Source organism: Mesorhizobium sp. M0601 (genome assembly GCF_040320845.1).
Classification (GTDB): domain Bacteria; phylum Pseudomonadota; class Alphaproteobacteria; order Rhizobiales; family Rhizobiaceae; genus Mesorhizobium.
In genome coordinates this window covers 1-55,357 of record NZ_JAMYQK010000024.1, presented here as the reverse complement: position 1 = coordinate 55,357, position 55,357 = coordinate 1, and the positions used below count along the sequence as shown (strand labels likewise).

The 55,357-nt window shown below is 62.1% G+C and carries 59 protein-coding genes, 1 tRNA gene and 1 pseudogene (1 of these 61 cut by a window edge); 27 read left to right on the top strand and 34 right to left on the bottom strand.

What is annotated here, in order from left to right; all coding sequences use genetic code 11:
- Positions 1-28, top strand: partial view of a hypothetical protein gene (locus NKI41_RS20715; protein ID WP_352684871.1) — the end only. Its footprint begins 344 nt before the window's first position; 28 of the gene's 372 nt are visible here — the last part of the coding sequence; its start codon lies off the left edge, out of view; it ends in the stop codon at positions 26-28.
- A gap of 42 nt (positions 29-70) precedes the next feature.
- On the opposite strand, the gene NKI41_RS20710 is transcribed toward NKI41_RS20715, so the two are convergent.
- Positions 71-685, bottom strand: a complete 615-nt coding sequence (locus tag NKI41_RS20710) for an HD domain-containing protein (RefSeq protein ID WP_352684869.1) — start codon at positions 683-685, stop codon at positions 71-73.
- A gap of 159 nt (positions 686-844) precedes the next feature.
- On the opposite strand from NKI41_RS20710, the gene cysE reads away from it, so the two are divergent.
- Both cysE and NKI41_RS20700 read left to right on the top strand, forming a co-directional pair.
- On the top strand, positions 845-1,693 hold the full coding sequence (cysE, locus tag NKI41_RS20705) for a serine O-acetyltransferase (RefSeq protein WP_023717455.1): 849 nt from the start codon (positions 845-847) through the stop codon (positions 1,691-1,693).
- A 113-nt stretch (positions 1,694-1,806) separates the two neighbouring features.
- A complete protein-coding gene (locus NKI41_RS20700; protein ID WP_023674799.1) occupies positions 1,807-2,010 on the top strand; it encodes a DUF3126 family protein in 204 nt (67 codons plus the stop codon).
- Between the two features lie 262 nt (positions 2,011-2,272).
- On the opposite strand, the gene NKI41_RS20695 is transcribed toward NKI41_RS20700, so the two are convergent.
- Positions 2,273-3,004: a hypothetical protein gene (locus tag NKI41_RS20695; protein ID WP_352684867.1), complete on the bottom strand. Its 732-nt coding sequence runs from the start codon at positions 3,002-3,004 to the stop codon at positions 2,273-2,275.
- 119 nt (positions 3,005-3,123) lie between these two features.
- On the opposite strand from NKI41_RS20695, the gene NKI41_RS20690 reads away from it, so the two are divergent.
- Positions 3,124-3,468, top strand: coding sequence for a DUF6949 family protein (locus NKI41_RS20690; protein WP_254817711.1), 345 nt, complete (start codon positions 3,124-3,126; stop codon positions 3,466-3,468).
- Between the two features lie 18 nt (positions 3,469-3,486).
- The gene (locus NKI41_RS20685; protein ID WP_352472744.1) at positions 3,487-4,014 is read left to right on the top strand and encodes a gamma carbonic anhydrase family protein; all 528 of its coding nucleotides are present in this window, start codon (positions 3,487-3,489) and stop codon (positions 4,012-4,014) included.
- Positions 4,015-4,071: 57 nt separating this feature from the next.
- Here NKI41_RS20685 and NKI41_RS20680 read toward each other — a convergent pair whose 3' ends face one another.
- Positions 4,072-4,818 (bottom strand): SDR family oxidoreductase, encoded by a 747-nt coding sequence (locus NKI41_RS20680; protein WP_352472745.1) that lies wholly within the window; start codon positions 4,816-4,818, stop codon positions 4,072-4,074.
- 30 nt (positions 4,819-4,848) lie between these two features.
- Positions 4,849-6,036 (bottom strand): MFS transporter, encoded by a 1,188-nt coding sequence (locus NKI41_RS20675; protein ID WP_352541385.1) that lies wholly within the window; start codon positions 6,034-6,036, stop codon positions 4,849-4,851.
- A gap of 96 nt (positions 6,037-6,132) precedes the next feature.
- Here NKI41_RS20675 and NKI41_RS20670 point away from each other — a divergent pair, with 96 nt between their 5' ends.
- Positions 6,133-7,029: a LysR family transcriptional regulator gene (locus tag NKI41_RS20670; protein WP_352541384.1), complete on the top strand. Its 897-nt coding sequence runs from the start codon at positions 6,133-6,135 to the stop codon at positions 7,027-7,029.
- A 721-nt stretch (positions 7,030-7,750) separates the two neighbouring features.
- Here NKI41_RS20670 and NKI41_RS20665 read toward each other — a convergent pair.
- From NKI41_RS20665 to NKI41_RS20655, 3 genes are all read right to left on the bottom strand, one after another.
- On the bottom strand, positions 7,751-8,350 hold the full coding sequence (locus tag NKI41_RS20665) for a transglutaminase-like cysteine peptidase (protein WP_352451124.1): 600 nt from the start codon (positions 8,348-8,350) through the stop codon (positions 7,751-7,753).
- 395 nt (positions 8,351-8,745) lie between these two features.
- The gene (locus NKI41_RS20660; protein WP_352458466.1) at positions 8,746-9,363 is read right to left on the bottom strand and encodes a PilZ domain-containing protein; all 618 of its coding nucleotides are present in this window, start codon (positions 9,361-9,363) and stop codon (positions 8,746-8,748) included.
- 117 nt (positions 9,364-9,480) lie between these two features.
- A complete protein-coding gene (locus NKI41_RS20655; RefSeq protein ID WP_023674809.1) occupies positions 9,481-10,119 on the bottom strand; it encodes a PAS domain-containing protein in 639 nt (212 codons plus the stop codon).
- A gap of 392 nt (positions 10,120-10,511) precedes the next feature.
- Between NKI41_RS20655 and NKI41_RS20650 the strand changes: the two genes are divergently transcribed.
- The 4 genes from NKI41_RS20650 to NKI41_RS20635 all read left to right on the top strand — a co-directional run bounded on the left by NKI41_RS20650 (position 10,512) and on the right by NKI41_RS20635 (position 13,991).
- A complete protein-coding gene (locus NKI41_RS20650; protein WP_352684864.1) occupies positions 10,512-11,279 on the top strand; it encodes a rhomboid family intramembrane serine protease in 768 nt (255 codons plus the stop codon).
- A 100-nt stretch (positions 11,280-11,379) separates the two neighbouring features.
- Positions 11,380-11,811 (top strand): CBS domain-containing protein, encoded by a 432-nt coding sequence (locus NKI41_RS20645; protein ID WP_352684862.1) that lies wholly within the window; start codon positions 11,380-11,382, stop codon positions 11,809-11,811.
- 190 nt (positions 11,812-12,001) lie between these two features.
- A complete protein-coding gene (gene gatB, locus NKI41_RS20640; RefSeq protein ID WP_352684860.1) occupies positions 12,002-13,501 on the top strand; it encodes an Asp-tRNA(Asn)/Glu-tRNA(Gln) amidotransferase subunit GatB in 1,500 nt (499 codons plus the stop codon).
- A 1-nt stretch (position 13,502) separates the two neighbouring features.
- Positions 13,503-13,991 carry a GNAT family N-acetyltransferase gene (locus NKI41_RS20635; RefSeq protein ID WP_352684857.1) on the top strand — a complete coding sequence of 163 codons (489 nt, stop codon included), beginning with the start codon at positions 13,503-13,505 and terminating at the stop codon, positions 13,989-13,991.
- A gap of 16 nt (positions 13,992-14,007) precedes the next feature.
- Here the strand turns inward: NKI41_RS20635 and NKI41_RS20630 are convergent, their stop codons facing one another.
- From NKI41_RS20630 to NKI41_RS20610, 5 genes are all read right to left on the bottom strand, one after another.
- A complete protein-coding gene (locus NKI41_RS20630) occupies positions 14,008-14,349 on the bottom strand; it encodes a hypothetical protein (RefSeq protein ID WP_352684855.1) in 342 nt (113 codons plus the stop codon).
- A 151-nt stretch (positions 14,350-14,500) separates the two neighbouring features.
- A complete protein-coding gene (locus NKI41_RS20625) occupies positions 14,501-15,712 on the bottom strand; it encodes a hypothetical protein (protein ID WP_352684853.1) in 1,212 nt (403 codons plus the stop codon).
- A 147-nt stretch (positions 15,713-15,859) separates the two neighbouring features.
- Complete coding sequence (locus tag NKI41_RS20620) at positions 15,860-16,159, bottom strand: hypothetical protein (protein WP_352684851.1); 300 nt, start codon at positions 16,157-16,159, stop codon at positions 15,860-15,862.
- Positions 16,160-16,253: 94 nt separating this feature from the next.
- On the bottom strand, positions 16,254-17,654 hold the full coding sequence (locus NKI41_RS20615; protein WP_352684849.1) for an ArnT family glycosyltransferase: 1,401 nt from the start codon (positions 17,652-17,654) through the stop codon (positions 16,254-16,256).
- Positions 17,655-17,859: 205 nt separating this feature from the next.
- On the bottom strand, positions 17,860-19,020 hold the full coding sequence (locus NKI41_RS20610) for a helix-turn-helix transcriptional regulator (protein ID WP_352684847.1): 1,161 nt from the start codon (positions 19,018-19,020) through the stop codon (positions 17,860-17,862).
- Between the two features lie 255 nt (positions 19,021-19,275).
- Between NKI41_RS20610 and NKI41_RS20605 the strand changes: the two genes are divergently transcribed.
- The 3 genes from NKI41_RS20605 (at position 19,276) to NKI41_RS20595 (ending at position 20,769) form a co-directional block, all read left to right on the top strand.
- Complete coding sequence (locus NKI41_RS20605) at positions 19,276-19,674, top strand: NADH:ubiquinone oxidoreductase subunit NDUFA12 (RefSeq protein ID WP_023674818.1); 399 nt, start codon at positions 19,276-19,278, stop codon at positions 19,672-19,674.
- Between the two features lie 155 nt (positions 19,675-19,829).
- A complete protein-coding gene (locus NKI41_RS20600) occupies positions 19,830-20,312 on the top strand; it encodes a DUF2155 domain-containing protein (protein WP_023674819.1) in 483 nt (160 codons plus the stop codon).
- Between the two features lie 88 nt (positions 20,313-20,400).
- Positions 20,401-20,769 carry a hypothetical protein gene (locus tag NKI41_RS20595; protein WP_352593854.1) on the top strand — a complete coding sequence of 123 codons (369 nt, stop codon included), beginning with the start codon at positions 20,401-20,403 and terminating at the stop codon, positions 20,767-20,769.
- An 82-nt stretch (positions 20,770-20,851) separates the two neighbouring features.
- Here NKI41_RS20595 and aat read toward each other — a convergent pair whose 3' ends face one another.
- From aat to NKI41_RS20565, 6 genes are all read right to left on the bottom strand, one after another.
- Positions 20,852-21,469, bottom strand: coding sequence for a leucyl/phenylalanyl-tRNA--protein transferase (gene aat / locus NKI41_RS20590; RefSeq protein ID WP_023674821.1), 618 nt, complete (start codon positions 21,467-21,469; stop codon positions 20,852-20,854).
- 14 nt (positions 21,470-21,483) lie between these two features.
- The gene (accC, locus tag NKI41_RS20585; protein ID WP_352492533.1) at positions 21,484-22,827 is read right to left on the bottom strand and encodes an acetyl-CoA carboxylase biotin carboxylase subunit; all 1,344 of its coding nucleotides are present in this window, start codon (positions 22,825-22,827) and stop codon (positions 21,484-21,486) included.
- Positions 22,828-22,846: 19 nt separating this feature from the next.
- A complete protein-coding gene (accB, locus tag NKI41_RS20580; RefSeq protein WP_292662508.1) occupies positions 22,847-23,305 on the bottom strand; it encodes an acetyl-CoA carboxylase biotin carboxyl carrier protein in 459 nt (152 codons plus the stop codon).
- Between the two features lie 26 nt (positions 23,306-23,331).
- Entirely contained in the window at positions 23,332-23,766 is a 435-nt protein-coding gene (gene aroQ / locus NKI41_RS20575; protein ID WP_023717478.1) for a type II 3-dehydroquinate dehydratase, read from the bottom strand.
- A gap of 163 nt (positions 23,767-23,929) precedes the next feature.
- Entirely contained in the window at positions 23,930-24,733 is an 804-nt protein-coding gene (locus NKI41_RS20570; protein ID WP_352684845.1) for a DsbA family protein, read from the bottom strand.
- 70 nt (positions 24,734-24,803) lie between these two features.
- A complete protein-coding gene (locus NKI41_RS20565) occupies positions 24,804-26,198 on the bottom strand; it encodes a M48 family metalloprotease (protein ID WP_352684843.1) in 1,395 nt (464 codons plus the stop codon).
- Positions 26,199-26,343: 145 nt separating this feature from the next.
- Between NKI41_RS20565 and NKI41_RS20560 the strand changes: the two genes are divergently transcribed.
- Both NKI41_RS20560 and NKI41_RS20555 read left to right on the top strand, forming a co-directional pair.
- Positions 26,344-27,492 carry a pyridoxal phosphate-dependent aminotransferase gene (locus tag NKI41_RS20560; protein ID WP_352457445.1) on the top strand — a complete coding sequence of 383 codons (1,149 nt, stop codon included), beginning with the start codon at positions 26,344-26,346 and terminating at the stop codon, positions 27,490-27,492.
- Between the two features lie 11 nt (positions 27,493-27,503).
- A complete protein-coding gene (locus NKI41_RS20555; RefSeq protein WP_352684840.1) occupies positions 27,504-28,451 on the top strand; it encodes a glutaminase in 948 nt (315 codons plus the stop codon).
- Between the two features lie 196 nt (positions 28,452-28,647).
- Here NKI41_RS20555 and NKI41_RS20550 read toward each other — a convergent pair whose 3' ends face one another.
- A complete protein-coding gene (locus NKI41_RS20550) occupies positions 28,648-31,677 on the bottom strand; it encodes an Rne/Rng family ribonuclease (RefSeq protein WP_352684838.1) in 3,030 nt (1,009 codons plus the stop codon).
- A gap of 666 nt (positions 31,678-32,343) precedes the next feature.
- On the opposite strand from NKI41_RS20550, the gene NKI41_RS20545 reads away from it, so the two are divergent.
- The 7 genes from NKI41_RS20545 to NKI41_RS20515 all read left to right on the top strand — a co-directional run bounded on the left by NKI41_RS20545 (position 32,344) and on the right by NKI41_RS20515 (position 39,816).
- The gene (locus tag NKI41_RS20545; protein ID WP_352684836.1) at positions 32,344-33,606 is read left to right on the top strand and encodes an N-acetylmuramoyl-L-alanine amidase; all 1,263 of its coding nucleotides are present in this window, start codon (positions 32,344-32,346) and stop codon (positions 33,604-33,606) included.
- A gap of 1 nt (position 33,607) precedes the next feature.
- Complete coding sequence (locus NKI41_RS20540) at positions 33,608-33,790, top strand: hypothetical protein (protein ID WP_352684833.1); 183 nt, start codon at positions 33,608-33,610, stop codon at positions 33,788-33,790.
- Positions 33,791-33,820: 30 nt separating this feature from the next.
- On the top strand, positions 33,821-36,277 hold the full coding sequence (locus NKI41_RS20535) for a penicillin-binding protein 1A (protein ID WP_352472768.1): 2,457 nt from the start codon (positions 33,821-33,823) through the stop codon (positions 36,275-36,277).
- A 167-nt stretch (positions 36,278-36,444) separates the two neighbouring features.
- Positions 36,445-37,576 (top strand): peptide chain release factor 2 gene (prfB, locus tag NKI41_RS20530; protein WP_352451084.1). Its coding sequence is split into 2 segments (ribosomal slippage): positions 36,445-36,510 and positions 36,512-37,576, totalling 1,131 coding nucleotides; the frame shifts between segments, so codons are not numbered across the junction.
- Positions 37,577-38,048: 472 nt separating this feature from the next.
- Positions 38,049-38,435: a hypothetical protein gene (locus NKI41_RS20525; RefSeq protein ID WP_352684831.1), complete on the top strand. Its 387-nt coding sequence runs from the start codon at positions 38,049-38,051 to the stop codon at positions 38,433-38,435.
- A 190-nt stretch (positions 38,436-38,625) separates the two neighbouring features.
- On the top strand, positions 38,626-38,994 hold the full coding sequence (locus NKI41_RS20520; RefSeq protein ID WP_023679923.1) for a GFA family protein: 369 nt from the start codon (positions 38,626-38,628) through the stop codon (positions 38,992-38,994).
- Between the two features lie 174 nt (positions 38,995-39,168).
- A complete protein-coding gene (locus NKI41_RS20515; RefSeq protein WP_254817106.1) occupies positions 39,169-39,816 on the top strand; it encodes a YiaD family glycine zipper/OmpA-like lipoprotein in 648 nt (215 codons plus the stop codon).
- 90 nt (positions 39,817-39,906) lie between these two features.
- Here the strand turns inward: NKI41_RS20515 and NKI41_RS20510 are convergent, their stop codons facing one another.
- Together NKI41_RS20510 and NKI41_RS20505 are read right to left on the bottom strand one after the other, a co-directional pair.
- Positions 39,907-40,179 carry a DUF2798 domain-containing protein gene (locus tag NKI41_RS20510; RefSeq protein ID WP_023679921.1) on the bottom strand — a complete coding sequence of 91 codons (273 nt, stop codon included), beginning with the start codon at positions 40,177-40,179 and terminating at the stop codon, positions 39,907-39,909.
- A 50-nt stretch (positions 40,180-40,229) separates the two neighbouring features.
- Positions 40,230-41,114: an NmrA/HSCARG family protein gene (locus NKI41_RS20505; protein ID WP_352684829.1), complete on the bottom strand. Its 885-nt coding sequence runs from the start codon at positions 41,112-41,114 to the stop codon at positions 40,230-40,232.
- A gap of 127 nt (positions 41,115-41,241) precedes the next feature.
- Here NKI41_RS20505 and NKI41_RS20500 point away from each other — a divergent pair, with 127 nt between their 5' ends.
- On the top strand, positions 41,242-42,135 hold the full coding sequence (locus tag NKI41_RS20500) for a LysR family transcriptional regulator (protein WP_352541367.1): 894 nt from the start codon (positions 41,242-41,244) through the stop codon (positions 42,133-42,135).
- A gap of 144 nt (positions 42,136-42,279) precedes the next feature.
- Here the strand turns inward: NKI41_RS20500 and NKI41_RS20495 are convergent, their stop codons facing one another.
- Complete coding sequence (locus tag NKI41_RS20495; protein ID WP_352684826.1) at positions 42,280-43,875, bottom strand: DEAD/DEAH box helicase; 1,596 nt, start codon at positions 43,873-43,875, stop codon at positions 42,280-42,282.
- A 347-nt stretch (positions 43,876-44,222) separates the two neighbouring features.
- Here NKI41_RS20495 and NKI41_RS20490 point away from each other — a divergent pair, with 347 nt between their 5' ends.
- Entirely contained in the window at positions 44,223-44,876 is a 654-nt protein-coding gene (locus NKI41_RS20490) for an outer membrane protein (protein ID WP_352472772.1), read from the top strand.
- An 81-nt stretch (positions 44,877-44,957) separates the two neighbouring features.
- On the opposite strand, the gene NKI41_RS20485 is transcribed toward NKI41_RS20490, so the two are convergent.
- The 6 genes from NKI41_RS20485 to NKI41_RS20460 all read right to left on the bottom strand — a co-directional run bounded on the left by NKI41_RS20485 (position 44,958) and on the right by NKI41_RS20460 (position 50,765).
- On the bottom strand, positions 44,958-45,731 hold the full coding sequence (locus NKI41_RS20485; protein WP_023679915.1) for an NAD kinase: 774 nt from the start codon (positions 45,729-45,731) through the stop codon (positions 44,958-44,960).
- A 461-nt stretch (positions 45,732-46,192) separates the two neighbouring features.
- Positions 46,193-46,954 (bottom strand): MBL fold metallo-hydrolase, encoded by a 762-nt coding sequence (locus NKI41_RS20480; RefSeq protein ID WP_352684823.1) that lies wholly within the window; start codon positions 46,952-46,954, stop codon positions 46,193-46,195.
- Complete coding sequence (locus NKI41_RS20475) at positions 46,951-48,021, bottom strand: ABC transporter ATP-binding protein (protein ID WP_352684821.1); 1,071 nt, start codon at positions 48,019-48,021, stop codon at positions 46,951-46,953. The genes NKI41_RS20480 and NKI41_RS20475 overlap by 4 nt, the downstream gene beginning before the upstream one ends.
- A complete protein-coding gene (locus NKI41_RS20470) occupies positions 48,018-48,800 on the bottom strand; it encodes an ABC transporter permease (protein ID WP_352501653.1) in 783 nt (260 codons plus the stop codon). Before NKI41_RS20470 ends, NKI41_RS20475 begins: the two co-directional genes overlap by 4 nt.
- Positions 48,801-48,802: 2 nt before the next feature.
- Positions 48,803-49,645, bottom strand: coding sequence for an ABC transporter permease (locus tag NKI41_RS20465; RefSeq protein ID WP_352684819.1), 843 nt, complete (start codon positions 49,643-49,645; stop codon positions 48,803-48,805).
- A 13-nt stretch (positions 49,646-49,658) separates the two neighbouring features.
- Positions 49,659-50,765 carry a polyamine ABC transporter substrate-binding protein gene (locus NKI41_RS20460; RefSeq protein WP_352684817.1) on the bottom strand — a complete coding sequence of 369 codons (1,107 nt, stop codon included), beginning with the start codon at positions 50,763-50,765 and terminating at the stop codon, positions 49,659-49,661.
- Positions 50,766-50,855: 90 nt separating this feature from the next.
- Here NKI41_RS20460 and NKI41_RS20455 point away from each other — a divergent pair, with 90 nt between their 5' ends.
- Entirely contained in the window at positions 50,856-51,470 is a 615-nt protein-coding gene (locus tag NKI41_RS20455) for a TetR/AcrR family transcriptional regulator (protein ID WP_352472778.1), read from the top strand.
- Positions 51,471-51,525: 55 nt separating this feature from the next.
- Here the strand turns inward: NKI41_RS20455 and NKI41_RS20450 are convergent, their stop codons facing one another.
- The 5 genes from NKI41_RS20450 to NKI41_RS20430 all read right to left on the bottom strand — a co-directional run bounded on the left by NKI41_RS20450 (position 51,526) and on the right by NKI41_RS20430 (position 53,480).
- Complete coding sequence (locus tag NKI41_RS20450) at positions 51,526-51,726, bottom strand: DUF2905 domain-containing protein (RefSeq protein ID WP_023679908.1); 201 nt, start codon at positions 51,724-51,726, stop codon at positions 51,526-51,528.
- Between the two features lie 48 nt (positions 51,727-51,774).
- On the bottom strand, positions 51,775-52,413 hold the full coding sequence (locus NKI41_RS20445) for a cupin domain-containing protein (protein ID WP_352684815.1): 639 nt from the start codon (positions 52,411-52,413) through the stop codon (positions 51,775-51,777).
- Positions 52,414-52,548: 135 nt separating this feature from the next.
- Complete coding sequence (locus NKI41_RS20440) at positions 52,549-52,746, bottom strand: hypothetical protein (protein WP_084641813.1); 198 nt, start codon at positions 52,744-52,746, stop codon at positions 52,549-52,551.
- A 266-nt stretch (positions 52,747-53,012) separates the two neighbouring features.
- Positions 53,013-53,252 (bottom strand): hypothetical protein, encoded by a 240-nt coding sequence (locus tag NKI41_RS20435; RefSeq protein ID WP_352684812.1) that lies wholly within the window; start codon positions 53,250-53,252, stop codon positions 53,013-53,015.
- 152 nt (positions 53,253-53,404) lie between these two features.
- Positions 53,405-53,480 (bottom strand) — tRNA-Thr (locus tag NKI41_RS20430).
- A gap of 156 nt (positions 53,481-53,636) precedes the next feature.
- Between NKI41_RS20430 and NKI41_RS20425 the strand changes: the two genes are divergently transcribed.
- Both NKI41_RS20425 and NKI41_RS20420 read left to right on the top strand, forming a co-directional pair.
- A complete protein-coding gene (locus tag NKI41_RS20425; RefSeq protein ID WP_352451069.1) occupies positions 53,637-53,804 on the top strand; it encodes a hypothetical protein in 168 nt (55 codons plus the stop codon).
- A 388-nt stretch (positions 53,805-54,192) separates the two neighbouring features.
- Entirely contained in the window at positions 54,193-54,636 is a 444-nt protein-coding gene (locus NKI41_RS20420) for a hypothetical protein (RefSeq protein ID WP_352684810.1), read from the top strand.
- 49 nt (positions 54,637-54,685) lie between these two features.
- Here NKI41_RS20420 and NKI41_RS20415 read toward each other — a convergent pair.
- Positions 54,686-55,048 (bottom strand): annotated as a pseudogene (locus NKI41_RS20415) (IS66 family transposase); the annotation flags it as partial.
- Positions 55,049-55,357: the final 309 nt, after the last annotated feature.

The following is a 55,357-nucleotide window of genomic DNA, read 5'->3' as shown; positions in this document are numbered from 1 at the left end:
GGCATCGACCATAGGCGCGTTTACGTGATTTCGGGCAAATCTTCCGGACGCAAGTGGCCGACGCTTCGGGCTACGATCGGCGCGGGCTGTGCCCCAGCGCCGTGAGCGAGCGCGCCATGTTATGCCGGGCCTGGGTTTCGAAGCGCCGGCGGAATTCCTCGCTGTGGAAGATATGCGGACGCGCGAGGAAGCCCTCTAGCACTGCGGCACGGCCGGCCCGCCACATCGGCTCATCGACCCACTTATATTCGCGGCGGACCGCCTGTTCATAAGCGTCGAACGCCTCGGGCGCAGCACCCAGGATCGCCAGGTCCATGTCGAGGAACAGCGCCGCGTCGCGAACCGAATGCTGGTCGCCAAGGGGCGGCAATTCGTGGCCGGCGGTGGCAGTGATCATCGCCGCGATGTGGCCGAGGCGTTGTGCATCGGCGCGACCGGCGAGCTTTTCCTCGGCAAGTGCGGCACTCCTCGCCTCATTGTCCTTGGCGCGGCTGTCGTAGATCGCGTCGTGAAACCAGATCGCTGCCTCGACTGCTTCAGGATCATGCAACAACGCCTTGTAATCATTGGCCAGCGCCAGCATCGCCTCGATGTGGCCAAGGTCGTGGTAGTGGCGATCTTCGGCCTCATAGAGCGCGGAAAGCTCGCGCTTCAGGGTCTCGTCCATCAAGGTTGCGTTTTCCATGGCTGCTTGAAATTCCGCCAACCAAATCCATTTCACCAAGCACTAAGGAAAATTGAGTTCACCCGTGCTATGATCTGGCTTATAGGTGCGGCCGGAGAATAGGCAAGCCGCCAACCGAGACATTGAATGGCCGAGACATTGGATGGCCGGAGACATCAGATGAACAGCGTTACGATTTCCCGTCCCACCAGGGTGCAGCCGGTAGATCCGATCTGGCGTTCGATCCGCGACGAGGCGATGGAAGCGGTCAACCGCGATCCGCTGCTGGCGGCGTTCCTCTATTCGACCATCCTCAATCAGGAAAACCTGGAAGAAGCGGTCATTCACCGGCTGGCCGAGCGCCTCGCCCACCAGGACATCGGCTCCGACCTCATCCGCCAGACGTTCAAGGCGATGGCGGCCGACGACAAGGACTGGTCGACGACGGTGCGCGTCGATATCCAGGCCTATTACGACCGTGATCCGGCATGCGACCGCTTCATCATGCCGGTGCTCTACTTCAAGGGTTTTCACGCCATCCAGACGCACCGGCTGGCGCATTGGCTGTGGAACCAGGGCCGTCAGGACTTCGCGCTGTATTTGCAGAGCCGGTCGTCCTCGGTGTTCCAGACCGACATCAATCCGGCTGCCCGCATCGGCAAGGGCATCTTCCTCGACCACGCCACCGGCCTCGTCGTCGGCCAGACGGCGGTGATCGAGGACGACGTCTCGATCCTGCACGGCGTGACGCTGGGCGGCACCGGCAAGGCCGGCGGCGACCGCCATCCCAAGATCCGCTACGGCGTGCTGATCGGCGCCGGCGCCAAGATCCTCGGCAACATCGAGATCGGCCATTGCTCGAAGATCGCGGCCGGCTCGGTGGTGCTGTCGCCGGTACCGCACAACAAGACGGTTGCCGGCGTGCCGGCCCGCGTCGTCGGCGAGACCGGCTGCGACCAGCCTTCGCGGCAGATGGACCAGCTGTTGCCATCGCAGACGATGGACCACGTCGTCAGCTTCGACATCTGAGTGCTCGGGCAGGGGCTGAATTCCTGCCCCCCATGCCGGCTTGCCTTTACATGGCCATTGTCGACGTGCCAGAAGCGCGCTCAAACGATGAAGCCGACGATCGGAGAAGACTGTTGAAGCCGGACGAAATCAGAAAGCTGGATGCCTATTTCAAGCGCACCTTCCAGAACCCTAAACTCGAAGTGAAGGCGCGGCCGCGCAAGGAAGATTCGGCCGAGGTCTATGTCGGAGACGAGTTCCTTGGCATCGTCTTCAAGGACGAGGACGACGGCGACTATAATTTCTCGATGGCGATCCTCGACATCGATCTGGCCTGAGCTGGGAGTTTAGCTGCCCGCTACGCCTCAAGTGCTGCGGCGGTACGGAACCTTGCAGGACGCCGGTGGGACAGCGCCCCCCTCTGGCCTGCCCATCTCCCCCAGGAGGGGGGAGATTGGCAGCCTCGGCGCCGCGCTCTTCTTGCAACATTGGAGATTGGCGAAAGCCAAGATGATGGCCGATCTCCCCCCTCGTGGGGGAGATGTCCGGCAGGACAGAGAGGGGCGCGAAGGATCGCTACGGAACGGCTCGTTTCGTTGCTTATCGCCCGGTCTTCTGCACACGCGCTGCTTCGGCAGAAATCGCCGCGTCGAGCCCCTGCCAGTCGCCCAGGAATTCCCGGGGGAAGCGGTAGGTGAGGCTGAGATTGTCGCCGACCAGGATGTCGCGTTCGCAGGGCGCCAGCGATTCGTCCGCGCTCGGGCCGCTCAGGCAGCGTGCGACGAACGGATCCTTGCCGGGGCGATCGGCGACCGCCAGCACTTCGTTGAGATAGCCTGATTTTTCGCTGAAGGCGTAAAGCGTGGTGCCGCCAGGGCCGGGCGTACCCGGCTTGGCGATCAGCGCGCTGTAGATCGGCGCGAAGCGGCCGCTCATGTCGCGCGACATCATCTGCGGCTCGAACGACAGGAAGACGATGTCCTTGCTGGGTCCGGTGTGGTTGAAGTCGTTGCGGGCAGCCTCGCTGTAGCCGTCCATCTCGGGATAGCGCAGATAGAGGTCGAGTCGCGAGGCGATGCCGTCGCGCCGGGCCTGGGCAAAGCGGATGACATTGGCCGGCACGGCGATGACGTTGTTGCCGATGACGACCCTGTGGACCGTGGTGTCGTCGGTGTACCCGGCCATGGCGATCGAGCGGCCGAACCATTTGCCGCCGAGGCTGATCGCCACCGAAAGCAGCGCCAGCGTCGCGAATGCATAAAACACCCGCCTCATCAGCGTCGAATCGACGACGCTGAGTTGCGGGCCCTCAGTGGCGGCTGCCTGCTTCATCGCGACCCTCATTTGCCGTCCCATCGGGTGTACCTGAACGGCACATCTCGGCGCGGCACGGCTCTTGCTTCGCAGCTTTGCGGGCGACTGTGCGATTTCATGGTAAACGGAGGGTAAAGATGGGCCCGGTCGAACAAATCATATTCAGTTTTATGGCTGGGCTGACGGCTTGCGGCCTGGCCGGATCGGCGATGGAGCTGATCGCCGGCCGCAGGCTTGCCTTCGTCCAGCCCTATGTATCGTCGAAGCACATGCTGCGCTCACTCGCCGCGACGGCTTGCGCCGGGCCGCTGATGTTCGCCAACGAGGCGCTGGACGCCTGGCGCGAGCGTCGCATCTCGGTGCTGGGGCTGATCTCCTGCGGCTGTACGGCGACCATCTGGGCGCTGGCGCTGGGCATGGTGGTGATCGCCATTGCGTCCTGGGCGGCTTCGCTTCTAGGGTCTGGCAGCTTGTCGGTGTGAGACGATCTGGAGACAGCAATGCCGATCTACGCGATTGACGGAAAAGCGCCCGCCTTCGAGGACGCCGACAGCAACTGGATCGCGCCCGATGCCACCCTGATCGGCAATATCAGGATCGGCCGCAATGCCGGCTTCTGGTTCGGCGTCGTCGTCCGCGGCGACGACGAGCCGATCGTCGTCGGCGCCGACACAAACGTGCAGGAGCACACAATCATGCACACCGACGCCGGCTTTCCGCTGACCGTCGGCCAAGGCTGCACGATCGGCCACCGTGCCTTGCTGCACGGATGCACGATCGGCGACAACAGCCTGATCGGCATGGGCGCCATCGTGCTGAATGGGGCGAAGATCGGCAACAACTCGCTGGTCGGTGCCGGCGCGCTGGTCACCGAAGGCAAGCAATTTCCCGACAATTCGCTGATCGTCGGCTCGCCCGCGCGCGTCGTCAGGATGCTCGACGAGGACGCAGTCGCCAGGCTGCGCGCCTCGGCCGCGCATTATGTGGCAAACGGCAGGCGGTTCAGGGCGGGGCTGAGGAAGGTCTAGCCGACCCGGAAATGGCGGAGCCGGGCCTCAAGATATCGAAGCATAACCCCTTCCAAGTCAAACCGGCTGGGCGGTCGGCCGGAACAAGATCTCGTTGATATCGACGTCGTCGGGCTCGTTGATCGCGAAGGCGACCGTTCGGGCAAACGTATCTGGCCCCACGGCGATCTTGCTCACGAAGTCCCTGGTCCCCTGCTGGATATCCTTCTCGCTGATATGCTCGAGCAACTCTGTGCTGACAGCGCCCGGCGAGATCACCGTGGTGCGGATATTGTAGGGTTTCACCTCTTTCCGCAGACCCTCGGATAGCGCACGCACCGCGAACTTGGTGGCGCAATAGACCGCCGCACCCGGGTCGACCACATGGCCGTATACGGACGAGACATTGATAATGTGCCCCGATCGCTGCTCCTTCATGTACGGAAGCGCGGCCGCGATGCCGTAAAGGACGCCCTTGATGTTGACGTCGATCATCCGGTCCCATTCGTCGACCTTGAGCCGTTCGAGCGGGGCCAACGGCATGAGGCCCGCATTGTTGAGCATCACGTCGATGCGGCCGAATTCCCGGACCGCCGTGTTCACCAGGTTCTGGACCTGGCCGGCATCGGTGACGTCCGTAGTAACGGCCTTGGCTTTGTGCCCAGCGCCGGTCAGTTCCTGGACAAGGGCGTCGATGCGGTGTGACCGCCGTGCACCCAGGACCACGGAAGCGCCTCGTGCGGCAAGATGGCGTGCCGTCGCTTCACCGAGGCCGCTGCTGGCACCGGTGATGACGACGACCTTGTTCTCGATTCCTTCGGACATGAGATTCTCCTTGACAAGAATTGAAAGAGTTCAGGTGCGGGGGCCGGCCGAGGCGGCGAGCAAGGCCGATCCCGTGAGCAGGACGGCGGCGAGAAGGAAGGCGCTCCACCAGCCGGCCACGTCGAACAGCAGGCCTCCTGCAATAGCGCCGCCTGCGATCGCGAACTGGATCAGGGCGACCTGGAGTCCGCCCCCGGCCTCCAGGTCTTCAGGGATGAGCGTGCTCATCCAGGTGTTCCACGCCACCGGGATCGGGGTAGCGAACAGTCCCCAAAGAACCAGCAGGCCGGCCGTGGCGCGTGCAAACGGTCCAAAGGCAATCAGCAGTAGAGCGAAGACCGCGAGTGCACTCGGCAGCCCGATCAGCACGGCTGTGAGGTGCCGCCGGAGTATGAAGCCGACAATCGACAGTCCCGCCACGCCACCGAGGCCGACGCCCAATAGAGCCAGTGAGAGGGTGTTGACCTCAAGGCCCGTCACGTTTTCCAGAAACGGCCGCAGATAGATCGAGAGCGCGTTCTGCCCGATGAAAGCGAGCCCGGTCGCGCCCATGCCGATGGCGAATCTGCGATTCCGCAGCAGGCCGAACATGCTCGACACCGAGGCGATCTCTATCGGCGGCATCTTCGGGAGAACGGCCAACTGCCACACGAGCGCCGCAAGGCCGATGGGGACAGTGACGAAAAACGTTCCCCGCCATCCGATCAGCGATCCGAGGAAGCTGCCGACGGGCGCGGCGATCACCAATGCGAAGGCAGTGCCACCCTGGAGCAAGGCAATGGCCTTGGGCAGGTCGGGTCCCGCGGCCAGGCGGGCCAGAATGGCCGTCGACAGTGACCAGAAACCGCCGATCGCGATGCCCACCAGCGCCCGCCCGGCCAGGAAGACCAGGAAGTTGGGAGCAAGCGCCACCGCCAGGCTCGATGCGGCCAGCACTGCCGTATAGACCAGAACCACCGTCCGTCGATCGACGTTTCGCAACAGCGAGTTGCCGAAGAGGCTGGTAACCACGGCGAAGAATCCGGATACCGCGATTGCCTGGCCTGCCTGACCCTCGGAGACGGCCAGATCCTGAGCGATCGGGGTGAGCAGGCTCACCGGGAGGAACTCCAGTCCGACCAGAAGGAAGGTCAGCAGCGACAGGCAGACCACCGCAGACCATGGGGTCGTCCCGCTGTCAGCAGCAGTGGCCCCGTCCAGCACGAAATCGATGGTCATAAGGCAGTCTCCTGTCCGTTTCCGAACTAAGTAGTCGGGCTGGCCAAATGCGACTAGCGGGTATAATTTTGATGTGGTTGTGAATGAGGCTCATCAATGCCACGCGACGAGTTCGCCGAAATGCGCGCGTTCCTGGAGATCACCCGGACGCGGAGCTTCACCCGAGCAGCCGCCAAGCTCGGGGTCACTCCTTCGGCCCTTAGCCACACCATCAAGTCGCTGGAGTCGCGGCTTGGCGTCCGTCTTCTGTCTCGCACCACGCGCGACGTGGCCCCGACGGCGGCCGGTCAACGCCTCAAGGAAGGCATCGAACCGCATTTCGAAGGCATCGCGGCTGAGGTCAGCGCTCTCGGCGTCCTTCGCGACAGGCCGTCCGGCAACATTCGCCTGGTGTGCACCGATGATTCGGTCGACATTGTCTTCCGCGCCCGGCTGCCAAAGTTCCTGAGCGACTTCCCCGATATCAATGTCGAGTTGGTGGTCGACAACGCCTTCACCAACATCGTCGAGCGCCAGTTCGATGCCGGCGTGCGTCTGGGCGAGTCCATTGCCCGGGATATGGTAGCCGTGCGCATCGGAGCCGACGTGACCTACACTGTGGTCGGCTCACCCCATTACTTCGCCCACCGGACACCGCCGGAGACGCCGCAGGAGCTGACCGACCATAACTGCATCAACTACCGGCTGCCGACGTCAGGATCGGTCTATGCCTGGGAATTGCGGGAAGGAGCGCGCGAGTTCAATGCTCGGGTCGAGGGACAACTGACGCTTAACAACATGGGGCCGGCGATCCAGGCCGCGCTTGACGGAGTGGGCTTGGCCTATCTGCCGCGCGAACTCGTCCTTCCTCACATTGAGAGTGGCCTTCTCCAGGAAGTCCTGACCAAATGGTGCCCAACGTTCCAGGGTTACCACCTGTACTATCCAAGCCGGCGCCATCCCTCTCCGGCGTTTTCCGCCTTTGTCGACGCGTTCCGTATCAGGGGCAAGTAACAGCGTTTCGACGGCAAACGGCAGCTCGTATCCCACAAACGATCGTGAGACAGCTTGGATGACGAAGCGCAGTTGGAGGCAAAGCCGAGATAACTGTAACCGGCGCTTCTCATCGACTAAACTTGGCAGCCAAAGCCACCAGAAAAAAGAGAGTTAAGACAGCGATTGCCGCTCCCACCCGTAGCTCGCTGATACCGAACATATGCCGCATAAGTTCGGCGGTGACAGCAAAAAGGCAAAGTGTAAGTAAAGCAACTGCGAAGGCGATCGCGCGAACCAGCCGCCGGAAAATCAGAAGATCTGAGCTTCGCAGAACGAGTCCAGTTTTTGACCGAATGGAGCCTGTTCTCCACGCAGACACGAGTTCACGAACGCAGTAGAATGTGGCCGAGGAGAGAACCACAAAAAGGATACTGCTTCCCACTGTGTCGCTTAGGATCGCGGTCTCTGATGTCACTGGCATCATGGGAACTGCTTGGCTCTAGAGTTTCGTGGAAGATAGCCGCTGTCTGTCCGGATGTCCGAAACGCTCCCCAAAAATGGTGGAGCCGGCCCGGGGACGGGGCCGGCTCCTTAAACCCGGTCGTTGGGGACGGGGAGGGTGGGGACTCGACCGGGTTTCTCCTAAAGCGCGAAGTCATGCGACGCACTTAACCTCTGTTTTATGCATGTCGTTATCCCAAAACCGCTACGCACTTTTGGGCGACATGCCTTGGCGTCCTCAGCGGACGCTGGCGACCGCGTCGGAGCGGCCGTCGTTGATCGTCACCCAGGCGCCGGAATTCCGCTCGGACTGGCGCTTCAGGTAGGTGTAGCCGGTATTGGTCCAGGACAGCACCTTGGGCTGGAGATTGTCGAGGATGAACTCGCCAAGGCTGGTGCGCACGGTCAGCACCGCATGGCCGTCACCATTGCGCTGGCGCACCACCGTCATCAGCAGATCGCCGGCCGGCACGCCGATGCTCATCAGCTCGCGGCGCTTTTCCAGCGCATAGTCCTCGCAGTCGCCGAAGCCGCTATTGGGAAAGGACCAGACTTCCTCCTTGCCCCACATTTCCATGTCGGTGCGCGGCGCGACCCTGCTGTTGACCGAATTGTTGATCTTGACGATCGTCGCCCACAGCTTGCGGGTCAGCTCGACGGGTGCCCGGCCAGGCGTCCTCTGATTGCATTCCTGCGGAAGCTGCTGGCACAATTCGTAGTGTCCGACCGGCTGCGTGGTGCGGCCGCCGGTGTGCATGAAGGCCGGCTCCGCCGCGTTTACAGTCCCCCAACCGAAAAGCTGCATCGCTATTGCCGCCAGCAACAGCTTGCCCCTCATCCTGTTCATTATTCAGTCTCCCCGTTTGAGGAGACAATGACACGGCTGGATTTATTTGACGCAAAAGCGCGAAGTAGACATTAAGTAAAACGCCAGTAGAATAAACATAAAATTTGACGCAATTGAGTATAGAATTGTTAGGGTGCCCTTCGGGTGCATCCGCGACAGCGGGACAGCGCCCCCCTCTGTCCTGCCGGACATCTCCCCCACAAGCGGGGAGATTGGCAGTTCCGGCGTTCCGCTCATTCCTGGGACGCTTGAGATTGGTGAAAGCCGTTTTGAAAGCCGATCTCCCCCCTCGTGAGGGAGATGCCAAGTGGTGGCAAAGAGGGCAAGACAGAGGGGGGCGCAAAGGATCGCCAGCCTCTCTTCCCGATGGGGCTAACGCTTCCGCGTCAGCCGCGCGACGAGCTGAATTCAGTGTCGAGCGTTTCCGGCCGCTGGATGACGGCGAACTCGATGGCGACGCCATCTTCGAAATGCCGCACTATCTGGCCGCGCATGGTGCCCAGCGTCACCTGGACGCCGATGGCCGGCTTGACGTCGATCTCGATCGCCGCGCCCGACAGCGACAGGTCGATGATGCGGCACTGGTACTGGCGTCCGTCGGCAAGCTGCAGCACGCTCGTCGGGTTGCGCGGTGCGACGCGTTCATGGCGGCGGTCTTCCGGCAGGTCGAGCTCGTGCTTGTTGGCAAGCCAGGTCAGTTGCGCGGCAAGCTTGTCCCTCTTGCGCTCCGACGCGATGACGGTCATCGCAAAGCCATCCTGCAAAGTGCGGGTGATGACGCCTTCGATGCGGCCGATGTGATCGATATAGGCAATGACCTTTTCGCCAGCCAGGCCGGCGCGCTCGGTGCGCAGCGCGACGTTGCCGGGCGACATGTCGACCACCTGGCAGGGATGTTCGGTGCGGTCTTCCAGCATGAAACGTCCGTAAATTTTCACGCGGACGCGCTGAAAGTTACGCCTTTCAGCTTGGGACGGCGCATGGTCGACCGCCGCTGACCTCATCACTGCCATACCCCGTTCGGCATTCCGCGCATGGATGCGGGGAATTTCAGCGGAAAACTACAACAAAGCAGGTTAACAAAGGGGAAAGCCCGGCGCTGTTGCTTTAAGCTTTGGGCATCATTCCTCGCGTCCGCCGTCGAAGACGACCAGGTGACGGATGCGGCGGGCCTGGCCGAGCGCCGAAATAGTCTCGGGCGGGTCGAATTCCGATGGGGCGAGCGAGGGAACCTCGATCGCCGGACGGTTCCCCGGGAACATCGGCTCCTTGTCGGGATCGACGACGCGGATCGAATCGATCAACGCGTCGAGAACCGGGTCGGCGCCCAGCCAGAAGGGCTTTTCGACGGCGCTTATAACACCGAGGCAACGCGGGCTCTCGACACCGCCGTCGAGCGGCAGCGCGAGCAGCTCGAACCTGTTGGAACGGCCGCTGCGGCTGAAACCCTCGTAGGTGATGAGCACCACCGATTTCAGGTCGAAGACGCCATCGGTCAGCTTCGAGATCAGCCGCTGGTCCTTCTCGCGCCACAGCGAAGGGAATGAAAACCCCTTGAGTTCGCGGCCATAGACCGCGCAGAGCCTGGTGCCGGCGAGCCGGAACACCGCTTCGCCGCGCGTGTCCTTTTCCAGGATGAACGTGTCGGCCAGCAGCGACTTGATGTCGGCGGGTTCGACTTCCGAGCGCTTCGGGGCAGGGCGTCCGTCACGCAACCGGTTCCAATAATGGAACAGCGTGATCGATCCGGTCTGGTTCATGCTAATGCTGCTCCGCGCATTCTGTCTTCTGATGTCCCATCGGTGAACAGAAGGGCGCCCTCCGAAGACCTACATGCGTTGCGGAGCAGGATGCGTGCCAGCATCGTTAATACTTGTTCACGGGTCGGGGCGGTTAAGGTTAACAACTGGTTTACGTTGCGCGCCAGCCAGGCCTGTGGCACACCAAAACCACTCCAGAAGCGGTCGTTTTGCGACGATCGGCAGCACTTCAGTCAAGAGTTCAGGGGGAGCAAGGGGGCTCGACCAGCCGTTCAAGGGAAACCTTGGACGGCTTCTTTTTTGATTCGGGGCTGCTGATTCGCCGTTTGTGATTCGGTTGGCCGTGATCTACATGCTCGCCAAGTCCAATCCAGCGACTGAGTGCAAGCCATATGAGCGACCCAGAAAGCCCACCGGAGATCGAGCAGGGCGAGAGCGGGCCTGTCGCCCGCGAACCGGAGCGCCGCGAACCGGTGTTCAACCTGCCGCCCGTAGTGCTGGCGGTGATCGGCATCTGCGTCGTCGTCTTTCTGATGCAGCAGTATGTGCTTAGCCAAGACCAGCAGCTGACACTATTGTACGACGGGGCCTTCATTCCTGTTCTCTACACTGGCCAATACGGCTTCGACTGGTTCCTGTTTTCTCGGCCCTTTACATATGCCTTCCTGCATGGCGGCTTTGCCCATCTTGCCATCAACATGGTGTGGCTTGCGGCCTTCGGCTCACCGTTGGCCAACCGCTTCGGCGCGCTGCGCTTCAGCCTGTTCTTCGCCGCGACTGGACTGGCGGCGGTGGCGCTGTTCTGGGCCATGCACCCGCTTGGCGAGGCGCCGCTGGTCGGCGCCTCCGGCGCGATTTCCGGCATGATGGGCGCGGCGGCACGCTACGGCTTCCGCATCGACCGATCGTCGGGCAAGGCCGCCTTCGCCGGCCAGCCTTTGCCGATGGCGGCGGTGCTGCGCTCGCGCGGCGTCGTCACCTTTCTCGCCATGTGGATGGTGATCAACCTCGCGACCGGCCTCTTCGGCCTGGCGCCTGGCATTGACGGCCAGATCGCCTGGGAAGCCCATATTGGCGGCTTTCTTGCCGGCTTTTTCGGCCTGCGGTTTTTTGATCGGCGAGAGCAGGTGCCCCGGCAGGCGGACGAGCCGGAGACCTGAGACGGCCGCACTTGAAATGCAACCGTTCGCGGCGCACCATGCTCATCCCAGGGCAAGCCGGCCAGGGCAGGAGCCGGCAGGAAATGCAGAGGAGGACGCCATGACTGTTAAGGCAATTCTCGAGGCAAAAGGCCACGACGTGGTGACGCTCGGGCCGAACGAAAAGCTCAGCGAAGCCATCCGCATGCTTTCCGAACACAGGATCGGCGCGCTGGTCATCACCAACGGCGATCACAAGATCGTCGGCATTCTTTCCGAGCGCGATGTGGTGCGGGTTCTCGCCAAGGTGGGGGCGGCGGCGCTCGACCTTGCCGTCCGCTCGGCGATGACGCCCAAGGTGAAGATCTGCAATGAGAACCACACCGTCAACGAGGTTATGGAGATCATGACCAAGGGCCGCTTCCGCCATCTGCCGGTGGAAAAGAACGGGCTGCTCGACGGCATCGTGTCGATCGGCGACGTGGTCAAGCGGCGCATCGAGGATGTCGAGCGCGAGGCCGAGGAGATCAGGGCCTATATCGCCACGGCATAGGTGACGGCGGCCGGGTTGCCGGCAGGTCGATTTTTCAAGCTGCTATCGCAGTTCATCGCGGCAGGTGCGGGCCTGTGCCGCGTCGGCGGCCTGCGGCTTTGCGCTTGTCTCTTTTGGCGGTTTGCACTAGCGAAGTTGCACAGCAAAATATGCGTTCTCGCATATCCGCAATTTCAGTATGCAGGCCCTTATGAGCATCATCGACACCCGCACGCCCGACGCCAAGCGCCTGGTTCCCGGCGCCACCGGCGACTGGGAGATCATCATCGGCCTCGAGGTCCACGCGCAGGTGACCTCGCAGGCAAAGCTGTTTTCCGGCGCCTCGACCATTTTCGGCGCCGCGCCCAACGCCAATGTCAGCCTGGTCGACGCGGCGATGCCCGGCATGCTGCCGGTCATCAACGAGGAATGCGTCAAGCAGGCGATCCGCACCGGGCTGGGCCTGAAGGCCGAGATCAACCACAAATCGGTCTTCGACAGGAAAAACTATTTCTATCCCGACCTGCCGCAGGGCTACCAGATCTCGCAGTTCAAGCAGCCGATCGTCGGCGAGGGGAAGGTGATCGTCTCGGTCGGCCCGGACCGGCAGGGCGAATTCGAGGACATCGAGGTCGGCATCGAGCGCCTGCACCTGGAGCAGGACGCCGGCAAGTCGATGCACGACCAGCATGCGACGATGTCCTATGTCGATCTCAACCGCTCCGGCGTGGCGCTGATGGAGATCGTCTCCAAGCCGGATATGCGCTCCGCCGATGAAGCCAAGGCCTATGTCACCAAGCTGCGCACCATCGTGCGCTACCTCGGCACGTGCGACGGCAATATGGACGAAGGCTCGCTGCGCGCCGACGTCAACGTCTCGGTGCGCCGGCCCGGCGGCGAATTCGGCACGCGCTGCGAGATCAAGAACGTCAACTCCATCCGTTTCATCGGCCAGGCCATCGACTACGAGGCGCGCCGCCAGATCGCCATCCTGGAGGACGGCGGCAAGATCGACCAGGAAACGCGGCTGTTCGACCCCAACAAGGGCGAAACGCGCTCGATGCGTTCCAAGGAAGAAGCGCACGACTACCGCTATTTCCCCGATCCCGACCTTCTGCCGCTGGAATTCGACCAGGCCTATGTCGACGAGTTGGCAAAGGACCTGCCGGAACTTCCCGACGCGAAAAAGGCGCGGCTGATCACCTCGCTCGGCCTGTCGACCTACGACGCCTCGATCCTGGTATCGGAAAAGGCGGTCGCCGACTATTTCGAGAAGGTGGCCGCTGGTCGCGATGGCAAGCTTGCCGCCAACTGGGTCATCAACGATTTGCTGGGTGCGTTGAACAGAGCCGGCAAGAGTATTGAAAATGCTCCGGTTTCGCCCGATCAGCTCGGCGCGGTCATCGATCTGATCAAGGAAGGCACCATCTCCGGCAAGATCGCCAAGGATCTATTCGAGATCGTCTGGAACGAGGGCGGCGATTCGCGTCAGCTGGTCGAAAGCCGCGGCATGAAGCAGGTCACCGATACCGGCGCCATCGAAAAGGCGGTGGACGAGGTGATCGCGGCCAACCCGGACAAGGTCGAACAGGCGCGCGCCAAGCCGACCATGGCCGGCTGGTTCGTCGGCCAGGTGATGAAGGCGACCGGCGGCAAGGCCAACCCGCAGGCGGTCAACGAGCTGGTCAAGGCCAGGCTCGGGATCGAGTAGGATGTTCGTCCGCACCGCCGGCGAGCGCGATCTTGCGGCGGTGCGCGCATTGCTGGTCGATACATGGCATGCCACCTATGATGCCATCTACGGCGGGCCGCGGGTCACCGAAATCACCGATGAATGGCATTCTATCGCCGCGCTCAAGGCACGGCTGACGCGGCCGAACTCGGAGTTCCTGGTCGCCGACGACGGCAAAAACATCGGCGGCATGGCTTTCGCCGCCGCTACCACGGATGCCAGGATCGTCATGCTGAACCAGCTTTACGTGCATCCGGCCTGGCAGAGGCAAGGCATCGGCCAGGCGCTGCTGGACGAGATCGAGGCCAGCTTTCCGGAGGCCCGGACGCTGCGTGTCGAGGTCGAGGAAGCAAATGCTCCGGCTGTCGCCTTCTACCGCTCGAGGGGGTTCTTGCCCGCCGGCAACACGGCCGGTTGCGGCGGCGCCTCGGGATTGCCGGCGCTGGTTTTGGAGAAGGCGATCGGCTAGCTCGTTTGCCTGGCGCTCAGTTGCGTTTCTCAGGCAGGTTGGAGCAGCCGGCAGCGAGAAACTCGCACGGCAGGCTGCCGCCGCCGCCCGACGTGTGCGGGGGCGTGGCGGCTTCGATTTTTTCCACCTCGTAATATTTCGAGGTGACACCCCATTTTTTGACGCCCTGGCACGTCGAGCGCACGCCAACCTCCGTCGCCTTTGCCGCAGCCTTGTAATAGGTGGTGATCCGGCAGGATTGGCTGACCGGCAGCGCGTTCGCCGGGCTCGTGACCGGCGGCAGGAAGTTCGGGAAGGCAAGCAGCGAGATTGCCGCAATGATCCTGACGGCGGGCATGGTGAGGGGAAGGTGCTGCATCGTTTGTCTCCATCGATGGCGCCGCTCGCTCGTGGCGCAGCGGCGCGTTTGTTCCGGCAAGATCAGGCCATGATGCCGGTGCTGCCGCATCTGCCGCGCGGGGGAAGGCGGTAGCGGTCTGAACCGCCGCCGTCATCCGCGAGCGGCCGCGTCAGGGCGTTTTCGGCTTGATGAGCGTCTCTATCGGAACGGCGACTTTTGGAGGCCGGACCGTACTGGTTCCACCATCGACGGCCAGCCCGCCGCTGTTGAGATAGCGTACCGTATAGTGCAGCTCATAGCCGGGAACTCTGATCCATGTAGGCTTGGGATTGAACTGGTCCGGCGGCCTCGAATACCACTTCGGGATCTGCATGATCTTGGAACCGGCACCGAATCCCGCAGTCTTGGCCGCTACTGCGAAGGCGCTGTCTCTGGGGTCGTTCGGCGGCTGGTCGACATTGCCGATGACGACCAGCGAATCGTATTTTCGCGCGTCCAGCCGTACTGCGGGAACGTTCAGCGCAGCCACGTCGCCTTCGCGCATCGTCAGCGCCTTCTGACGACCATCCTCATTGGCATAGACGTTGAGGTTTATGGCCTCGGATTCCGCATAGACGACATTGTTGTGGAAGTCGCGGGCTGGCAGGCGTGTGAGGCTGTCGAAGGTCACTTCAACCGTCGGCTTGGCTATGGCGTCCGTCACCACCAGGTTGCGCCGCGGCACCGTCCAGAAGATGAGATCATCGCCGGTGGCCTGCGTGCCGGCGTCGGAGCCGTCTATTGCCGAGCATTTCGAATTTGGAACCGGCGTCGTCACCGGCAGAGGTGCCGAAAACGAGCTGCGAACCTGAGCGTCGATGTAGTTGCCGACGTTGAAAACGTCTTCGAGGATGTTGCCGCCCTCGAAGCTCGCCGGGCCGGGTTGCGAGCGAATGATGACCTGGCTGGAATCGGTCTGCCAGCCGCTGCAGAAGACGTTGACGTCTATGGGAATGCCGATGTGGCGGTCGGAGGTCACCGGGATCGAGACTTTGATGGTCAGGATGTAAGGAACTTTGACAAACCAGCTGTTCGGCTGGTTCAGCATCTGCGTCGCAAAGCGCGACGGCCGCCATTGCTTCAGCGATTCGATCGATGCGCGTGATGATCGTCCCTGGGCGGCCAGCTGTGCGTTGGTGGCGTCGACCTTGGCTTGCGCCAGGTTGCGGACGGTGTTGGTGATCAGGAACACGCCGAGTTCGGCTTTGCAGGGCCTGTTCGATTGCGTGGCGTTGCATGGGGCAAGTGCCGCACTGGGAACCGGCGGCCCCGACGGCGGCGGCTGGGCGGCCGCGGCGGCCGCCATCAGGCAGAAAAACAGCATCGTGCAGGTTTTCAACATGGTATCCTCGCTCTTTCGGTTGGAAACCACCCTCCGGCTAGACAACACCATTTCTTCGACAGCGGTTCATCGCCCGCATGGGGGACGAACCGCGAAACATCGGGCCGGCCCAGCGACGTCGAGCCGCCGTCCTTTCGGATTGGATATCTACTGCTTCACGACGCCTTTGGTTGTCGCCATCGGCGCGACGACCTTGGGCTTGGGGGTTTTCGGGCCGGGGTCGACTACCAATGCGGCCGTGCAGGAGCATTTGCCCGAACCGCAGTTCAGGTCGCCCTTGCACATTTTGGAATGCCGCATATCGGTGCAGTCGGCGGTCCCGGAGCAGGAGCAACTGCCTTGCCCAATCGTTCCGGACTGACATTTGAAGCTCCATGCCGGATCGGTGGCAAGGCCGGCCACAGCGAGCGATACGGCAAAAAGCGTCGTCGAGATGAGCTTGCGCATGAATACCTCCCGGTTCTATCGAGCGATGGAACCACGAAGCAGCAACGCCTTCATCTCCCGCGCGGGGGACGAACTCGCATACCGGTGACGATCGTCAATGCTGTCCCTTCAGCACGACGAGATAGCCGCGTTCGACGCGAAGCCGGAACGCGATTTGCCCTGCAGTGCCGGGATCCTTGGAAACCTTGTCGATGACATAGCCGCTGGGATGCGAGCCAAGCCATTCTTCCGGTTTGTCGGTGCTTTCGAACGGCTTTTGCAACCGGGCCAGGAAGCCGACTTCGCCCTGATAGTCGAAAGCCACGGCCCAGTCCGCATCCTTTCGCTCGTAGATGAAGTTGGCGAGCGGCGTCAGATCATAGCGTTTGAACGCGGTTGCCGATGCCACCGCGTGGCCAATGCCGAAAATGACAAGCATGACGATGGCCGAGCTCTTCAGCCTGGCGAGCGGGATCTCCGCCATGAAATAGCCGAACAGGATGACCACGAACGGCAACATCGGCACGACATAATGAGGCTGCTTGCCGGATATCGCGCTGAACACCAGAAACACGGCAACGAACGAGAATGACAGCAGGCGCAAGGCGCGCAGATCCGGCGACTTCGCGTCGATCAGGCTGCGTATCCGCGTGAGCAGCTTCAACCGCCACACCTCGGGTATGAAGATCCACGGTATGAACATGACGGGCAGCAGCAGCAGATAGAAATAGAACGGCCGGCCATGCGAATTGCGCAAATTGCCGGTGACACGCCCCGCCGACTGGTTCCAGACGAGATCATAAACGAAATTGCCTTTTGTCAGGATGGTCGCCGGCACCAGCCAGATCGCCACCGGAATCAGCGCGGCGAGCAGGGCCAGGCCAACTCCAGCGAGGAAGTTCGGTGTCGTCAGTCCCGCCCGCCGGTCGCGCCAGAACGGGTAGAACAGGATGGGCGCGCCGATATGGATCAGCACCACCGGGCCTTTCGTCAGCACGCCCATGCCGATGAACAGCCCGGCCAGAACGGCCTGCCAGCGGTTGCCGCTGCGGGCAAAGGCAATCAACGACAATAGCGCCGCGAGCACGAAGACCGTCAGCAACAGGTCGAACAGGATCAGCGTCGAATAGATGACGAACACGCTGCTTCCGGCAACCAGCCAGGGGATGCGCCGCGCGATGTCGTCGCGGCCCGGAAACAGGGTCTTTGCCAACGCTGTCGTCAGCCAGATGACGAGCGAGGCGGCGGCGAAGATGACCAGCATCGCCGCCGGCCGGCTGGCGCCGAAAATGTTCCAGACAAGGTCGATAAGCCAAAACAGCAGTGGCGGCTTCTGCAGATAGGGCGCGAAATTCATCGTCGGGACGAAGATCTGTCCGCTCAGATACATTTCCCAGGTGACGCTGAGATATCGCGTTTCGTCGACGGGCAGCAGTGGCCGGAAAGCGACCGCGATTGCGATCAGCCCAAGCAGAAAGAGGTAGGGGAGCAGCCGCTCGGTAGATGTCGGTGTCAAGATCGAGATCCGCGCCAGAAACCATTTTCATTCCAGCCGAGCATAGTGCCGCGTTTCTGGACCGCGAACGACCGCACCATGATTTTGGCCGAACTGCAACGATGCCGGTTTCGTATCCCAGATTTTGCGGACGATGGTGTCAAAGGTTTGAAAACTTACCTGCCGAGTCATTTGGACCACCGCCGGTTCGAGGAAACTGCGCAAATCAACTGGAGCGCAACGGCGGTGACAATTCGCGCATCAACAGTTCGAGCTCGCGCTGATCGCCGGTACCGGTCTTGTCGAAGATCGTCGCCAGCTGCGACTTGACGGTGCCGTCCGAGACGCCGCCGGCCGCGGCGATTTCCTTTCGCGTCAGGCCGGCGGCAACGTGACCGGCGACTCGCCTTTCTGCCGCGGTCAGTCCGAACAGCGCCGCAATGGCGTCCAGCGCCGGGGTCGGTGCCGAACCCGCCGCGGCGATGAAGATCGCTGCGGCGGCGCGTTGCGAGATGCGCGCCGAGATTTCACGCCGCGCTAGCGGCATGACATGGGCCACTGCCGGAACCAACGTCCTGGCCAGGGGAATGTTGATGCCGCAAGGTCCGAGCGCGAATTCGTCGCGCGTGCCGAGCTGGACGGCACGGCCGATCGCGGCGTCGGCGTTGGCATAGGTGAAGGAAAGCTGTCCGCGTACGCAAGCGACCGAGATGTTTTCGGCGAGCAGCGCTTCGGCTGACGGGTTGGCGAAGATGATGGTCATGTCTTCGGTCACGATCAGCACCGGATGGTCGAGGCTTTCGATGATGGAACGGAAGATTTCGGCCTTGCGCCGCTCGGCTTCGAACAGGTCGCCGATGGTCACCGCGCGCCGCACATGCGGTGCCAGCAGGCTGACAAGCTCGAGATCCTCGCGGGAAATCTGGCGCCTGTCCTTATCGGTCACCACCATCAACGTGCCGATCCGGGTCGGCCGCTTCATCAACGCCACCCAGAAGAAATCGTCCAGGCGGTTGGGTTGCACCCATTCGCGCACGATGCGGCTTTCGAGCCATCTCTGTCGCGTATCCGGGCCTTGCAGGGCGTAGATCGAATCGACGGTGAACGGCACGTCGATCTCCATCTTGGGAACCGCCGCATAGAACGGCACTTGCGAGCCGTAGTCATGCTTCAACGGCTCAAGAACTGCGGGATCGCCGCAGGACACCGAAAACCGCGCGGAGCTGCTGATCGTGTCGATGACGGCGAGCATGGCAAGCTGGCCTTCCGCCAGATTGCAGATGGCCTCGAGTGTCGCCTGCCAGCGGCCGACGTCGGCAATCGAATCGTAGATCGCCTCAACGACCTGCGGCAATGCGCGACCGGCCGTGCCCGCCAGCGATGACATGAGCCCCTCTCATTTGCCGTCCTTGAGGCAACGAAGCTTCAACTGCTAGAATAACGCTGCGTAAGGTTGCCAACAACCTATTTCATCTGCTTCGGACGGCCGCGAAAATAGCATCAACGTATCGCTTTCCCGTCAGCCATTTGCTCGCCTGTTGCGGCAAGACCCTTGCCTTCGCAATGCCGTGACGCCATAAGCAGGAACAGGCGCCGCAGCCGCCGCGAGGACTTGCTTCAAGGACTTGCCACGAGGATTTGGATGAAGACTTTCCTTCTGCAGTTTTTCACCTGGTGGAATAGCCAGACATTGGGAACGCGCTTCCACACCTGGCGGCACGGCAAGAAGGTCGGGCAGGACGAGGTCGGCAACGTCTACTATGAGGGCGGCGTCGATTCGGAAGGCCGCACCCGTCGCTGGGTCATCTACCGCGACTATTCGGAAGCCTCGGCGATTCCGCCCGGCTGGCATGGCTGGATCCATCACCGTGTCGACGTTGCGCCGCCAAGCGAAGACTACAAGCCACGCGACTGGCAAAAGCCGCATGTGCCGAACCTCACCGGCAGCCCCGCGGCCTATCGCCCGAAAGGCTCGGTGCTGACCAACCAGCATCGTCCGCAGGTGACGGGCGACTACGACGCCTGGACGCCTGGTTCGTGATCGATCGCCGCGACACGCGCGCGGTCCCTACGGGGCGGTCCCCACGAGGGCGGTCCTTTGTCGCCACAATTGCTGTTTAGCTGTTTGCTGATCCGACAGCAGCAACTAGCCTTGGCGTTAAGAGAATCACCCGGGCGCAAACTACCGGACCTTGCATGAGCATGTTCAGCCGAATTTTGACGGGCGGATTAACCGCGGTCGTTCTCGCTTCTATGGTGGCGCTCGCTACTGCGCAGGAATTGGCGCCGCCTGCGCCGGACGCGTCGGTGGCGCCTGCAGCACCGGCAGTATCCGAGCGCATCACCAATCCAGTCGCTGAATTCGCCGGCATCGACAAGATCACCGGCCGTATCATCACCTTCGATGTCTATATCGACGAGACGGTGCAGTTCGGCGCTTTGCAGGTGACGCCGCGCATCTGCTATTCGCGGCCCGAAAACGAAGAGCCGAAGACGGATTCGTTCGTCGAGGTCGACGAGATCACGCTCGATCGGAAAATACGCCGTATCTTCACCGGCTGGATGTTTGCCGAAAGCCCCGGGATCAACGCCGTCGAGCATGCCGTCTATGATATCTGGCTGAAGGGCTGCAAGCAGAAGTCCGACGTGCCGGCACCCGCCGCCCCCAAAACCAACTAGAATCTGTCAGTGCGCGGCGCATACCGCGCCCTGCGGAACCGCCGCGTTGCCCGAGCGTTGGTGCCTCTCTACGGAGGAGGTTGCCATGATGATGGCCAACAAGAACGAACTTCTCGACATCGAAAGGGGATTCTGGAGCGGCGGTGCCGACTATTTCAAGGCCAATGCCGATACCGACTGCCTGGTGGCCTTCCCGCAGATGGCGCGGGTGATGAGCAATACCGATCTGGCCGCAACTGCCACGGACCCGAACCGCTGGCGCGATCTCGACATCGACCTCAAGGGCATCATCGAGCCGGGCAGCGACATCGTCATGCTGACCTACGAGGCGCGTGCGACGCGGCAAGATGGCGAAGCCTATGCGGCGCTGGTCAGCACCGGCTATGTCCACCGCGTCAATGGCTGGAAGATGATGTTCCACGCACAGACGCCGCTGGTGACGGCAGCAAAAGGCTGACCGGCCGCAAGAGCAATTCCAGGAAGTGTGAACGGCTTTCCGTCCGGAATTGCGTTCCTGTGAAACGATGAGCCATTCCAGGTTATGGAAAAAACACGGCCTCGCCCTTCAGCGCCTCGGCCAGCATCTTCTCGTACTTGCCGCGCGGCACGTCGATTGCACCGAAGCGTTTGAGATGCTCGGTGGTGAACTGCGTATCGAGCAGTGCAAAGCCACGCGCCTTCAGGCGTTCGACGAGGTGAACCAGGCAGGCCTTTGACGCGTCGGTCTCCCTGGCGAACATGCTCTCGCCGAAGAACACGCGGCCGAGCGATACGCCGTAGAGCCCCCCGACCAATCGGTCGTTGTGCCAGGCCTCGACCGAATGGCAATGGCCCATCCGATGCAGCTCGATATAGGCTTCGCGGATCGGCGCGTTGATCCAGGTCGACCGACGTTCCTCGCGCCTTTCAGCGCAGGCCTCGATCGTCGCCTCAAAGTCGAAATCGATGCGGAACTCGAACAGGTTCTTGCGGATCGTCTTTCTCAGGCTTTTCGGTATGTGGAACCCGTCGAGCGGAATGATGCCGCGCGTCTCCGGCCGCACCCAGAATACTTCGGGGTCATTGGCGCTTTCGGCCATCGGGAAGACGCCGGAGGCATAGGCTTTGAGCAAAAGGTCGGTCGGGATGCGATAACCGGGTGCGTAGGGACGGGTCATCGCTTCGCCCTGTATCACTCGCCTTCGGCCAGGTATTTTTCCAGCCAATGGATGTCGTAGTCGCCATTGGCGATGTCGGCGTTGCCAACGAGGTCGCGAAACAGTGGCAGCGTCGTCTTGATGCCGTCGACGACGAATTCGTCGAGCGCGCGCCGCAGCCGCATCATGCATTCGACGCGGTTGCGGCCATGCACGATCAGCTTGCCGATCAGGCTGTCGTAGTAGGGCGGGATCTTGTAGCCCGAATAGACGCCGGAATCGACGCGGATGCCGAGCCCGCCCGGCGTGTGGAAATGGGTGATGGTGCCCGGCGAGGGGGTGAAGGTGCGCGGATCCTCGGCATTGATGCGGCATTCTATGGCATGGCCGTGGAAGCGGATATCCTCCTGGCGCACCGAAAGCCCGCCGCCCGAGGCGACGCGGATCTGCTCGTGCACGAGGTCGATGCCGGTGATCGCCTCGGTTACTGGATGTTCGACCTGCAGGCGCGTGTTCATCTCGATGAAATAGAACTGGCCGTCCTCATAGAGGAATTCGATGGTGCCGGCGCCAGAATAGCCGAGATCGGCGATCGCCCTGGCGCAGACGCCGCCAATATGCGCGCGCTCCTCGGCATTGAGAGCCGGCGAGGGCGCTTCTTCCCAGACCTTCTGGTGGCGGCGCTGCAGCGAGCAGTCGCGCTCGCCGAAATGCACGCCGCGCCCGGCGCCGTCGCCGAACACCTGCACTTCGATATGGCGCGGCTTCTGCAGATATTTCTCGATATAGACGGCGTCGTCGCCGAAGGCCGCACCAGCCTCCGAGCGTGCCGTCTGCAGCGCCACCTCGAGGTCGGCCTCGCTGCGCGCCACTTTCATGCCGCGCCCGCCGCCGCCGGCCGACGCCTTGATGATCACGGGGTAGCCGATCGCGGCGGCAATGCGCTTGGCTTCCTTGTCCTCGGTGACCGCGCCGTCGGAGCCGGGCACCACGGGAATGCCGAGGCGTTTTGCGGTACGCTTGGCCTCGATCTTGTCGCCCATGATGCGGATATGGTCGCCGGTCGGGCCGATGAAGGTGATGTTGTGCGCGGCGAGGATGTCGGCGAACTTGGCGTTCTCCGACAGAAAACCGTAGCCGGGATGCACCGCGTCGGCGCCGGTGATCTCGCAGGCGGCGACGATCTGGTGGATGTTGAGATAGCTGTCGCGCGACGGCGGCGGGCCGATGCAGACGCTCTCGTCGGCGAGACGCACATGCATGGCGTCGGCGTCGGCGGTCGAATGCACCACCACCGTCTGGATGCCGAGCTCCTTGCAGGCGCGCAGCACCCTGAGGGCGATTTCGCCGCGATTGGCGATGAGGATTTTCTGGAACATCTTTCGCCTGTTCCCGGCTCTACTCGATCACGACGAGCGGCATGCCATATTCGACCGGCTGCGCATCTTCAAACAGGATCGCCGTCACCGTGCCGGCGCGCGGCGAGGGGATCTGGTTCATCGTCTTCATTGCTTCGATGATCAGCAGCGTCTGGCCTTCCTTGACCTTCTGGCCGATTTCGATGAACGGCCTGGCGTCGGGCGACGGTGCCAGATAGGCGGTGCCGACCATCGGCGAGGCAACGGCGTTCTTCGACACGTCGGGCGTCGCCGGCGCGGCCGCTGCCGCAGGCTGCGCAGCTGCCGGGGCATAGGCCGGCTGAGCTGCGGCGACGGCATGGACGGCCGGCGCCTGCCGCGAGACGCGCACCTTCAGATCGCCCAGCTCGACCTCGATCTCGGTCAGGTTGGTGTCGTTCAGTATGCCCGCCAGATCGCGGATCAGCTGCTGGTCAACACCGTTCTTCTTTATCGACATTTTCGAGCCTTCTGTTTGTTGGCCGGTCATAGGCGTGCAGCCAGCGCCTGCAGCGCCAGCGTGTAGCCGAGCGGCCCGAACCCGCAGATCATGCCGACGGCGACCGGCGCGACCATGGAGACGTGGCGGAATGGTTCCCGCGCGTGGATGTTGGAGAGATGCACCTCAGCGACCGGCAGCGGCGCGACGGCGCGGATGGCATCGTGAATGGCGATCGAGGTATGGCCATAGGCGCCCGGATTGATGACGATCGCGGCGGCCTTGTCGGCGGCCTCGTGGATCCAGTCGACGAGGTCGCCCTCATGGTTCGACTGGCGGAAATCGATCTCCAGCCCAAGTGCGGCACCTGCCTGCTTGCAGTCGTCGGCGATCGCGGCAAGCGTCTTGCCGCCATAAATGCCCGGCTCGCGCTTGCCGAGCGCGTTGAGATTGGGGCCGTTCAGGACGAAAACCGTTTTCAAAAAATGCCGACCTTTCCCGGCGCGGCTAAGCCGGCGCGCCGGACCCTCTATAATGGGCATAGACGCTGGCGAAAAGAGCGCAAGTGCGTTCTTTCGCCGTCCACAACAGCCGGAAAACGGCCCGTGCCAGAAACCCGCAGCCTAATCGAAACCCGAATGCTGATCAGAGCGCGGCCTTCGCCGCCTCGATCTTTTCGGCCAGCACTTCCTGGCCAAGCGCGCCGAACACCACCTCGTTGCCGACGACATAGGACGGCGTTCCGGTGATGGCGAGCTTGGTGGCGAGGTCATAGGTCTTGGAGAAGGCCTCGGTGATGCTCGGGTCCTTCATCTTTTCGCGCAGCGCCGCCTCGTCGGCGCCGAGCGACAGCGCCACCTTGATCGCCGCCGCCTCGGTGGCGCGCCCCTGGCCGCCGAGCAGGGCATTGTGGAATTCGCCGTATTTCTCCGGCTTCATCAAATGGAAGGCCATCGAGACGACGCTCGCCTTCTGCGAATCCGGGCCGAGGATGGGGAACTCCTTGAGCACGAAGCGCAGGTCCGGATCGGCCTTGGTCAGCGCGCGCATGTCGTCGATGGCGCGTTTGCAGTAGCCGCAATTATAATCATAGAATTCGACGATGGTGACCTTGCCGTTCGGATTGCCGACAACACCGTCGAATGAGGAATTGAAGATCTGGTCCTTGGCGTCTTTGATGACACCGAGACTGGCGACGCGCTGTTCTTCCTTCTGCTTGGCCTCGAGTGCCTGCTGGGCTTCCAGAAGCACTTCCGGGTTCTTCAGCAGATAGTCGCGGACGATGCCTTCGACTTCGGCACGGTCGAGCTTGGTACCCGAGGGTGCCGTCTGGGCAAGCTGTGCCGTGCCGGCCTTCGCCGTCTGAGGATTGCCGGCGACGAAGCCGAACGCCAGCATGGCGAGAGCCGCTGCCACTCCGGTAGTGCCCAGCAGAATTGCCTTGGTCATGGTCCTCGATCCTCTTGCCTGTGTTCGGGTCCGCCCGGTTTGGCCGTGTGGCAGCCTGCGTCCGAAAGGTTCACTTCTTCTTACCTGATGGTGCGTAGTTTATAATGTCCTGCGCGCGAAGCCAGCCCGGCTCGCCCCGCTTCATGCTCTGCTGCGCCCGCATGGCGAAGATTTTCGCATTCTTGTAGTCGCCGGAATAGAAATGCCCTTCGGCGGTTGCAAGCTCGGCGGCCGGGATGTTGCCGAGTTCCCCGTAAGCCTGTGCCAGATAGCGGTATCCGGCGGCGTTTTCGCGGTCCCGTCCGAGGCCGGTGTTGATCTGCGCCACCGCCTTCTTCAGCGAATCCTGCGTGCCGATCGCCATCAGCGCCTGGCCGTACGAGACCGGCAGCAGCCCCGATCGCGCCGGATCGAGGCTGACCGACTTGGCATAGGCGTCCGCCGCATCCTTCGGCCGGTTCGCCTTCATCAGGATGTCGCCGCGCAATTCCTGGAAATAGGGATTTTTCGGCTGTTCCTTGATCAACGCGTTGGTCTTGGCGAGCGCCGACGCCAGATTGCCGAACAGATAGGTCATCTGCGCGTCGCCATAGCGTGAGGCGAGGCTGCCGGGGTTCTTTCGCATCAATCGCGACGCCGCCGCCTGGCCCTGCATGTAGGCGGCGATCTTGATGCGCATCATGTCATGGCGCTGCTGCAGTGCCGGCGGGTCGACCTTGTCGACGTAAGGGCTCTGCTTCACCAGCACTTCGAGATTGGCGATACGCTCCTGCGGCATCGGATGGCTGATCCTGTAGGGATCGACTTGCGCGCCCGAGAGCGACAATGCGTTCTGGAAGCGGCCAAACGTCTTCAGCATGCCCATGCCGGACTGGCCGGTTGCATTGAGATAGGTGATCGCCGAACGGTCGGCGGTCATCTCTTCGGTGCGCTGATAAGCGAGGATGCTGCGTTGCGCCATCTCGCCGCCGCCGGCCACCACGCCCATGCCGGCGCCGGCGAGACCGCGGCTGTTGCTGGTGGCGCCGGCCACCATGGCGCCGGCGCCAAGCAGCGTCGCCAGGATCGCCATCGTCTTGGCGCGCTCGAGCTGTTCTCGCAATTTCTGCTGGTGTCCGCCGGCGATATGGCCGGCCTCGTGGGCAATGACGCCAATGATCTCGTTGGGCGTTTCGGCCGTCATCAGCGCGCCGGTGTTGATGAACAGCCGGCGGCCGGCAACAAAGGCGTTGAAGCTCTGGTCGTTGACCAGCACGATGTTGATGGCGTCGCCCGACAAGCCCGCCGCCTTGAAGATCGGCCGCGCGTAATCGCGCACCAGCGCCTCGATCTCGGCATCGCGCACAACCGGCACATTCTGCGCAAAGGCATTGACCGAGCCGGCCATGGCGACCACCGCAGCAAGCGACAGCGTCGCGAGGGCGCGCGCTGTCCTGGCGATCGTCGATTTGGGTCGGCTCAACATGGCAGGTCCACTGGTAGACGAGTGGGCGAAGGATGAAAAGTCGGCAGCCTAAACTTACCGAACTTGTGATCCCCACACCAATCGGGCATTTGTGCGGCGCGGCCAGCATGGCCGGCACGTGCGGACAAGTGTGGTGGATTGAAAAATGGTTGTTTCGCTTTCGCGCCGCGGCGCGGTCGAACCGTTCCATGCCATGGACATCCTGGCCGAGGCGAATCGGCTGAAAGCCAAGGGCCTGCCGGTCGTTTCCATGGCCGTCGGCCAGCCTTCCGATCCGGCGCCGGCCGGGGTTCGCGAAGCGGCGGCCAATGCCTTGAAAGCAGGCCGCATCGGCTATACCGACGCGCTGGGCCTCGCCGGCCTGCGCAAGGCGATCGCGGCGCATTATGGCGAGCATTACGGGCTTGACGTTTCGCCCGAGCGGATAGCCGTCACCACCGGATCGTCAGCTGCCTTCAACCTCGCCTTCCTGGCAATGTTCGATCCAGGCGACCGCGTCGCCATCGCTGCGCCCGGCTATCCTGCCTATCGCAACATCATGGCTGCGCTCGGCATCGACATCGCCGAGATCGAGTTGGACGGCGCCGCCTATCTGCATGCCGAGCACCTGCAGGCCGCGCATCGCGAAAAGCCGCTGAAGGGCGTGCTGTTCGCCAGCCCCGCCAATCCGACCGGCGCGGTCATTCCCGCCGGCGATCTCGAGGCGCTGGTCGAGACGGCGCAAGAGCTCGGCATCGCCGTCATCTCGGACGAAATCTATCACCGGCTGGCCTATGCGGCGCCCGACACGACGGCGCTTGCTTTCGGCGCGGATGTGACGGTGATCAATTCCTTCTCGAAATATTATTGCATGACCGGCTGGCGCATCGGCTGGATGGTGCTGCCGCAGGAACTGGTGCGGCCAGTCGAGCGCATCGCCCAGAGCCTCTACATCTCGCCGCCCGAACTGTCCCAGATTGCCGCGATCGAGGCGTTCAAGGCGACGCCAGAGCTGGAAGCGGTGAAGGCGCGCTATGCCTGGAACCGCGAGCTCCTGATGCAACGCCTGCCGGAGCTCGGCTTTGCTTTGGCCGCGCCTATGGACGGCGCGTTCTACGCCTTCTGCGACGTCACCAGGCACACCAATGACAGCATGGCGTTTGCGCGCCGGATGCTTGCCGAGGCGCATGTGGCGGCGACGCCGGGCCGCGATTTCGACCCGCTGCAAGGCCATCGCACGATGCGCTTTTCCTATGCCGGCAGCCACGACGACATGGTCGAGGCGATGGCGCGTATCGAACGCTGGCTGAAGTAGCGGGGGCGACGATGCCGGAGCTTGAACAGGCGCCTCAACTTGAACAGGCGTTGCGCGAGGTCGCCGCCGAAATGGCGGAGCGTACCGATCGCGGCGACGTCGCCAGCTATATTCCCCAGCTCGGCAAGATCGATCCGAAAAAATTCGGCATTGCCGCGGTGACCAATGACGGCCGCGTGCTGACCGCGGGCGATGCCGACGAGGCGTTTTCGATCCAGAGCATCTCAAAGGTGTTCACGCTGACGCTGGCGGTCGGCAATGTCGGCGACGCGCTGTGGCAGCGGGTTGGGCGCGAACCTTCGGGCAATCCGTTCAACTCGATCGTCCAGCTCGAGCACGAGAACGGCATTCCGCGCAATCCATTCATCAATGCCGGCGCCATCGTCGTCTCCGACATCCTGCTTGCCGGCCATCAGCCGCGCGAGGCGATCGGCGAGATCCTGCGCTTCATCCAGTTCCTGGCCGATGACGACACCATCGTCATCGACCGCGAGGTCGCGGCGTCCGAACGCGCCACCGGCTTTCGCAATTTCGCGCTTGCCAATTACATGAAATCGTTCGGCAATCTTCACCATGCGCCGGAACTGGCGCTGGGCGTCTATTTCCACCATTGCGCTATCGCCATGAGCTGCCGGCAACTGGCCCTGGCTGGCCGCTTCCTTGCCAATGGCGGCAAGAACCCGGCGACCGGGCATTCCGTCGTCTCGGCAGAGCGCGCCCGCCGCATCGGTGCGATGATGCTGACCTGCGGCCACTATGACGGCTCCGGCGACTTCGCTTTCCGCGTAGGCATTCCCGGCAAGAGCGGCGTTGGCGGCGGCATATTGGGGATCGTGCCGGGCGTCGCCTCGCTTGCCGTCTGGTCCCCTGGCCTCAATGCCAACGGCAATTCCAGGCTGGGCTCGATCGCGTTGGAAAAACTGGCGAAGACGATGAACTGGTCGATCTTCGCACCATAAGCATTTTGCAGCCAAATGGAATCATTTGGCGTCCGCACAAATGCAGCAAAACAAACAGTTAGAGCGGAATGCCCCATTCAATTGAATGCATTCCGCTCTGGTGCCTGTCGCCTGAATTGGAGCAAAAAATCCCGCGCAACCGATCCGCAGCGCGGGATTTTTTTAATCAGAAAGTCTGGCTAATGCGCGGAAAAGCTTAGAAAAAGCCCTTCCGCTGCCACCAGCCGGCACGCTTCGGCTTGTCCTCGGCCTTTGCTTCCTCGGCCTTTGCTTCCTCGGTCTTTGCCTCGTCGGCCTTTGCCTCGTCCGGGACGATCGAGGAGACGACCGGCACGACCGGAGCATCCACCGGTACGGGCTTGCGCCGCGACGGCCGGGCCTTCGGCGTTTCCTCGGCAGCCGCCGCTTCGGTCTCCTGCGGAACCGGCGTGGGGGTCTCGCCGGAAGCCACGGAGGCGGCCTCGGCAGCCGATGTCTCGGCGCCCGCAATCTCGGCAACTGCATCCGCCGCAACCTTCTTCGGCTTGGCGGTACGGCGCGGCTTCTTCGGCTTTTCGGCGCTCGGCGTGTCGTCATTCGCCGGAGCACGCACCGCAAGCTCTTCGGCCGGCGGCGCACCTTCCGGCTCGCCGGTCACGGGCTGTGCTTCCGACACGGCACCTTCCGTCATGGCGGCCGGCTCGCCGGCGCTGGCTTCGATCTCGCCTTCGCCCTCTTCGCGGCGATTGCGCTTGCCGCCGCGCTTGCCGCGCCGGCGCTTCTTGCCGTGACCGTCGTCCGCCGCTTCCGCCGTTTCGGCAACACCGGCCGGCGCTTCACGTTCCGCTTCGGCACCTTGATCGCCGGCGGCTGCGAAGGCATCGTCTATCGGCGCCGAAACGGAAGCACCTTCCACAGCAGCGCCATGCTCGCGATCGCCATGTTCGCGTTCCCCGTGCTCACGATCCCCGTGTTCACGATCCCCATGTTCACGATCCTTGCCGCCGCGCCGTCTGCGGCGCTTGCGGCGCTTGCGATCGCGGCCTTCGCCGTCCTCGCCGGACCTTGGCTGCTGAGGCTGCTGGGCAGGGCGTGGCTGCTCGGCCTGCACCGGTGCCTCGTCTTCCTCTTCGATGACGATCTCGTCCTCGGGTTCTTCCGGCTCGACATAGGCCGGGAACGTGCGCGCCTCGACAAAGCCTTCCGGCTTTTCGGCCAACGCGCCGCGGAAGATGGCATAGTGTTGTGCACCGACGGCGTCATCGGCTTCGATGGTGATGGTCACGCCGAAGCGATGCTCGAATTCCACCAGCGTGCCGCGCTTGTGATTGAGCACATAGAGCGCGGTCGCCGCCGGCGTCCGCACCGTGATGTGGCTGCGCGAATCCTTGAGCAGGAATTCCTCGATTGCCCGCACCACCATCAGCGCGACCGACGAATCGGAGCGCACATGGCCGGTGCCGCCGCAATGCGGGCAAGGCTTCATCGTCGATTCCAGCACGCTGGCACGGATGCGCTGGCGCGACATCTCCATCAGGCCGAAATGCGAGATGCGGCCGACCTGGATGCGGGCACGATCGTTCTTGAGGTGATCCTTCAGCCGCTTCTCGACGGAGCGGTTGTTGCGGTTCTCCTCCATATCGATGAAGTCGATGACGATGAGGCCGGCGAGATCGCGCAGCCTCAATTGCCGGGCGACTTCCTCGGCGGCTTCCAGATTGGTGTGAAGTGCGGTGTCCTCGATCGAGTGCTCCTTGGTGGAACGGCCCGAATTGACGTCGATGGCGACCAGCGCTTCCGTCTGGTTGATGATGATGTAGCCGCCGCTCTTCAGCGTCACCTGCGGCTGCAGCATGCGGTCGAGCTGCGCTTCGATGCCGTTGCGCACAAAGATCGGCGTCGTGTCGCGGAACGGCTGAACCACCTTGGCGTGGCTCGGCATCAGCATGCGCATGAAGTCCTTGGCCTCGCGGTAGCCTTCTTCGCCGGAAACCAGGATCTCGTCGATATCCTTGTTGTAAAGGTCGCGCACCGAGCGCTTGATCAGGCTGCCTTCCTCGTAAACCAGGGCAGGGGCCGTGGATTGCAGCGTCAGATTGCGGACGTTTTCCCAAAGCCGCATCAAATATTCGTAGTCGCGCTTGATCTCTGCCTTGGTGCGGCTTTCGCCTGCCGTACGCAGGATGACACCCATGCCTTGCGGCACTTCGAGATCGGCGACCACTTCCTTCAGCCGCTTGCGGTCCTGCGCATTGGTGATCTTGCGCGAAATACCGCCGCCGCGGGCCGTGTTCGGCATCAGCACCGAATAGCGGCCGGCCAACGACAGGTAGGTGGTCAGCGCTGCACCCTTGTTGCCGCGCTCTTCCTTGACGACCTGCACCAGCAGGATCTGCCGGCGCTTGATCACTTCCTGGATCTTGTACTGGCGACGGACCGGCTTGCGGCGGTTGCGCACTTCTTCCAGCGCGTCCTCGGCGCCGACCGATTCGACCTCGTGATCGTCCGGATGCGAGGATTGCACCTCTTCCAGCATGCCGCGATCATTGTCTTCGGAGGTTGCTTCGCCGCTTGTCTCGGCCCCGCTTGTCTCGGGCCCGCTTACCTCGACTTGCGGGACGGCTTCCGAGATTACGTCGGCATCGACGCTGGCAGCGATGGAACTGGAACCGCCTTCGGACGGCTCGGTCTCACCGCGATCGGCGGCTTCATCGCTCTGCCCGGCGGCACCCTCGCTCTGTCCGGCAATGTCGGACATGGTGTTGTCGTCAACGGCATCCAGCTTTTCTGCGACGGCATCTTCGCCGTTCTCGCCATTCTCGCCGTCGGCCGCGCCTGCCTCGCGCCTGTGCTCGCCGCGGTCGCGGCTCTTGCCGCCGCGCCGGCGTCCGCGCTTGCCACGGTCGCGGCTCTGGCGGTCCTCGCCTTCGGCGGCTTCCTCGTCCTCTTCGTCCTGGGCTTCCTGTGCTTCCGCACGCAGCAGCGCCTGACGGTCGGCGACCGGAATCTGGTAGTAGTCGGGGTGTATTTCACTGAAGGCGAGGAAACCGTGACGGTTGCCGCCATATTCGACAAAGGCTGCCTGAAGGGAAGGTTCGACGCGCGTTACGCGGGCGAGATAGATGTTTCCTTTGAGCTGCTTCTTGTCCTGGGATTCAAAGTCGAATTCTTCAATACGGTTACCGCGAACGACGACAACGCGTGTTTCCTCCGGGTGGGAGGCGTCTATCAGCATTTTGTTGGGCATTATTTCGTTTCCTCCCGGCAGCCGTCGGCCGCAGCTTGCAGGACACTGCCCGCTGCCGTGGACCTGGAACATGGGTGCCGGACAATTGAACGTCCGCCGGCCGCTGCCTGAGCGCCATGGCGGTGCCGCCCGCAGCCGTAGTGGCGCGGTTTGTTGCGGACCTTTCCATGATTGCGCTTGAAGCCATCGTCACCAGCAGAACCTTTTGAACCAAAGCCCGGAAAAAACCGGACCAGCTTGTTTGCTCATACAGAGCCGGCACGGGACAATCCCGGCCGTTTTGCTCACGCAGGCGATTCCCCCGCCACGGGAGCACGCCTGCGAAAATCGTCGCGATCACCGATGCCTTCTTCGCCTGAAGCGAAAGGAGCCGTCTTGCGTCTGACCTGTAGCAGGAAGCTGCGGAGGAGGACGGTTCCAGGATTGCAGTGATCCACCATCGCTTTTATGATTTGGCGGGTTGGAAGGCAACCCCGATTCCCGATGCCGGCAAAAAGCCGTTCCGCAGCGGAAGCCCAGGTTCCAAGCCTTCCATGAAAAGGCTTGGTTAACCTTCTCTGGATACCAATCGTTAATCGAGTTCGCGGCCTGCCAGCACTTTGACAAGCAATAGGGCACTTCGACAAGCGATCGGGCATGACGCCAACGGGAGCGATTGGTAGAAAGATGGGACTGGCAGGCTTCGCAGACAAGGGCCGTCATCATGGAGGCTGGTTGTTCCGCACCGCCTGCCTGCTGCCGCTGATCCTGGCTTGCCTGGTCTTTTCGCCGCTTTCGCGTGCTGCCGACGTACCGCTCGGCGCCACAAGCTACAAGATGGCCGGCGATGCCACCAAGATGCGCATCGTCATCAATTTCGACCGCGAACCCGACATCAAATGGTTCCTGCTGCGCGGCCCCGATCGCCTGGTCATCGATCTGCCGGCCACCAGATTTGCCCTCAATGCCAAGGATGTAAAGCCGCGCGGCCTTGTCCGTGCCGTGCGTTACGGCGAGCTCGGCGAAGGGAAATCGCGGCTGATTCTCACCGGCAAGGGACCGTTCGCCGTCGACAATCTCGACGTGCTCAAGAACGGTGACGGCAACGGCTACCGCATCGCCATCGATATGTCGGCGGCCTCGCAGCGGGAATTCGACGCAGCGCTCGCCAATCAGGCGCTGACCACCGGTTCGACGGTCTCCGCCGACAAGGCCGGCAGGGTCGGTACCGGGCCGGTCTCCAATCCGGGCCATCGTTTCACCGTCGTCATCGATCCCGGCCATGGCGGCATCGACGGCGGTGCCGAGGGCCTGAACGGGACGGTCGAAAAGAACGTGACGCTCGCCTTTGCCATGGAACTGCGCGACAAGCTCGCCGCCAGCGGCAAATATGACGTGTTCCTGACGCGCGAAACGGACGAGTTCCTGCGGCTCGACGACCGCGTGCGCATTGCCCGCCAGCATGAGGCCGACCTGCTCATCTCGATCCATGCGGACACGATCAGCCTCAAGGGCATTCGCGGCGCAACCGTCTACACCGTGTCCGACAAGGCTTCCGATCCCGAGGCGCAGGCGCTTGCCGACCGTGAAAATCTTTCCGACCAGTTCGCCGGCATGGAGATCAAGGACGACAGCAAGGAAGTGACCGATATCCTGATCGACCTGATCCGCCGCGAGACGCATAATTTTTCGATGAGCTTCGCCCATACTCTCGTCGGCCAGCTTTCCACCAGCGTCGGTCTGATCAACAACCCGCAGCGTTCTGCCGGCTTCAAGGTGCTGAAAGCGCCGGACGTTCCATCCGTGCTGGTCGAACTCGGCTATCTGTCGAACGCCAAGGACGAAGCGCAGTTGCTCAGCGCCGATTGGCGCAACAAGGCGACCCAGAGCATAACCAACGCCGTTGCCCTGTTTGCTTCGGCCAAGAGCGGAACGGGGGCCGGAGGCTGAAATGTCCGCCGGCGCCCACAACCTGAAGCAGCGTTGCACGGCGACAACATCCTGTGCTTTTATTTCCGGCATTCGAAACCGAAATCCCGCGCTGCCGTATTTTGCCCACATGGTCGCGACATGGATTTTGCGATTACGGTTTGGGATCGTCCCGAAAGCTTGCGTGAAGGGCGGCTTCGTTTAGGAAATTCCCGAACCAAGGACTGGAGCGGGTATGATTCGTCTCATTGGCTATTTCTTCGGCATCGGCACGACGCTGGCCCTTTTGGTCGCGGCGGGCGTGGCGATCTATATCGGCCATTTGTCGAAGGACCTGCCCGATTACGAGGTGCTGGCCAAATACGAGCCGCCGGTGACGACCCGCATCCACGCGTCGGATGGCGCGCTGATGGCCGAATATGCGCGTGAGCGGCGGCTTTATCTGCCGATTCAGGCGATCCCGGATCGTGTCAAGGCGGCCTTCCTGTCGGCCGAGGACAAGAATTTTTACAATCACCCCGGCATCGACGTGACCGGCCTTGGCCGGGCCATTGTCGTCAACCTGCAGAATGTTGGTTCGGGAAAGCGCCAGGTCGGCGCCTCGACGATTACCCAGCAGGTGGCGAAGAACTTCCTGTTGTCTTCAGACCAGACCTACGAGCGCAAGATCAAGGAGATGATCCTCGCCTTCCGCATCGAGCAGGCCTACTCGAAGGATCGCATTCTCGAGCTCTATCTCAACGAGATTTTCTTCGGCTTCGGCGCCTATGGCGTCGCCGGTGCTGCGCTCACCTATTTCGACAAATCGGTGAACGAGCTCACCGTGGCCGAAGCCGCCTATCTCGCCTCCCTGCCGAAGGGGCCGAACAACTACCATCCCTTCAAGCATGCCGATCGCGCCTTGGAGCGCCGCAACTGGGTCATCGACCAGATGGTCGAGAACGGCTACGTCACGCATGAAGAAGGCGAGAAGGCCAAGGCCGAGCCGCTCGGCGTCACGCCGCGCCGCACCGGCAACTATCTCTTCGCCGGGGAGTATTTCACCGAGGAAGTGCGTCGCCAGATCATCGCGCGCTACGGCGAGAATGCGCTCTACGAAGGCGGCCTTTCCGTCCGCACGACGCTCGATCCGAAGATGCAGCTGATTGCCCGCAAGGCCATGCAGAACGGACTTATGAAGTTCGACACGCTGCGCGGCTACCGCGGGCCGGTCACGAGCATCGACGTTTCCGGCGACTGGGGCGTGCCGCTGGGCAACGTCAAGCGGTTGGAGGACGTGCCGGAATGGTCGCTCGCCGTCGTGCTCGACAGCTCGGCCACCGGCCTGTCCATCGGCCTGCAGCCGACGCGCCAGATCTCCGGCGAAATCGTCAAGGACCGCGTCGAAGGCACCGTCAGCAAGGAAGACATGAGCTTCGCCATGCGCCACGTGGTCGACGGCAGGACCGTCAAGGCGAAGTCGCCCGCCGACGTGCTGAAGCCGGGCGACGTGATTTTCGTGCAGAAGAACGACGGCTCGGACAACAGCTACAGCTTGCGCCAGGTTCCCGAAGTGGAAGGCGGCCTGATCGCCATGGACCCGCATACCGGACGCGTCCTGGCCATGGTCGGCGGTTTCTCCTACGCGCAGTCGGAGTTCAACCGGGCGACGCAGGCCATGCGCCAGCCGGGGTCGTCGTTCAAGCCGATCGTCTATTCGGCCGCCCTCGACAATGGCTATACGCCCGCCTCCGTGATCATGGACGGGCCGATCACCATCCAGAGCGGCAACACGACCTGGACGCCCAAGAATTACGACGGAACGGTGGCCGGCCCGGCGACGTTGCGGTCCGGCATCGAGAAATCGCGCAATCTGATGACGGTGCGGCTTGCCAACGACATGGGCATGAAGCTGGTCGTGGAATATGCCGAGCGTTTCGGTGTCTACGACCACCTGGCGCCGTATCTGCCGATGGCGCTGGGATCCGGCGAGACGACGGTGATGCGCATGGTGTCGGCCTATTCGATCATGGCCAATGGCGGCAAGTCGATCAAGCCGTCGCTGATCGACCGTATCCAGGACCGCTACGGCAAGACCGTCTTCAGGCAGGACGAACGCGGCTGCTCGAACTGCAACGCCGCCGAGTGGCAGAACCAGCCAGAGCCGGAGCTGGTCGACAATTCCGAGCAGGTGCTCGATCCGATGACCGCCTACCAGATCACATCGATGATGGAGGGCGTCGTGCAACGCGGCACCGGCGCCACCATCAACGAGCTCGGCCGTCACATCGCCGGCAAGACCGGAACGACCAACGACGAAAAGGATGCCTGGTTCATCGGCTATACGCCGAACCTCGTTGTCGGCCTTTATATGGGCTACGATCAGCCGAAAGGCCTTGGCAAGGGCGCGACCGGCGGCGGCCTTGCCGCGCCGATCTTCAAGGATTTCATGCGCGTGGCACTGGACGGCACGCCCAATGTCGACTTCAAGGTTCCGGACGGCATGAAGCTGATTGCGATCAATCGCAAGACCGGCATGCGAGCCAACGCGGGCGACGCCGGAACCATCATCGAAGCCTTCAAGCCGGGTACCGGTCCCGCCGACAGCTACTGGGTGATCGGCATGGGTGCGGACGGCTCCAACGCCACCGGCGGGGCGCTGTCGCCGCAGGCCAACCAGGCCATCCAGTCGGGCGGCGGCGGGCTCTACTGACAATCGCTACATCGGGTCGGGCCGGCTTGACGACGATGGTCGAGCCGGTCCATTCCGCTTTACAGGGGCCGGTACATTACAGGGGCCGGCGCTTTACAGGAGACCGTGCCGTCCCTATGTATCGCGCCACCAAACCGCCATCCAGCAACAGGACAGAACAGCCAGCCATGCGCGCGGAAACGCAAAACATTGTCGACGAGATCAGGCAGGCAATCACCCTGCTGAGGAGGCATCTTTGACTGGGACCAAGCCATAAAGCGGCTTGAGTACCTGAACGTCCGTGCCGAGGATTCGAGCCTCTGGAACGAGCCGCTGGAAGCACAAAAGCTGATGCGCGAGCGTCAGGGCCTCGAGGAAGGCATTGCCGCGGTCAAAGGCCTCACCCAAGCCCTGGAAGACAATATCGGCCTGATCGAACTTGGCGAGGAAGAGGGCGACGAGGGCGTCATCGCGGAGGCCGAAGCGGCGATCCGCTCGATGCGCGGCGAGGCCAAGGCGCGCCAGATCGAAACGCTGCTGTCGGGCGAGGCTGACGCCAACGATAGCTATCTGGAAGTCCATGCCGGCGCCGGCGGCACCGAAAGCCAGGACTGGGCCTCGATGCTTCTGCGCATGTATACACGCTGGGCCGAGCGCCGGCGCTTCAAGGTCGAGGTGCTTGAAGTGCATGACGGCGAAGAAGCCGGCATCAAGTCCGCCACGCTGCTGATCAAGGGCCACAACGCCTATGGCTGGCTGAAGACGGAATCGGGCGTGCATCGTCTCGTGCGGATTTCGCCCTATGACAGCAATGCGCGCCGCCACACCTCCTTCGCCAGCGTCTGGGTCTATCCCGTCATCGACGATACGATCGACATCGACGTTTCCGAATCCGACGTCCGTATCGACACGTATCGGTCGTCGGGATCGGGCGGCCAGCACGTCAACACCACCGATTCGGCGGTGCGCATAACCCATCTCGCCACCGGTATCGCGGTTGCCTGCCAGGCCGAGCGCTCCCAGCACAAGAACAAGGCCAAGGCCTGGGAAATGCTGCGCTCGCGGCTTTACGAGGAAGAGCTGAAGAAGCGCGAAGCGGTGGCAAACGCCACCGAAGCGTCGAAGAGCGATATTGGCTGGGGCCACCAGATACGGTCCTACGTGCTCCAGCCCTATCAGCTGGTGAAAGATCTGCGCACCGGTGTCGAGAGCACCAGCCCGTCGAGCGTGCTCGACGGTGACCTCGACGATTTCATGGAAGCCTCGCTGTCGCAGCGGATCGAAGGTGGCGCCGGCGAAACGGTGGCCGATATCGACTGAGGCCGCCGGGCACCAATCCGGCAGGAATGTGGGTCATCACGCGAGAGTTACGGCCATCGCGTGAGAGTGACGAGCTCTCAATTTGCACTTACCTGTCGTTCTACAACTTTGTTTTTCATCGGATTTTTCAAAATCGATTTTCGCTTTTTGACGCGGATGCCGCGGGCCGCCGGTCCCAAGCCTGGAACCAGCGCGAGCCAAATCCCGTTATTGGCGATCCCGCTGCCGGGGTTGACCAGGTTTCGTCAATCAGGACGGCAGGTTGGTTCCGGCTGCAGAGGTCAGCGTTCGGTTGCGACAGCAATTGCTTGCGCCGACCAAGGAATCAGCCCAGCATTCATGCGCTGGGGAGGAAAAAAGCATTTATGGCCGGACGCGGCGTATCTGCGACCTGACGATCCGGCCACTGGGAAGACACGTTCCGGGAACGGGCAAGCGAAATGCTTGACAACCGTTGATAGGAACTGCGCTCATGCCTGCTCTCACAACCAGACCGGCCCCAGTCGCCCGCACGGCGCGCCGACTCCTGAATTCACTTGTCGCGGCAGTGGTTTTGATAGCTGCCGCCATTCCATTTGCGGCGTCTGCTCTGGCGCATGATGCCAAGCCGACCGCGGCCATGCCGCAAGGCTGGAGCTATCCCTTCTCCTGCTGCTCGGGCTATGATTGCCGCGAGGTCTCTCAGACATCGATCAGCGAACGTCCCGAGGGCTATGTCATCAAAGGAACCGGGGAAGTCGTGGCCTATAGCGACAAGCGGATCAAGAATTCGCCCGACGGCGAATATCATTGGTGCTCCGTTGCCGGTGCCAATGACGGAAAGACCATCTGCCTGTTCGTGCCGCCATCGTCCTATTAGCGCATGACGCCCAAAAGCTTGCCGACGGGTTGACCCGGGGGTGTGCGGCGGCTTGGATCGATGAGCTTCGATCGGCACTCCAGCACTTTTAACCTGTGCATCGCAGGCTCACAGGTCGCTGACAGGCAGTTGTCAGGAGCGTTTCTTTATGCTGCCTTTGCTTACGGGCGGCACTGTGAGGGACCAATCCATGACCATCAAGGCAAGCTGCCACTGCAAGGCGACGACGTTCGAGGTCTCGCAAGCGCCGCAGACAGTGACGCGATGCACCTGTTCCTTCTGTTCAAAACGCGGTTCGTTGTGGGCCTATTACACCCCATCGCAATTCAGGCTCACCAGCCCGCCGGAGAATGTTTCGTTCTACCAGTGGGGATCGAAAACCATAAAACACGGTTTTTGCGCCACCTGCGGCTGTGGCACCTTCACCGAGACGCCGGACTGGTCGACAGGCGAGCCGAATTTCGACAATCCGAAGATCAGCGTGAACTCGCGGCTGTTCGACGATTTCGATCTCGACAAGGTCGAAGTGGTGGTCATCGACGGCAAGAATCTCTGGTAGCCGGTGGAATTGCGGTGGTCGCGCGAGCCGCTGCAGGCGTGTGGAATTGAGCCGGGGAAAGCCGCGGCAGCGGCTTTTGCTGGTCCGCTTTTCGCCGCATTTCATGTTACAAGTCGCTGGAAGGGCTGATGCGGTGCGCCGTTGCGCGGCCGTGGAATGGAGAGGGACCACCATATGAAAAAGATTGTGCTCGCCGTCGTGGCGACGGCTGTGCTCGTGAGCGCATGCACCACCGATCCCTACACCGGGGAACAGAAGGTTTCCAACACCGCTGCCGGCGCCGGTCTCGGTGCTTTGGCGGGTGCCGGGCTCGGCATGCTTGCCGGCGGTAACGACCGCCGCAACGCGCTGATCGGCGCGGGCATCGGCGCGCTTGCCGGCGGTGCCATCGGTGCCACCATGGACCAGAACGAGGCCGAACTGCGCCGACAGCTTCAGGGCACAGGCGTCAGCGTCACCCGCACCGGCGATCAGATCATCCTCAATATGCCGTCCGACATCACCTTCAACGTCGACCAGGACGCGGTGAAGGCCGGTTTCTATCCGGTGCTGAATTCGGTGGCCCTTGTGCTGAAAAAGTTCCGCCAGACCACCGTCGACGTGTTCGGCCACACCGACTCGACCGGCAGCGACGAGCACAATTTCGACCTGTCGCAGCGCCGTGCTTTGGCGGTCGCCAACTATCTGTCCGGACAAGGCGTCGATTCCCGCCGCTTCGCCGTCACCGGCTTCGGCAAGACACGTCCGATCGCCTCCAACGCGACCGCTGCCGGCCGGGCTCAGAACCGCCGCGTCGAGATCCAGCTGTCGCCGCTTACCTGAGGCAAGCGCACGAACCGGCCGCGGCCCCGCAAGGGGCCGCTCTAATGGCTATGTCGGCCCTCCGTCCGCCGGCACCCTTCGTTCGTGATGTCAGGACCGGGCCGGCTGATCGACAATCGCGGCAACGATCCGGCGCACGATCGGAAGCACAATCAGCAGACTGGGAAACGCGACAAGCCATGAAGCGCCCCATGCATAGCTCCAGGCCGCTATAAACCCGTTCGTCCAGCCTGCGCCGATTGCCGTCGAAACCGCCGAGACAATCGAGGACATCAGAATCGAAAGAACCAACGGCATCACCACCGCGCCGTAGGAGGGCGGCAGCTTTCTCAATTTGAAGGCTCGGTCCGGTGATGCTTGCATCGAAATCTTCCTAATCAAAAAAATTTGCGTAGGCGTTATTGTGAGGACGATCAGGCGGCATATGCCGTCTGCAGCGCCAATTCCTGAATGAAGCTTCGCAGCGAACGCGGCTCGCGGCCAAGCACGGCACGCAACGTCAGGCTGTTCCCGCCGAGGCCGTATTTGGCGTAGTGGCTGTGTACTTTGGCCAGCATCTGCAACTGCCGGTCGGTATAGGGAAGGCGGGCCTTCGCCGCCCAGTCCTGAAATGTCGGCTCGCCCGCCGAAACCGGCCGGCCAAGCGCTTCGCTCATCATGGCGACGACCTCTTCGCGGCTGTGCATACCGTCGGCGCACAGCTCGAGGGTCGCATAGGACAAACGCGCTTCGGTCAGTGCGATTGCCGCCACTTCAGCCACATCGCGATAGTCGACGCGGGCGAGCTTCGCCGTCCTTGGAAACGGCTCGGCGAAAACGCCGTGCTCGACGACGGACGGCCAGGCCGGCGCGATATTTTGCATGAAATTGGCCGGGTGCAGAATGGTGTACTCCATGTTCGTCGAATAGAGGGCAGCTTCAACGGGTACCTTGCTTGCATGGTTTTCCAGCCTCGTATTGGTCGGCTGGATCACCGACGAAAAGACGAACTTTCGAACGCCTGCTCGCGCCGCCGCCTCAACCATGGCAACCCCCATGGCGGCTTCGTCGGGAGCAAAGGCCGGTCCGATGTGAAAGACACCGTCGACACCTTCCACGGCCTGCTCAAGGCTCCGATGGTTGCGCAGATCTCCGATCGCGATCTCGGATGCGCCGCCTTTCCGGGCTTTTTCGGCACTCGCGGCGTCACGAACAAGCGCTCGAACCCTGGCATTGCGGCGGACGAGTTCAGGCACCACCAAACCGGCAACGCGGCCTGCGGCGCCTACGACCAGGACCGTTGGACTGGGTGTTCGCATGACGATCTCCTTCCTTCGAGTCTGCCTTTCGGCCTGTGCAGGGAAGATAAAATCTAGCGAACTTCGTTACAATTGATCGATGTTGCGATAGTTTCTCCCGATTTTCGGTAGAAAGGAGCGATGAGCGATGAGCCGGATAGATGATTTCGAAGCCTTCATTGCCATTGTCGAGCATGGCAGTCTGACGGCTGCCGCACGCCGGCTGAACCGCTCACTGCAGTCGGTCAGCCGGTCCCTGGCGACATTGGAGGAATCAATCGGGGTCGAGCTTCTGCACAGGACGACACGCCGCTCGACGCCGAGCGAAGCCGGAGCGGCCTTTTTCCAGCGCATCAAACCCGCCGTCGAGGAAATTAACGAAGCCAGGCTTCAGGCGGCCAATCGACGGTCGGAGCCATCGGGCATCCTGCGTGTCAGTGCCCCGGTTCTGTTCGGCCCGGACTTCCTCGTGCCGGTTATCGCCGACTATATGCGGACATATCCCCGGGTCGAGGTTGACCTCAAGCTTTCCGATGAATTTGTCGATCTCGATGCCGAGGGTCTCGATCTGGCGGTAAGAATCGGCAATTTGCCGGATTCCAATTTACGTGCGAAGCGCCTGGGCGCGCTGCGGCGCGTGGTGTTCGGCGCACCTGCCTACTTCCAGCAACACGGCCGACCGGCCCATCCGCTCGAATTGCGTGAGCATCAATGCATCGTACGAACCGTCGACGGCCGCCCAGGCGAATGGATGTTTCAGATTGAAGGCAAGCCCCGGCCGGTGAAGGTCGCGGGCACCTTCCGGTCGAATTTGATGATATCGATCTATGCGGCCGCGGTTCACGGATTGGGTCTGGGCTACTCGCCGCTTTGGCAGGTAAAGCACCTGGTGGACGATGGCCGCCTGGAACTGGTTCTAACCGAATTCGAGCCGGTGCCGGTGCCGATACACGCCGTGTGGCCGGAAGGCAGGTCGTCCTCAGCCAAAGTTCGCGCTTTTCTGGACCTGCTGGCATCCCGCCTGGAGCTCAGGGATCTTTAGCTATATAGCGAGCCCAGCGGCATACGGGTCGCCGGCAGCGCCAAAATCGACCGCCTCGCAGCGACGCAACAAGATTACCGAGAGCAGTACTTCTCAAAAGAGGACTGGTGCTTCGCGCGTCGGCGGGGCCGCGCGCGAGCCGTGTCAGACCTTGGCCACGATCCGCATGAAGGCCGGCATGTCGTCGCCGAAGCCGACGGTCGCGTCATTGTCTTCCTGGCGCTGGCGGGCAGGGCGCTCGCGCTGCGGCCTGGTGTCGCCCCGTTCCGGCGCGCGCCGTTCGTTGCGATCGGGCGAAGCCTTGCGTTCAGGTGAAGCCTGGCGCTCGCTGTTTTCCGAGCGGATCGCCTCTTTGCGGGTACGCCGCTCGTCGATGTCGGCGACGGTGGCTTCGGCCACGACCGGCTGTTCCGCGCTAACTGCTTCCGGCGCTGCTTCTTCGCTGCGCTTGGCGTGGCGTTCACGCGGTTTGCGCTCGCCCCTGTCCTTGGCGTCGTCCTTGCGGCCGGCACGGCGTGGCGCACCGCGGCCACGGCGCGGGGCCTCATCCTCGCCGCCTTCGCTGGCAACGACCGTCGACAAATCGCCGTCATGCCACTCGATCTTCGTGCCGATCAGCCGCTCGATGGCGTCGATGTATTTGGTGTCCGACTTGGTCGCGATGGTGAAGGATTTGCCCGAGCGCCCGGCGCGGCCGGTACGGCCGATGCGGTGGACGTAATCCTCCGCGTGGATCGGCACGTCGTAATTGAAGACATGGCTGACATCGGGAATGTCGAGGCCACGCGCCGCGACATCCGAAGCAACGAGGTAGCGCAGCTTGCCGTCACGGAAATTGGCCAGCATCTGCATGCGCGCGCGCTGGTCCATGTCGCCGTGCAGGGCGCCGGCGTCGAAGTCATATTTCAGCAGCGAGCGGAACAGCTCCGATACCTCGATCTTGCGGTTGCAGAAGATGATGGCGTTCTTCAGCTCGGCATCCTCGGCGTTCATCAGATTGCGCAGCGTCTCGCGCTTGTCCCATGGTTTCGGGCCGGATTTCACCAGCCGCTGGATGATGTTGGTGGCGGCCGATGCTGCCTTCGACACTTCGACGCGCACCGGTGCGTGCAGGAATTTCTCGGTGAGCTTGGTGATTTCCGGCGGCATCGTCGCCGAGAAGAACAGCGTCTGCCTGGTGAACGGGATCATCTCACAGATACGCTCGATGTCGGGGATGAAGCCCATGTCAAGCATGCGGTCGGCCTCGTCGATGACGAGGATCTCGACGCCGTTGAGCAGGAGCTTGCCGCGCTCGCGATGGTCGAGCAGGCGGCCGGGGGTCGCGATCAGCACATCGGCGCCGCGCTCGAGCTTCTTGTCCTGCTCGTCGAAGGACACGCCGCCGATCAGCAGTGCGATATTGAGCTTGTGGTTCTTGCCGTATTTGACGAAGTTTTCCTCGACCTGCGCGGCGAGCTCGCGCGTCGGCTCGAGGATCAGCGTGCGCGGCATGCGGGCGCGGGCGCGGCCCTTTTCCAGCCGGGTGAGCATCGGCAGGACGAAGGACGCTGTCTTGCCGGTGCCGGTCTGGGCTATGCCCAGCACGTCCTTGCCGAGCAAGGCGTGCGGGATAGCACCAGCCTGGATCGGCGTCGGCTCGGTGTAGCCGGCATCGGTAACTGCGGAAAGGACCTTCGGCGACAGGCCGAGGTCTGCGAAGGTCAACGCTTCTTGAGCGATCTGGGTGTCTGAGGACAAGTTTGGCTGTCTTTGGCTGGTTCGGGGGCGCAACATATGCAGTCGCGGCAAGCGCCGCGCGCCTGCAAGATCGGTATTGCAGGTAGGCGCAAGCCCACGATTTGTCAACACAAACGGGCGGCATTGGCGCGATTGTGAAGCCGTAAGCTTAATCGCGATGGTTACCGCTCGTCGATGGCCCGCTGTTCAGCAAGGCGACATTCTCGCATCAGCGCAGGTGTTGCAGATCAGCAACGCCAGGGTGCATTCATTCTGACCACACGCCAAAGTGCCATTTGAGATTTGAAATAACTCAGAAACTAGCCACAAATGATTCATCTATTTTTCTTGGCTAAGGGGGCCACATTATGAAGAAAGCTTTTCTCTCCGCAGCGTTTCTGGCAGCGGCCTTGACTCCGGCGATCGCGGCCGATGTCGTGGAATTGCCGGTCGCATCAACGTATAACTGGACGGGCCTCTATCTAGGCGCACATGTCGGCGGTGGCAGCAGCAAAGTAGACTGGGAATATACTGTTGGCGGGACGGCTGATCATGATGGCAGCGGCGCCCTGGGCGGCGTCCAGGCCGGTTACAATTTCCAGAGCGGAAATATAGTCTATGGCGTCGAGGCGGACATCTCGGCCGCCCATATCGATGGCGGCACGGATTGTCCGAACCCCACCTTCTCTTGCGACTCCGATGTAAAGATGCTCGGATCGCTGCGTGGCCGAATTGGCTATGCGATGGATAGGCTGCTGATCTACGGTACCGGCGGTCTCGGCTTCGGCAGGGTTGAGATTAGCACAAGCGGTCCGATCGGGACCAACGGCACCTCGAAAACCAGAGCAGGCTGGACCCTGGGCGCGGGCCTGGAATATGCCTTTACAGATCACTGGTCGCTCAAGGGCGAATACAAATATTTCGATCTGGGCAAGAGCGATTATGCAGTCGACACCGGCCTGAATGTCGAAGCAAAGGTCCGCATACACACCGGAGTCATCGGCTTGAATTACAAGTTCTGATCGCAACGATCGGCCGCCGCAACACTTGTGTTGTCAAATAGGAACCCGGCCTCGTGCCGGGTTTTTATTTGCACGGTCTGTTCAATACCTGAACTGTTCGGCGAGAATGCGCTCGTTCCACGAATGGTTGGGATCGAACAGCAGCGTCGCCGTTGCCGTCGGCGATTCCCTCACCGTGACCGTCGTCACCGCCTTGACCTCGGTGTGGTCGGCGGCGGCGTTCACCGGCCGCTTTTCCGGCTCCAGAATGTCGAAACGCACGATCGCCTTGTTGGAGAGCAGCGCGCCGCGCCAGCGGCGCGGACGAAACGGGCTGACCGGGGTCAGCGCCAACAGCGGAGCGTCGAGCGGCAGGATCGGCCCGTGCGCCGACAGATTATATGCGGTCGAGCCGGCCGGCGTCGCAATCATCACGCCGTCGCAGTGCAATTCCTCCAGCCGCTCTTGCCCATCCACGGTGATGCGGATCTTGGCCGTCTGGTACGACTGGCGCCAAAGCGCAACCTCGTTGATCGCGAGCGCCGAAATCGTCTCGCCTTCGGCCGTCACCGCCTGCATCTCCAGCGGACGGATCGTTTCGGCAACGGCCGCCGCGATGCGCCCGGTCAAGCCGCTGGCGCGGTATTCGTTCATCAGAAAACCGATGGTGCCACGGTTCATGCCGTAGACCTTCTTTCCCGTGCTCATCGTCTCACGCAGGGTCTGCAGCAGAAAGCCGTCGCCGCCGAGCGCCACGACGATCCCGGCTTCTTCGACGGATGCCTGGCCGTAACGCGCAGAAAGGCTTTCCAGCGCTGCATTGGCGTCGGCTGTACCGGATGAGACGAAGGCGAAACGGCTGGCGGTTTTGCTCATGGCTCTCAACGACAACCGATTGGCGACGACCGTCTGGCGACCGATTGGCGGCGACCGGTTGCTGGGCCGCGCCAGCGCCGGGTTAGCATGGGTGGGCATTTCTGCAAAGGGAGGGAGGTGCCTGGAGATGGCGACCAAACAAGCCGCACTCGCGCATCATGTCGGAGGACAAAATGATGTGATGGTTAAGGCCCGCCTTAAACTCTCGTAAAGCCGGATCGATCATGTTAGCCGGCAGCGGACGGGCGGCGTGGGGGCTAACCAGTCGAGGCCGATCTATTGCCGCTGGCACGCTTGATTATTGTCTTCCTGATGCTGGCAAGTTTTGCCCTGGCTTTTGCGGAACTGGTGCGCCAGTCGGAGGAAAAGAGCTTTAGACCCGAGCCCACGGCCTCACGCTGCGGCGACGCGGCGGGGACACCCTGTCCGCAAAGGGCGCTTTGACGCCACAGCGCCAGTGCTTATCGGGCTTGCAACAGATGGCAGCCGGCCTGGCGCTTTTGCGCGAGATACTCGTCGACAAGCTGGCGATAGCGAACTTTGCCGAAACTCGGGAAATGGCCGCCGTGCACGACCGAGACATCGAGATCGCGCATGCGCAGCAGCGTTTCGACATAATCGTCGATATCGGAGTGATAGACGTCGTCGATCAGCGGGCCGTCATAGATGATGTCGCCGGAAAACAGGATGCCCGTCCTGTTTTCGTAGAGCGCAATGCCGCCGGGTGAATGGCCGGGCGTGTGGATGACCTCGAAGGCACGGTCGCCGAGATCGACGATGTCGCCTTGCTCGAGCAACCGGCCGGCTGGTGCGGGCAGGATCCGGTAGCGCTTCGTGTCCCAGCCTTGCGGCATGCCGTCGAACATCTCGTCGGTGGCATAGCGGTCGGCAACCGTCCATTCGTTGCGTGGATCGGCGAGGATTTCGGCCTCGGCCGGGTGCACGCAGCGGTCGGGAAATTCGTGATGGCAGCCGATATGATCGAAATGGGTGTGACTGGCCACGCAGGTGAGCTTGCGCTCCGTGACCAGCGGCACGTGGCGGCGCAGGCTGAAATGGCCGAGGCCGGTATCGAACAGAAGATCGCGGTCGCGGCCGCGCACATGCCAGATGTTGCAGCGGAAGAACGGCTTGATCCACGGCTCGTGGATCAGCGTCACGCCATCGCCCATGCGGATAGTTTCGTACCAGTCAGGAGCGTCGATGATTGGAAGCGTGCTCATGTTTGGTCCGCAAGCAGGATGATGTCGCCAGCATCGCACGATACCGCGACAACGTCGCCCGGCTGGACGGCCGATGCGGCCGCGACCTTGGCGATGAAGTGCAGCGCCGGGTCGGTCGTGGAGGTCCCCAGCACACGCTTGAAGCTGCCCTGGAAGACGACGTCGCTGACCTTGACCATGCCAAGCGCCACAGCACCGCCTGCAGCGCCGAGAACAAGATGCTCCGGGCGGATGGCCAGCGCAACGGTCGAGCCGGCTGGCAATGTGCCAGGCAGCGAGAGCGACCCAAGCTTCGTGGTGACGGTGTTTTTGCCGCTCTTCGCCTCGGTCACCGTTCCCGATATCAGCGTGCTTTCGCCCATGAAAGTCGCGGAAAAGCGCGTCGCTGGCCGTACGTAGACGCGCTCGGGCGGTCCTTCGTCCTCGATGCGCCCGTCATTCATCACCACGCAATGATCGGCCAGCGCCATCGCCTCTTCCTGGTCGTGGGTGACGTGGATGAAGGCGGTGCCGACGCGTTTCTGGATCGCCTTCAATTCGTCCTGCATCTGCCGGCGCAATTTCAGGTCGAGCGCGCCGAGCGGCTCGTCGAGCAACAGCACCGCCGGCTCGACCACCAGGGCGCGCGCCAGTGCCACGCGCTGCCGCTGACCGCCGGAAAGCTGGTGCGGCTTCTTGTCGAAGGCGGTGGCCAGCCCGACCAGCGCCAGCGCCTCGCGCGCCCTTGCTGCCCGGGTTGCGGCATCGACACCCCGCATGCGCAGGCCGAAGCCGACATTGCTGCCGACGCTCATATGCGGAAACAGCGCGTAGTCCTGGAACACGGTCGTCGTCGGCCGCTTCGCCGGTGGCACGGCAGTGCAGTCCTCGCCGCGGATCAGCACCTTGCCTTCGCTCGGCGTGACGAAGCCGCCGAGGATGGACAGAAGCGTCGTCTTGCCGGACCCGGACGGCCCGAGCAGGATCGTGTAGCTGCCAGGCTCGATCGTCAGCGAGACGTTCTTCAGCACGGTATGCTGGCCGAAGCGATGCGAGACGGAGCTTATATCGACCAGTGGCGCACTCAAGCCGGCTTCCTCCGCAACAGCATCAGCTCGAACAATACCACCAGCACGATGGAGACGGCGAAGACCAGCGAGCCGACGGCGTTGGTCTTGGGATTGAGGCCGGAGCGCAGCAGGTTCCAGATCTCGACCGGGAGCGTCGTATCGAAGCGCGTCAACAGGAACGAGATGACGAATTCGTCCCAGGAGAAGGTCATCGACAGGAAGAAACCGGCGAAGATCGCCGGTGCCATGACAGGCACGGTGATCAGCAGCAGCACCTTCCATTCGGGCGCGCCGAGGTCGCGCGCGGCGCGCTCGATGTTGATCTGGTGGTCGCCCATCTGGCTGTAGACGATGGCAAAGCAGAGCGGCAGGTTGATCACGACGTGGCCGATGCCGGCGGCAGTGAGCGACTTCGGCACGCCGGCCCAGTTGAACAGCACCAGCAGCCCCATGCCGATGATGAGATAGCTGACGGTCAAGGGCAAGGTGATCAGCCCGCGCATCAGGCCCGAGCCCGGCAAAGCGAAGCGCGCAAAACCCCAGGCGGAGAGAAAGCCCAACGTGACGGCGGCAGCCGAGGAGACGACCGCCACCAGCAGCGAATTGACCAGAGCCGAAGTCAGCCGCGTGTCGGCGAGCACGGCCTCGTACCAGCGCAGCGACGGTCCGGTGAAGGGCGGGATCGGAAACGACGTTGCCTGCAGCGAAAACAGCACAAGAACGATGACCGGTAGAAAGATGAAGCCGTAGATTGCGATGGCGTAAAGGCCGGAGACGAGGCGGATGAGCGCGCGCATGGTCAGGCCCGCTCGATCTTCAGCCAGCGGGAGCAGGCGAGATAGGCAATGGTGACCACCGCCATCAGGATGATCGACAACGCCGAAGCGAGCGGAAAGTCGCCGCGCCGGCCGATCTGCATCATGACGAGCTGCGGCATCAAAAGCTCGTTGTTGCCGCCGAGGATCTGCGGCGTGATGTAGTCGCCGATGCATAGCACGAAGGTGAGGAAGGCGCCGACCATGATGCCGGGGAGCGTCAGCGGCAGAACGACATGCAGGAAAGTGCGCAGCGGCCCGGCGCCGAGGTCGGCGGCGGCCTTGCGGTAGCTGGGGCTGAGCTGCTTCAGATTGGCGAAGATCGTCAGCGTCAACAGCATGACGAAGAAATGCACGAAGCCGGTGATGGTGGCCAGCCGCGTATTGGCGAGCTGCAGCGGTTCGCCGAACAGGCCAGAGCCTGTCAGTGCGCGGTTGACGACGCCGTTTTGCGCCAGCACCAGCAGCCACGAATAGGAGCGCACGACATAGGAGGTCCAGAACGGCAGCACCGCCAGCATCAGCGCCAGCCGCTGCCAGCGCTCCGGCACCTGTTCGGCCAGGATCCAGGCAAAAGGATAGGCGAGCAGCACCGAGATCACGGTGACGATCGCTGTGACCTGCAGCGAGTTCACCATCGCCTGCCAGTAGGACGGATTGGCAAAGAACTGGCTGTAGTTGGACAGCGTGAAGCCGCCGCCTTCATGTGCCGTCAGGCTGGATACCGCCATGGCGACGAAGGGCAGCACAAAAAACAGCAGCGTCCAGCCGAGCGCCGGCGTGACCAGCGCCCAGGGCAGGGCACGCCCACTGTTGACGGCGTTCACGACCGGCAGCCGGTCATTGCGCCTGCAGCATTTCGGTCCAGACGTCCTGCATCTTCTTGTCGAGGTCGGCATTCGGCGCCGGATAGGACTGGGCGCGGGCGAGGAATTCCGGCTGCTCGTCAAAGCGCAGGATCTTCTTCTGCTCGTCGCTCAACGCCGCCTTGCTGTTGGCCGGCATGCCCCAATAGCAGGACGAGGTGGCGAGCCGCGCCTGGCCTTCGGGGCTCATAATGTACTGGATGAATTTAAGCGCCAGCTCCTTGTTCTTGGAATCCTTGAACATTGCCAGCGACTGCGACCACAGCACGGCGCCTTCTTTCGGAATAGAGAAGTCCAGCGCCGGGTTTTCCTTGGCCAGCCCCGCCGTCACCCATTCGCCGCCGCCGACCAGAATGTCGACCTCGCCGGTCGCCAGCGCCGTCTGGCTGGCGGTCACTTCGCCGACCAGCTTGGCGTTGGCCTTCATTTTGAGCAGCTCTTCCTTGATGGCGGGAAGGTCGGCTTCGGTCAGCTCGGCGGTCTTCTTGCCGATCGCCAGTGCGGCCATGCCGATGACCGGCAGGTAATAATCGTAGATGGCGATCTTGCCCTTGTATTTGTCGCCGGTCAGCGCGGCAAGCGACTGCATGTCGGCCGGGTCGACCTTGGTCTTGTTGTAGCCGATCGTGTTGTAGCCGAACTTTTCGGTGATGCCGTAACGCTTGCCGTCGACGACAGTGGAGCTATCCATCTTCACCTGCGGAAACAGGTCAGCCAGCGGCAGCTTGTCTTCCGGTAGCGGCTCGAACAGGCCTTTTTCGACGCCGCGCGGTACGTCGATGCTGTCGATCACCATCACGTCCCAATCGCCGGGCTGCGATTGTTCGACGATGGCCAGGCCGGCGCCCGTGCCTTCAAACTCCTTGACATTGACCTTGACGCCGTTCGCTTCCTCGAACGGCTGCAGCAGCGCCGGATCGGCGTGATCGCACCAGATCAGCGCGTTGAGATCCTGCGCCTGAGCGAGGCTGCCCGCCGCCAGCAGCAGTGCTGCCGCGGCACAGGCGCCTTGGAGATGGCTCTTCAGAACGGAAAGAGGATTCCTGACGGTTGGATTGGGGGTCTTTGGATTGACGGACATCGAGTGTTCTCCCTTGCCTTTTTGGCTTGTAGGAAAAATTGAACCAATTCTAAAATTGAGTCAATTCTGTTTTTGTGGCAAACAGCCGTTATGAGCGGATTGCGGGCAAGGCAGAAGGCGGATCGGCACCGCCGCATCATCGAGGCGGCGGCGGCGCTTTTCCGCGATGCCGGTTATGAAGGCGCCAAGATCGAGACCATCGCGGCGCAGGCCGAAGTCTCGGTCGGCACCATCTACAATTACTACCAGAACAAGGGCGACATCCTCGGCGCCATCGTCTCGATGGAGGTCAACGAGGTGCTGAATGCCGGGCGCGGCGTCGTCGCCAACCCGCCGGCCAATGTCGGCGACGCTCTCGATACGCTGCTCGGCATCTATATCGAGCACTCGCTGCATTATCTCAGCAAGGAGATGTGGCGGCAGGCGATGGCGATCTCGACGCAGCTGCCCGACAGCCCGTTCGGCCAGGCCTATACCGGGCTGGACCGCGCGCTGACCGAGCAGATCCGCGCGCTGATCGTCCGCCTGCAGGCGCTCGGCCTGGTGCGTCGCGACATCGACGGGCCGGCACTCGGCGAACTCATCTTCAACAACATGAACATGATGTTCATCGAATTCGTGAAGCGCGAGGAGGCGAGGATTGCCGAACTGCGCACGGCGATACGCAGGCAGAACAGGATATTGGTGGCGGCGATCGGAGTGTAAGAAGATCAAGGGCGAGTTGGGCCTGCAACACAAATCGCCGCAGCCGGAGCATCGCCTACCGGTTGATCAGCCATAGAATGGCCGAGAGCACGATGCTGACCAGTATCCCCGTCGTGATAGGGACATAAAGCCTGAAGTTCTCACGCTCGATCACGATATCGCCGGGCAGCCTGCCAAGGCCGGTCCGGGCCAACCAAGGCCACAGCAGGCCTATGGCGACTATGCTGAGACCAACGACGATCAGAGTTCGCGACATGGCAGCATCCTGCCGACAAAAATGCCGGGCGCCCAATATGGACCCGGATCATCCGGCTACTAGGCCTGCTCGAGCGAGGATTTCAGGAGCCGGCATGACATGCCCGTGCGGCTTGCAGTAGTCCGGGTCGATCGCGCGATAGCCGAGCAGATGGCCGAGTGGCGCCAGGATCGCCAGCGCCACTCGCTGAATCGCAGGTGGCGGGTGCGTGAAGACGATCACGTCGGCAAATTCCCTGGCGATGACTGCTGCCTGAAGCGGCGAAGGTCTACCTTTTCTGTCCACCTTGCCGGCATTGGCCAGGCCGAAGAGCATGCCGATCAGCAGCTCGAAACGGTTCGGGTCGACATTGTCCGCACCTGGCGCCCGGTCGACTTCGACCAGGACATGCGCTTCTTCGGTTTTGCTGCTGTTCCACCAATCATGTGCGACGCCTGCTTCGACCGTGGCGGATTGGCCAGGCTCCAGGGACAAAGTCTTCCCGGCGATGCAAGCGTCGAGACGGCCACGGAGGACGGTAAACCGTTCCGTCAGGTTCGGGTGGAAGTGCTCGCCCACCACTGCGGCTCCCGGCCGGGCGGTCAGATGAGCGATGCCAGGTCCCTGGCCGCGGTCTTCGGTGCCACGCAGGATGACCGCATATTCGCCGGTCACCTTGTTCTCGTAGACATCTCCACAGCGTGACATGGATCGGTTCCGGAGTTTCAGAGCACCACTGCCCGGCAACTCTATCGTCAACGGCTTGGTCGTTCAACGACGCTCCAACGGGCGATTGCGGAAACACCAGTTTCCGGCTCTTCGTCAACGCGGGCGATCAGCGCTCTACCGAACATGCTTAGGCGGCCGCGCTCGCGGAAACGGCACGACCGTCAGTGGCGCCTTGCGGAATTCCGCGATGGCTATTTCTTCAATCAGCGCGTCGAGGGCCTCGTTGACGCGTCGGCTCGTTTCATCCGCGCCGCAGAGGCGGTTTTGTGCGCACTCCAAAAGCTCGCGCGCCGCGGCGAAATCACTTCGCATGACAACACCCTTTGGTTTTTGGCCCGCCGCACCGACATTGTCGGCGCGCTTAATTGAGCGAGTGCTAATATACACAGGGGCAATTTAATCGAATGCTGTTAAATGGCCCGGAGCCGGAGAGGGGCCGAAATGATGGCTGTAAGGGCTAGGCACTAATGGGCTCGGCGTCTCTTGGTATGAGATGCCAAAGCGCAATCTGGCGTCAGATTAAGCCGGCAAGTTCACGCGACGTTTGTGGTTCCCCGACGGGGACGGAACGCGTGGCCCTAAAACGTTCTTGGGCGGCTTAGATATTCTCTGGCGGCGGCAATCTGGCGTCGGTGCTCGCGCAGGAAGGCTGCGCCGAAACAAATGGCGAAGGCCAGTACGGAAAGGCTTGTCGTTGCTCTTGATGTTGGATCGGGGTCGGGACTTGTCAGCAAACGAAAACCGAACGCGAAGGCTAAGACGATAAGGCCGCCAAACATCCCGTTGATGAAGGGGGCGGTCGTGCGTTTCTGCTCCAACGAAAACTCCTAGGTTTTCCGCTAGGGAACTATGGTTTCCGCTAGGGAATATATGCGTTGAAGCTGATGTGCTACCGATCCTGACGGCCCCGGCCTGTGGATATCGGGGATGAGCAGATATCAAGCGCCCGGAGGTCTCAAGAAGCCCGTACTGGTGCCCCCGGACGGAATCGAACCGCCGACCTTCGGTTTACAAAACCGCTGCTCTACCAGCTGAGCTACAAGGGCACGGCGCTCCGGTTACCATATTTGCCGCGCCAGTAAAGACAAAACTCCGTTTTCGGCTGCCGCGAACGCGCCGGTTCTGCCGCCAAGGCGTCCTGAAAACGGCCAATTCGCTTCCTATATTGATCGAAGGTGCAATCGCATCAGCGAGGCAGTCGCATGATCAGGTTTGTCATCATTCTCCCGCTCGTCGTCGTGGCTTGGGTTCTCCTGGTGAAGCTCATCAAGGACCTGAAGCACGCCAATATCGACTGGACCGGCGTCACCACCATCATCGGCTTCATCGCGCTCGCCTTCTGGCTTCGCCATATCACCGGCATGGGGTGAGCGAGAGAGTGAGTAGTGAAACCGCGAATTCTCACTACTCACCAATCAAGACGAAATCACTAAGAACCGCTCACTAAGAATTCTCAGAACCTCCGAACCTTTCGCTGCCGCGCCGCGACCGATCTCCAGAGGCGAATGATCGCCTCATTCAAAGATCGAGGAGATCATCATGTCCAAGCGCAGTTTTACTGTAAGCGATGTGCTCCTCACACATTGCTCGGATAATTCGGCCGCTCGGTGTCAGATGCCATTGGCCGCTGAACCTTATGGCAACCTGCGTCACTACCAGTCAGTGGCGACGATTTGAGGCCGTTGATACTGCGAAACATTTCGATATGCTTCCCTTCAAGCCATAAGATTGTCGCGCAGCGCCTGTGTTGGATTTTCAATGCCGAGAAGAAAGCAATTTAAGGGAATTTGCCACGATATTCTTGAAAGCTTTGTCAGTAGATACAACGACCTGGATGGCTACTGGGCCTTGGGGCAATACGCAACCTTTCTGACGGAATCCGGTCAACGGGAGTTGCGGCTACGGCTGCAGAGGGGATCAACGTTGTCTGAGTGCTCCAAATTCAGCGCCTCGGCTACCTACTATCAAGGAGCGGTGTTGCGGCTTATGGATGCGAATGAGATGCCGCATAGCTGGTTTGCGGATGCCTACATCAGATTTTCCATGGTGGGTCCGACGAATGCTCTTTGCGAGGTTGAAATCGTGTCTGATCTCGGCAAGGCTTACCACGGTGATCGCAGGATCGACGTCCGACCTCATAACCCGCTTCGCGAGCACCGGAGAGGAGGCAACTTTGGGCCGTCAAATCAAATGGGCCAGTAAACCCGATCCGAGGCAAGGCATTTGTGCAATGACTGGTTCGGGCCGACTGTCATGGGTAGGAATTCCTTTGTAAGGCGGGATATTTCCAAGGAAGCAGCTCATCGATCCGGCATTGTTTATGGCCGCTGACGATGGCGGTGAGTGTGCTCGTCAGATAGGACAGCGGATCAAAAGTATTGAGTTTGCAAGTTTCAATGAGCGAGGCGATGGTCGCCCAGTTCTCGGCCCCAGCGTCGTGCCCTGCGAAGAGTGCGTTCTTGCGATTGAGGGCTATCGGTCCGATGGTTCGCTCGACGCTGTTATTATCGATTTCGACGTGGCCGGCGATCAGGAAGAGCTTCAGGCCATCCCGGTATTTGGCGATGTAGGCCAAAGCCTCGCCGAGTGGGGACTTGGCCGCGACGCGCGACCGTCTTCATCGCCACTGGCGCCCTAGCCGGCACCGCCTGTCGTCGTCGGCCCACGGCACGCATCATCATCATCACCATTGGCATCACTGGTGGTGGTGGCACCACCATCATCATCACCATGGAAGGTGATCATCTTCCTTTGATTAGATGATCCACTTGGCGAAAGGGTGGCTTCGGCCGCCCTTTTTGCGTCATGAGCCAGGATCGTTGCCGTCGGCCGAAGAGACGTAAGCGCCAAGCTGACCCCATCTGGCGCGGCTTGAGGTGATGAGCGAGACATACTGACACTGAAGCAAGGAGCCGAGGAGCTT

Coding starts and splice junctions, on each gene's coding strand:
- NKI41_RS20520 (WP_023679923.1), top strand. CDS start 38,626: ATGACCATCAAGGCAAGCTGCCACTGCAAGGCGACGACGTTCGAGGTC.
- NKI41_RS20490 (WP_352472772.1), top strand. CDS start 44,223: ATGAAGAAAGCTTTTCTCTCCGCAGCGTTTCTGGCAGCGGCCTTGACT.
- aat (WP_023674821.1), bottom strand. CDS start 21,469: ATGACCCGTCCCTACGCACCCGGTTATCGCATCCCGACCGACCTTTTG.
- NKI41_RS20635 (WP_352684857.1), top strand. CDS start 13,503: ATGTTCGTCCGCACCGCCGGCGAGCGCGATCTTGCGGCGGTGCGCGCA.
- NKI41_RS20505 (WP_352684829.1), bottom strand. CDS start 41,114: ATGCGAACACCCAGTCCAACGGTCCTGGTCGTAGGCGCCGCAGGCCGC.
- NKI41_RS20480 (WP_352684823.1), bottom strand. CDS start 46,954: ATGAGCACGCTTCCAATCATCGACGCTCCTGACTGGTACGAAACTATC.
- NKI41_RS20675 (WP_352541385.1), bottom strand. CDS start 6,036: ATGACCATCGATTTCGTGCTGGACGGGGCCACTGCTGCTGACAGCGGG.
- cysE (WP_023717455.1), top strand. CDS start 845: ATGAACAGCGTTACGATTTCCCGTCCCACCAGGGTGCAGCCGGTAGAT.
- NKI41_RS20670 (WP_352541384.1), top strand. CDS start 6,133: ATGCCACGCGACGAGTTCGCCGAAATGCGCGCGTTCCTGGAGATCACC.
- NKI41_RS20560 (WP_352457445.1), top strand. CDS start 26,344: ATGGTTGTTTCGCTTTCGCGCCGCGGCGCGGTCGAACCGTTCCATGCC.
- NKI41_RS20600 (WP_023674819.1), top strand. CDS start 19,830: ATGAGCATGTTCAGCCGAATTTTGACGGGCGGATTAACCGCGGTCGTT.
- NKI41_RS20660 (WP_352458466.1), bottom strand. CDS start 9,363: ATGAGGTCAGCGGCGGTCGACCATGCGCCGTCCCAAGCTGAAAGGCGT.
- gatB (WP_352684860.1), top strand. CDS start 12,002: ATGAGCATCATCGACACCCGCACGCCCGACGCCAAGCGCCTGGTTCCC.
- NKI41_RS20685 (WP_352472744.1), top strand. CDS start 3,487: ATGCCGATCTACGCGATTGACGGAAAAGCGCCCGCCTTCGAGGACGCC.
- NKI41_RS20420 (WP_352684810.1), top strand. CDS start 54,193: ATGCCGAGAAGAAAGCAATTTAAGGGAATTTGCCACGATATTCTTGAA.
- NKI41_RS20450 (WP_023679908.1), bottom strand. CDS start 51,726: ATGTCGCGAACTCTGATCGTCGTTGGTCTCAGCATAGTCGCCATAGGC.
- NKI41_RS20550 (WP_352684838.1), bottom strand. CDS start 31,677: ATGCCCAACAAAATGCTGATAGACGCCTCCCACCCGGAGGAAACACGC.
- NKI41_RS20510 (WP_023679921.1), bottom strand. CDS start 40,179: ATGCAAGCATCACCGGACCGAGCCTTCAAATTGAGAAAGCTGCCGCCC.
- NKI41_RS20665 (WP_352451124.1), bottom strand. CDS start 8,350: ATGAGGGGCAAGCTGTTGCTGGCGGCAATAGCGATGCAGCTTTTCGGT.
- NKI41_RS20710 (WP_352684869.1), bottom strand. CDS start 685: ATGGAAAACGCAACCTTGATGGACGAGACCCTGAAGCGCGAGCTTTCC.
- NKI41_RS20625 (WP_352684853.1), bottom strand. CDS start 15,712: ATGTTGAAAACCTGCACGATGCTGTTTTTCTGCCTGATGGCGGCCGCC.
- NKI41_RS20645 (WP_352684862.1), top strand. CDS start 11,380: ATGACTGTTAAGGCAATTCTCGAGGCAAAAGGCCACGACGTGGTGACG.
- NKI41_RS20440 (WP_084641813.1), bottom strand. CDS start 52,746: ATGCGAAGTGATTTCGCCGCGGCGCGCGAGCTTTTGGAGTGCGCACAA.
- NKI41_RS20515 (WP_254817106.1), top strand. CDS start 39,169: ATGAAAAAGATTGTGCTCGCCGTCGTGGCGACGGCTGTGCTCGTGAGC.
- NKI41_RS20595 (WP_352593854.1), top strand. CDS start 20,401: ATGATGGCCAACAAGAACGAACTTCTCGACATCGAAAGGGGATTCTGG.
- accB (WP_292662508.1), bottom strand. CDS start 23,305: ATGTCGATAAAGAAGAACGGTGTTGACCAGCAGCTGATCCGCGATCTG.
- NKI41_RS20485 (WP_023679915.1), bottom strand. CDS start 45,731: ATGAGCAAAACCGCCAGCCGTTTCGCCTTCGTCTCATCCGGTACAGCC.
- NKI41_RS20460 (WP_352684817.1), bottom strand. CDS start 50,765: ATGTCCGTCAATCCAAAGACCCCCAATCCAACCGTCAGGAATCCTCTT.
- NKI41_RS20565 (WP_352684843.1), bottom strand. CDS start 26,198: ATGTTGAGCCGACCCAAATCGACGATCGCCAGGACAGCGCGCGCCCTC.
- NKI41_RS20535 (WP_352472768.1), top strand. CDS start 33,821: ATGATTCGTCTCATTGGCTATTTCTTCGGCATCGGCACGACGCTGGCC.
- NKI41_RS20445 (WP_352684815.1), bottom strand. CDS start 52,413: ATGTCACGCTGTGGAGATGTCTACGAGAACAAGGTGACCGGCGAATAT.
- NKI41_RS20680 (WP_352472745.1), bottom strand. CDS start 4,818: ATGTCCGAAGGAATCGAGAACAAGGTCGTCGTCATCACCGGTGCCAGC.
- NKI41_RS20690 (WP_254817711.1), top strand. CDS start 3,124: ATGGGCCCGGTCGAACAAATCATATTCAGTTTTATGGCTGGGCTGACG.
- NKI41_RS20455 (WP_352472778.1), top strand. CDS start 50,856: ATGAGCGGATTGCGGGCAAGGCAGAAGGCGGATCGGCACCGCCGCATC.
- NKI41_RS20605 (WP_023674818.1), top strand. CDS start 19,276: ATGAAGACTTTCCTTCTGCAGTTTTTCACCTGGTGGAATAGCCAGACA.
- NKI41_RS20650 (WP_352684864.1), top strand. CDS start 10,512: ATGAGCGACCCAGAAAGCCCACCGGAGATCGAGCAGGGCGAGAGCGGG.
- NKI41_RS20555 (WP_352684840.1), top strand. CDS start 27,504: ATGCCGGAGCTTGAACAGGCGCCTCAACTTGAACAGGCGTTGCGCGAG.
- NKI41_RS20570 (WP_352684845.1), bottom strand. CDS start 24,733: ATGACCAAGGCAATTCTGCTGGGCACTACCGGAGTGGCAGCGGCTCTC.
- NKI41_RS20425 (WP_352451069.1), top strand. CDS start 53,637: ATGATCAGGTTTGTCATCATTCTCCCGCTCGTCGTCGTGGCTTGGGTT.
- NKI41_RS20540 (WP_352684833.1), top strand. CDS start 33,608: ATGTCCGCCGGCGCCCACAACCTGAAGCAGCGTTGCACGGCGACAACA.
- NKI41_RS20695 (WP_352684867.1), bottom strand. CDS start 3,004: ATGAAGCAGGCAGCCGCCACTGAGGGCCCGCAACTCAGCGTCGTCGAT.
- NKI41_RS20470 (WP_352501653.1), bottom strand. CDS start 48,800: ATGCGCGCGCTCATCCGCCTCGTCTCCGGCCTTTACGCCATCGCAATC.
- NKI41_RS20655 (WP_023674809.1), bottom strand. CDS start 10,119: ATGAACCAGACCGGATCGATCACGCTGTTCCATTATTGGAACCGGTTG.
- NKI41_RS20525 (WP_352684831.1), top strand. CDS start 38,049: ATGCCTGCTCTCACAACCAGACCGGCCCCAGTCGCCCGCACGGCGCGC.
- NKI41_RS20620 (WP_352684851.1), bottom strand. CDS start 16,159: ATGCGCAAGCTCATCTCGACGACGCTTTTTGCCGTATCGCTCGCTGTG.
- NKI41_RS20610 (WP_352684847.1), bottom strand. CDS start 19,020: ATGTCATCGCTGGCGGGCACGGCCGGTCGCGCATTGCCGCAGGTCGTT.
- NKI41_RS20500 (WP_352541367.1), top strand. CDS start 41,242: ATGAGCCGGATAGATGATTTCGAAGCCTTCATTGCCATTGTCGAGCAT.
- NKI41_RS20630 (WP_352684855.1), bottom strand. CDS start 14,349: ATGCAGCACCTTCCCCTCACCATGCCCGCCGTCAGGATCATTGCGGCA.
- NKI41_RS20545 (WP_352684836.1), top strand. CDS start 32,344: ATGGGACTGGCAGGCTTCGCAGACAAGGGCCGTCATCATGGAGGCTGG.
- accC (WP_352492533.1), bottom strand. CDS start 22,827: ATGTTCCAGAAAATCCTCATCGCCAATCGCGGCGAAATCGCCCTCAGG.